Annotated in this window: 53 protein-coding genes and 1 pseudogene (1 of these 54 cut by a window edge); 47 read left to right on the forward strand and 7 right to left on the reverse strand. The window is 67.5% G+C overall.

All coding sequences use genetic code 11. The features are described from left to right. Positions 1–4: 4 nt before the first annotated feature. Positions 5–745, forward strand: coding sequence for a DUF2490 domain-containing protein (locus tag IPK85_13480; GenBank protein MBK8248399.1), 741 nt, complete (start codon positions 5–7; stop codon positions 743–745). A 15-nt stretch (positions 746–760) separates the two neighbouring features. Here the strand turns inward: IPK85_13480 and nhaR are convergent, their stop codons facing one another. The 3 genes from nhaR to IPK85_13495 form a co-directional block, all read right to left on the reverse strand. Continuing rightward, positions 761–1,660 carry a transcriptional activator NhaR gene (nhaR, locus tag IPK85_13485; protein ID MBK8248400.1) on the reverse strand — a complete coding sequence of 300 codons (900 nt, stop codon included), beginning with the start codon at positions 1,658–1,660 and terminating at the stop codon, positions 761–763. Positions 1,661–1,776: 116 nt separating this feature from the next. Then, a complete protein-coding gene (locus IPK85_13490) occupies positions 1,777–2,778 on the reverse strand; it encodes a threonylcarbamoyl-AMP synthase (GenBank protein ID MBK8248401.1) in 1,002 nt (333 codons plus the stop codon). Beyond that, positions 2,775–4,850 (reverse strand): S9 family peptidase, encoded by a 2,076-nt coding sequence (locus tag IPK85_13495; GenBank protein MBK8248402.1) that lies wholly within the window; start codon positions 4,848–4,850, stop codon positions 2,775–2,777. Before IPK85_13495 ends, IPK85_13490 begins: the two co-directional genes overlap by 4 nt. 180 nt (positions 4,851–5,030) lie before the next feature. On the opposite strand from IPK85_13495, the gene IPK85_13500 reads away from it, so the two are divergent. From IPK85_13500 to IPK85_13520, 5 genes are all read left to right on the forward strand, one after another. After that, positions 5,031–5,579, forward strand: coding sequence for a thioredoxin family protein (locus IPK85_13500; GenBank protein MBK8248403.1), 549 nt, complete (start codon positions 5,031–5,033; stop codon positions 5,577–5,579). A gap of 27 nt (positions 5,580–5,606) precedes the next feature. Further along, the gene (locus IPK85_13505; GenBank protein ID MBK8248404.1) at positions 5,607–5,828 is read left to right on the forward strand and encodes a hypothetical protein; all 222 of its coding nucleotides are present in this window, start codon (positions 5,607–5,609) and stop codon (positions 5,826–5,828) included. A gap of 74 nt (positions 5,829–5,902) precedes the next feature. Continuing rightward, positions 5,903–6,403: a hypothetical protein gene (locus tag IPK85_13510; protein ID MBK8248405.1), complete on the forward strand. Its 501-nt coding sequence runs from the start codon at positions 5,903–5,905 to the stop codon at positions 6,401–6,403. A 503-nt stretch (positions 6,404–6,906) separates the two neighbouring features. Beyond that, positions 6,907–7,146 carry a LysM peptidoglycan-binding domain-containing protein gene (locus tag IPK85_13515; protein MBK8248406.1) on the forward strand — a complete coding sequence of 80 codons (240 nt, stop codon included), beginning with the start codon at positions 6,907–6,909 and terminating at the stop codon, positions 7,144–7,146. Beyond that, positions 7,143–7,796, forward strand: coding sequence for a hypothetical protein (locus IPK85_13520; GenBank protein MBK8248407.1), 654 nt, complete (start codon positions 7,143–7,145; stop codon positions 7,794–7,796). Before IPK85_13515 ends, IPK85_13520 begins: the two co-directional genes overlap by 4 nt. Here IPK85_13520 and IPK85_13525 read toward each other — a convergent pair. Beyond that, entirely contained in the window at positions 7,793–8,182 is a 390-nt protein-coding gene (locus IPK85_13525) for a hypothetical protein (GenBank protein MBK8248408.1), read from the reverse strand. The genes IPK85_13520 and IPK85_13525 overlap by 4 nt on opposite strands. A gap of 78 nt (positions 8,183–8,260) precedes the next feature. Here IPK85_13525 and IPK85_13530 point away from each other — a divergent pair, with 78 nt between their 5' ends. The 3 genes from IPK85_13530 to IPK85_13540 all read left to right on the forward strand — a co-directional run bounded on the left by IPK85_13530 (position 8,261) and on the right by IPK85_13540 (position 10,467). Continuing rightward, positions 8,261–9,472, forward strand: coding sequence for a response regulator (locus IPK85_13530; protein MBK8248409.1), 1,212 nt, complete (start codon positions 8,261–8,263; stop codon positions 9,470–9,472). A gap of 141 nt (positions 9,473–9,613) precedes the next feature. Then, a complete protein-coding gene (locus IPK85_13535) occupies positions 9,614–10,207 on the forward strand; it encodes a sigma-70 family RNA polymerase sigma factor (protein MBK8248410.1) in 594 nt (197 codons plus the stop codon). Next, entirely contained in the window at positions 10,204–10,467 is a 264-nt protein-coding gene (locus IPK85_13540; protein MBK8248411.1) for a hypothetical protein, read from the forward strand. Before IPK85_13535 ends, IPK85_13540 begins: the two co-directional genes overlap by 4 nt. 150 nt (positions 10,468–10,617) lie before the next feature. Here IPK85_13540 and IPK85_13545 read toward each other — a convergent pair whose 3' ends face one another. After that, a complete protein-coding gene (locus IPK85_13545; GenBank protein ID MBK8248412.1) occupies positions 10,618–11,598 on the reverse strand; it encodes a pyridoxal-phosphate dependent enzyme in 981 nt (326 codons plus the stop codon). 93 nt (positions 11,599–11,691) lie between these two features. Here IPK85_13545 and IPK85_13550 point away from each other — a divergent pair, with 93 nt between their 5' ends. The 6 genes from IPK85_13550 to IPK85_13575 all read left to right on the forward strand — a co-directional run bounded on the left by IPK85_13550 (position 11,692) and on the right by IPK85_13575 (position 19,317). Continuing rightward, the gene (locus IPK85_13550; GenBank protein MBK8248413.1) at positions 11,692–12,444 is read left to right on the forward strand and encodes a hypothetical protein; all 753 of its coding nucleotides are present in this window, start codon (positions 11,692–11,694) and stop codon (positions 12,442–12,444) included. Next, positions 12,445–13,458 carry a CehA/McbA family metallohydrolase gene (locus IPK85_13555; GenBank protein MBK8248414.1) on the forward strand — a complete coding sequence of 338 codons (1,014 nt, stop codon included), beginning with the start codon at positions 12,445–12,447 and terminating at the stop codon, positions 13,456–13,458. 137 nt (positions 13,459–13,595) lie between these two features. Then, the gene (locus tag IPK85_13560; protein ID MBK8248415.1) at positions 13,596–14,873 is read left to right on the forward strand and encodes a dicarboxylate/amino acid:cation symporter; all 1,278 of its coding nucleotides are present in this window, start codon (positions 13,596–13,598) and stop codon (positions 14,871–14,873) included. An 80-nt stretch (positions 14,874–14,953) separates the two neighbouring features. Beyond that, complete coding sequence (locus IPK85_13565; protein MBK8248416.1) at positions 14,954–15,589, forward strand: hypothetical protein; 636 nt, start codon at positions 14,954–14,956, stop codon at positions 15,587–15,589. Positions 15,590–15,697: 108 nt separating this feature from the next. Beyond that, complete coding sequence (locus IPK85_13570) at positions 15,698–18,622, forward strand: glycoside hydrolase (GenBank protein MBK8248417.1); 2,925 nt, start codon at positions 15,698–15,700, stop codon at positions 18,620–18,622. A gap of 155 nt (positions 18,623–18,777) precedes the next feature. Beyond that, the gene (locus tag IPK85_13575; protein MBK8248418.1) at positions 18,778–19,317 is read left to right on the forward strand and encodes a cyclic nucleotide-binding domain-containing protein; all 540 of its coding nucleotides are present in this window, start codon (positions 18,778–18,780) and stop codon (positions 19,315–19,317) included. Positions 19,318–19,372: 55 nt separating this feature from the next. Here the strand turns inward: IPK85_13575 and arfB are convergent, their stop codons facing one another. Further along, positions 19,373–20,131, reverse strand: coding sequence for an aminoacyl-tRNA hydrolase (gene arfB, locus IPK85_13580; GenBank protein MBK8248419.1), 759 nt, complete (start codon positions 20,129–20,131; stop codon positions 19,373–19,375). Here arfB and IPK85_13585 point away from each other — a divergent pair. The 32 genes and pseudogenes from IPK85_13585 (at position 20,095) to IPK85_13740 (ending at position 56,270) form a co-directional block, all read left to right on the forward strand. Continuing rightward, positions 20,095–21,678: a PAS domain-containing protein gene (locus IPK85_13585; protein ID MBK8248420.1), complete on the forward strand. Its 1,584-nt coding sequence runs from the start codon at positions 20,095–20,097 to the stop codon at positions 21,676–21,678. The genes arfB and IPK85_13585 overlap by 37 nt on opposite strands. Beyond that, positions 21,675–23,054 carry a sigma-54-dependent Fis family transcriptional regulator gene (locus tag IPK85_13590; GenBank protein MBK8248421.1) on the forward strand — a complete coding sequence of 460 codons (1,380 nt, stop codon included), beginning with the start codon at positions 21,675–21,677 and terminating at the stop codon, positions 23,052–23,054. Before IPK85_13585 ends, IPK85_13590 begins: the two co-directional genes overlap by 4 nt. Before the next feature lie 31 nt (positions 23,055–23,085). Further along, a complete protein-coding gene (locus IPK85_13595; protein ID MBK8248422.1) occupies positions 23,086–24,645 on the forward strand; it encodes a hypothetical protein in 1,560 nt (519 codons plus the stop codon). Beyond that, positions 24,642–26,045: a hypothetical protein gene (locus IPK85_13600; protein ID MBK8248423.1), complete on the forward strand. Its 1,404-nt coding sequence runs from the start codon at positions 24,642–24,644 to the stop codon at positions 26,043–26,045. The genes IPK85_13595 and IPK85_13600 overlap by 4 nt, the downstream gene beginning before the upstream one ends. Continuing rightward, a complete protein-coding gene (locus tag IPK85_13605; GenBank protein ID MBK8248424.1) occupies positions 26,042–27,616 on the forward strand; it encodes a glycosyltransferase family 39 protein in 1,575 nt (524 codons plus the stop codon). The genes IPK85_13600 and IPK85_13605 overlap by 4 nt, the downstream gene beginning before the upstream one ends. Before the next feature lie 50 nt (positions 27,617–27,666). Further along, positions 27,667–28,392 (forward strand): glycosyltransferase family 2 protein, encoded by a 726-nt coding sequence (locus IPK85_13610; GenBank protein MBK8248425.1) that lies wholly within the window; start codon positions 27,667–27,669, stop codon positions 28,390–28,392. 512 nt (positions 28,393–28,904) lie between these two features. Then, positions 28,905–29,315 (forward strand): prepilin-type N-terminal cleavage/methylation domain-containing protein, encoded by a 411-nt coding sequence (locus tag IPK85_13615; GenBank protein MBK8248426.1) that lies wholly within the window; start codon positions 28,905–28,907, stop codon positions 29,313–29,315. Positions 29,316–29,454: 139 nt separating this feature from the next. Continuing rightward, positions 29,455–29,799, forward strand: a complete 345-nt coding sequence (locus tag IPK85_13620) for a prepilin-type N-terminal cleavage/methylation domain-containing protein (GenBank protein MBK8248427.1) — start codon at positions 29,455–29,457, stop codon at positions 29,797–29,799. Further along, on the forward strand, positions 29,793–30,662 hold the full coding sequence (locus tag IPK85_13625) for a type II secretion system protein (protein MBK8248428.1): 870 nt from the start codon (positions 29,793–29,795) through the stop codon (positions 30,660–30,662). Before IPK85_13620 ends, IPK85_13625 begins: the two co-directional genes overlap by 7 nt. Then, positions 30,659–31,777 (forward strand): hypothetical protein, encoded by a 1,119-nt coding sequence (locus IPK85_13630; protein ID MBK8248429.1) that lies wholly within the window; start codon positions 30,659–30,661, stop codon positions 31,775–31,777. Before IPK85_13625 ends, IPK85_13630 begins: the two co-directional genes overlap by 4 nt. A gap of 178 nt (positions 31,778–31,955) precedes the next feature. Continuing rightward, complete coding sequence (gene pilM, locus IPK85_13635; GenBank protein ID MBK8248430.1) at positions 31,956–32,999, forward strand: type IV pilus assembly protein PilM; 1,044 nt, start codon at positions 31,956–31,958, stop codon at positions 32,997–32,999. 21 nt (positions 33,000–33,020) lie between these two features. Continuing rightward, positions 33,021–33,743 (forward strand): PilN domain-containing protein, encoded by a 723-nt coding sequence (locus IPK85_13640; GenBank protein ID MBK8248431.1) that lies wholly within the window; start codon positions 33,021–33,023, stop codon positions 33,741–33,743. Between the two features lie 2 nt (positions 33,744–33,745). Then, complete coding sequence (pilO, locus tag IPK85_13645; GenBank protein ID MBK8248432.1) at positions 33,746–34,360, forward strand: type 4a pilus biogenesis protein PilO; 615 nt, start codon at positions 33,746–33,748, stop codon at positions 34,358–34,360. Beyond that, positions 34,360–34,959 carry a hypothetical protein gene (locus tag IPK85_13650; protein MBK8248433.1) on the forward strand — a complete coding sequence of 200 codons (600 nt, stop codon included), beginning with the start codon at positions 34,360–34,362 and terminating at the stop codon, positions 34,957–34,959. The genes pilO and IPK85_13650 overlap by 1 nt, the downstream gene beginning before the upstream one ends. Further along, the gene (locus IPK85_13655; GenBank protein MBK8248434.1) at positions 34,956–36,914 is read left to right on the forward strand and encodes an AMIN domain-containing protein; all 1,959 of its coding nucleotides are present in this window, start codon (positions 34,956–34,958) and stop codon (positions 36,912–36,914) included. The genes IPK85_13650 and IPK85_13655 overlap by 4 nt, the downstream gene beginning before the upstream one ends. An 18-nt stretch (positions 36,915–36,932) precedes the next feature. After that, a complete protein-coding gene (locus IPK85_13660) occupies positions 36,933–39,368 on the forward strand; it encodes a beta-propeller fold lactonase family protein (protein ID MBK8248435.1) in 2,436 nt (811 codons plus the stop codon). An 89-nt stretch (positions 39,369–39,457) separates the two neighbouring features. Next, on the forward strand, positions 39,458–40,663 hold the full coding sequence (gene aroC, locus IPK85_13665; protein ID MBK8248436.1) for a chorismate synthase: 1,206 nt from the start codon (positions 39,458–39,460) through the stop codon (positions 40,661–40,663). Further along, complete coding sequence (locus tag IPK85_13670) at positions 40,656–41,192, forward strand: shikimate kinase (protein ID MBK8248437.1); 537 nt, start codon at positions 40,656–40,658, stop codon at positions 41,190–41,192. The genes aroC and IPK85_13670 overlap by 8 nt, the downstream gene beginning before the upstream one ends. 3 nt (positions 41,193–41,195) lie before the next feature. Further along, on the forward strand, positions 41,196–41,621 hold the full coding sequence (locus tag IPK85_13675) for a DUF494 family protein (protein ID MBK8248438.1): 426 nt from the start codon (positions 41,196–41,198) through the stop codon (positions 41,619–41,621). A gap of 159 nt (positions 41,622–41,780) precedes the next feature. Further along, positions 41,781–42,575 carry a hypothetical protein gene (locus IPK85_13680; protein ID MBK8248439.1) on the forward strand — a complete coding sequence of 265 codons (795 nt, stop codon included), beginning with the start codon at positions 41,781–41,783 and terminating at the stop codon, positions 42,573–42,575. A gap of 5 nt (positions 42,576–42,580) precedes the next feature. Then, positions 42,581–44,149: pseudogene (gene topA, locus IPK85_13685) on the forward strand (type I DNA topoisomerase). 31 nt (positions 44,150–44,180) lie between these two features. Continuing rightward, positions 44,181–45,530 carry a methylenetetrahydrofolate--tRNA-(uracil(54)-C(5))-methyltransferase (FADH(2)-oxidizing) TrmFO gene (trmFO, locus tag IPK85_13690; protein MBK8248440.1) on the forward strand — a complete coding sequence of 450 codons (1,350 nt, stop codon included), beginning with the start codon at positions 44,181–44,183 and terminating at the stop codon, positions 45,528–45,530. Further along, on the forward strand, positions 45,527–46,465 hold the full coding sequence (locus IPK85_13695; GenBank protein ID MBK8248441.1) for a tyrosine recombinase XerC: 939 nt from the start codon (positions 45,527–45,529) through the stop codon (positions 46,463–46,465). The genes trmFO and IPK85_13695 overlap by 4 nt, the downstream gene beginning before the upstream one ends. Before the next feature lie 10 nt (positions 46,466–46,475). After that, positions 46,476–47,015, forward strand: coding sequence for an ATP-dependent protease subunit HslV (hslV, locus tag IPK85_13700; GenBank protein ID MBK8248442.1), 540 nt, complete (start codon positions 46,476–46,478; stop codon positions 47,013–47,015). A 2-nt stretch (positions 47,016–47,017) separates the two neighbouring features. Then, positions 47,018–48,460: an ATP-dependent protease ATPase subunit HslU gene (gene hslU, locus IPK85_13705; GenBank protein MBK8248443.1), complete on the forward strand. Its 1,443-nt coding sequence runs from the start codon at positions 47,018–47,020 to the stop codon at positions 48,458–48,460. Between the two features lie 70 nt (positions 48,461–48,530). Beyond that, positions 48,531–49,445 (forward strand): ornithine carbamoyltransferase, encoded by a 915-nt coding sequence (argF, locus tag IPK85_13710; GenBank protein MBK8248444.1) that lies wholly within the window; start codon positions 48,531–48,533, stop codon positions 49,443–49,445. After that, positions 49,442–49,900 (forward strand): thioredoxin-dependent thiol peroxidase, encoded by a 459-nt coding sequence (bcp, locus tag IPK85_13715; protein MBK8248445.1) that lies wholly within the window; start codon positions 49,442–49,444, stop codon positions 49,898–49,900. Before argF ends, bcp begins: the two co-directional genes overlap by 4 nt. Positions 49,901–49,978: 78 nt before the next feature. Beyond that, complete coding sequence (gene gcvT, locus IPK85_13720) at positions 49,979–51,085, forward strand: glycine cleavage system aminomethyltransferase GcvT (protein ID MBK8248446.1); 1,107 nt, start codon at positions 49,979–49,981, stop codon at positions 51,083–51,085. 11 nt (positions 51,086–51,096) lie between these two features. Next, on the forward strand, positions 51,097–51,600 hold the full coding sequence (locus tag IPK85_13725) for a MogA/MoaB family molybdenum cofactor biosynthesis protein (GenBank protein MBK8248447.1): 504 nt from the start codon (positions 51,097–51,099) through the stop codon (positions 51,598–51,600). Further along, positions 51,597–53,219 carry a sigma-54-dependent Fis family transcriptional regulator gene (locus IPK85_13730; GenBank protein ID MBK8248448.1) on the forward strand — a complete coding sequence of 541 codons (1,623 nt, stop codon included), beginning with the start codon at positions 51,597–51,599 and terminating at the stop codon, positions 53,217–53,219. Before IPK85_13725 ends, IPK85_13730 begins: the two co-directional genes overlap by 4 nt. Positions 53,220–53,385: 166 nt before the next feature. Next, a complete protein-coding gene (locus IPK85_13735) occupies positions 53,386–54,183 on the forward strand; it encodes a hypothetical protein (GenBank protein MBK8248449.1) in 798 nt (265 codons plus the stop codon). A gap of 971 nt (positions 54,184–55,154) precedes the next feature. Beyond that, entirely contained in the window at positions 55,155–56,270 is a 1,116-nt protein-coding gene (locus IPK85_13740; GenBank protein MBK8248450.1) for an HD-GYP domain-containing protein, read from the forward strand. Between the two features lie 175 nt (positions 56,271–56,445). Here the strand turns inward: IPK85_13740 and IPK85_13745 are convergent, their stop codons facing one another. Then, positions 56,446–57,342, reverse strand: partial view of an ATP-binding protein gene (locus IPK85_13745; GenBank protein MBK8248451.1) — the 3' end only. It continues 903 nt past the right edge of the window; the window shows 897 of its 1,800 coding nt (coding positions 904–1,800); its start codon lies beyond the right edge, outside the window; its stop codon occupies positions 56,446–56,448.

The following is a 57,342-nucleotide window of genomic DNA, read 5'->3' on the forward strand; positions in this document are numbered from 1 at the left end:
CCCCGTGCGACTTCGCGTTCTCGCTCTCTCGCTATTCCTGAGTTCTCCGGCCCTTGCCCAGCGGGAGACGTACACCAACGTCAATGGCTGGCTGGCATGGTTCAACGACATCGAGCTGTCCAGCAAGTGGTTCATCGACTCGGACATCCAGGTGCGCCGCAGCGGGCCCTATGACGAGGTGTCGCAGTATCTGTGGCGTGCCTCCCTCCGCCGGAACCTGACGCCCAATGTGCGCGTGGCGATCGGGTATGCCGGGAGCGATACCCATCCGTACGGCGACCTGCCGATCGCGCTTCGCACGCCGGAGCATCGCGCCTTTGAGCAGCTGCAGCTGGCGCATGCGACGGGGCGCACGCAGTGGTCACACCGCTATCGCCTGGAGCAGCGCTGGGGGGGGCGGATGGCCCTGGAGGGTGGGGAGCCGCAGGTGCAGAACTGGGTGCGCACCAACCGGATGCGCTACTTCGTCCGTGCGACGGTGCCGCTTCAGGGCCCCACGCTGGACGCCAACGAGTGGTTCGTCACCTTTGGGGACGAGCTCTTCATGAACTGGGGCGCCAACATCCAGCAAAACGTCTTTGACCAGAATCGGTTGATGGCCAGCGTGGGTCGGCGACTGGGCAGCGGCCTGCGACTGGAGGTCGGCTACATGGATCACCTCATCGAGCGACCGAACGGCCGCCAGTATGAGCGCAACCACACCCTGATGACCACCCTGACCACGAGCGTCGGGCGTCGGCGGTAGCCGATCGCCGAGAGACTAGTCGCCGAGTGCCTCTTCGGCGCGCGAGGTGATGTCGCGGACGATCGGGTGGGTGATCTTGCGCTCCACGGAGATGGCGTAGAACCGCTCGCGTACCGCCTCGATGCGCCCGACCGCCTTCACCGCATACCGCTTGACGAGGTCGTCCTCCACTGCGGTGGGGGCGGGGAAGAGTCCCACACCGCCCTGCCCAAACATCTTGAGCAGGGCCGAGTCCTCGATTTCCCCGATCACCATCGGCCGAATGCCGTTGCTGTCAAACCAGGAGAGCAAGGACCGGGACAGCTGCGACGTCGCCATGGGCATGAGCATCGGTGCCCCGTGCAGCGAGTGCGGGAAGTTCTTCCGGTAAGTGGTTACCAGGGCGGGGCTGCCGTAGATGCTGACGTCCGTCTCACCGAGGACGTGATTGAACGCCTTGATGCGCGTCGTGCCGCCAATCGGCGCATCCGAGATCACCAGGTCGACGCTGTGCATCGATAGGTCGGCGAGGAGTCGTTCGAGGCCATCTTCCCGCACCGTCAGCCGGACCGCGTCCGGTCCGTGCAGGGTGGGCTCCAACAACTTGTAGACGATCGTCTTCGGCACCTGGTCGGCGACCCCAACCACCAGCCGCTGGGGCTGTCCGCTGATCTTGCCGGCGAGGGTTTCCTGCATCTCGCGGCCCAGCACGAAGATCTCATCGGCATATCGATAGACGAGGCGGCCGATGTCGGTCAGCACCAGGTTGCGGCCGCGCTTCATGAACAACTTCTCGCCCAGGGAGCGCTCCAGCATACGGATCTGCGCGCTGACCGCAGGCTGGGTCAGGTTGAGTTCCACGCACGCCTTGGTGACGCTCCCCGTGCGAGCGACCGTCCAGAAGTAGAGGAGGTGGTGGTAATTGAGCCAAGGCATATGGGTGCCAGAACGGATGTCAGGTAGATGTCAGCTTGGGGAAGGATATCACTGGCCCAAGTGGGCGCAACGGCCGTCCGCGCCAGCCGCTTGCCGCCGCCTTTGCCCGCGGTGCGTCAGGTCTCGGTCGCACGGTGCACACGGTCGCGTACCCCCTCCCAGGCGTCATCGTCAGGAAGCGCTTCGATCCAGGCGGTGGTCACTCCGCCGGCATCCAGGTCGTGCAGGGCCTCGTATAACCGTGCGGCGTACCCGGCCGAGTCCAGGGGCATCCGGATGATGTGGGGGCCGATGACCTCCTGGGAACGCGTCAGGATGGCGACCCGCTCGCCGGCGGTCGTCGACGCGTCGGCTCGTGCGCGCACGGCGTCGAGGTCCCGAGCGGCAAAGAGGACAAGGCGCGCACGGGGGGCATAGTGTCGATCCATCATGCCGGGGGCCGGTCGTACGGCATCCGGCGCAAGCGCCGTGGCGGGCGCGGCCAACCGTCCGGTGAGCGGCTCGAGTTGGTCGCGTGTCACCGCACCGGGGCGGAGCAGCATCGGCGGAGACACGGTGAGGTCGATGACGGTCGACTCGATCCCCACGGCGGTTGGGCCGGCATCGATGACGAGCGGGATCCGGCCCCCCAATCCAGACAACACATGGGCTGCTGTTGTGGGGGAGACCTCCATGAACCGATTCGCGCTCGGTGCGGCGACGGGCACTCCAGCTGCGCGGATGATCGCACGCGCGACGGGATGTGACGGCATGCGAATCCCCACCGTGTCGCGGCCCCCCGTGACGGCGTCCGGCACCGCTGGGCTCCGCGGTAGGACGATGGTCAAGGGCCCCGGCCAGAAGTGTGCGGCCAACGTTCGTGCCAGTGCCGGGACGTTCCGTGCGACCACGTCGAGCGCTCCGGCGTCGGCGATGTGTACGATCAGCGGGTTCCAGGAGGGGCGCCCCTTGGCGGCAAAAATCTTCTCGACGGCCGCCGTGTCGGTGGCATTTGCGGCGAGGCCGTACACCGTCTCGGTTGGGATTGCCACCACGTCGCCTGCCCGGAGGACGGCCGCCGCCTCCGCGACGACGGCGGGGTCGGGGACCGTTGGTGAAGTGCTGAGGACGCGGGTCACCGGGTGCCGCTGGTGGCCGCCCACGCGAACGCCCACAGGTCGGCATACTCGGCGATCTGGCGATCGGTCGGGCGGTACCCGTGGGAGCCGTCGCGCTCCGTGCGGAGCAGGATGGGTTTCTCGCATCCCTGGGCGGCCTGCAGGGCTGCTGCGAATTTATAGGAATGGCTGGGGACCACCCGGTCGTCATGGTCCGCCGTGGTCACCATGGTGGCCGGGTAGCAGGTTCCGGCGACGACGCGGTGGAGTGGGGAATAAGCGTGCAGCCAGCGGAAGGCCTCGGGGTCGTCCGCGGAGCCGTACTCGTTGGCCCAGGCGGCGCCACCCGTGAAGCGGTGATATCGGAGCATGTCGAGGACCCCGACCTGGGGGAGTGCGGCGGCGAACAGCTCCGGCCGCTGGGTCATGACGGCCCCCACCAGCAGCCCGCCGTTGGAGCCGCCCATGATCGCCAGGTGCGCCGGGGAGGTCCAGCGATCCGCCACCACCTGCTCGGCCGCCGCGATGAAATCCTCAAAGACGCGTTGCTTGTTCGCGCGCGTGCCCGCCTGGTGCCAGGCTTCGCCGTATTCGCTCCCGCCGCGCAGGTTGGCCGTCACCCATACCCCCCCGCGGTCGAGCCAGGCCGCGGCCGCGGCGCTCCAGGTGGGGGGCACGGCGATGCCGAATCCGCCATAGGCATAGAGGACCGTGGGCGCCGTGCCATCACGCGGGAGGTCGCGACGCGAGGTGACAAACAACGGGACACGGGTGCCGTCCGCGGACGTCGCAAAGATCCGCTGCGTCTGGTACCGCGCGGCGTCCAGTCGGGTGGTCGCCACGTGGAAGGTCACGCTCTTCCGCGCGCGGGCATCATACCGAAAGACGTTCGTCGGGATGAGTGGGGCGCTGAACGCGTAGTAGAACGATGCCGTCTGGCGTGACGCCGACAGGGCGGTCACCGTACCTAACGATGGCAGTGGCACGGTCCCGGTGCGCTGGCCGTCTCGCGCGTGTAGCGCGAGCTCCGACGCCACGTCCACGAGCCGGTTCACGACAAAGCCCGTGGAGGTCATGGCGATCTCGCCCAGCGCATGCGGCCCCTCGGGGATGACCGTGCGCCAGGCATCGCGCTGCGGCCGGTCGAGATCGATGGCGATGAGTCGGCGTCGCGGGGCGCCGAGATCGGTCCGGACATACAACGTGCGACCGACGTTGCCAATGACCGTGTATTCGCCATCGTCGACGTCCACCAGGACTTGCGGCGTGCGCATCACCTGTGGACGCAGCGAGTCGACGAGGTCGACCACCGCGAGTCGGTTGCGCGTGTCCGCCCCGGCCGTGGAATAAATGAACAGATAGCGGCCGTCCTCACTGGTCGAGGCGTGCACGAACCACTGCGGTTGCGTTGGTCGCTCGAACACCAGGACATCCTCGTCCTGCGAGGTGCCGATGCGGTGGTAATACAGCCGATGGTGTTCCAGCGCGTCCGACAGACGCGTGGAGGAGTCGCGTGCGGGGAACCTGGAGTAGAAGAACCCACGGCCATCGCGGGTCCACGACAGGTTGCTGAAGCGCACCCAGCGCAGGGTGTCGGGAAGATCGACCCCATCGCGCACGCGCCGAACGTGAACGTCCTCCCAATCCGCCCCGCCCACCGCGAGCCCGTACGCCACGTGCCGGGCATCCGGGGACGGCGAAAACTGCGCGAGCGCGACGGAGCCGTCGGGGGAGATCGTCGCCGGGTCGATGACGACCCTCGGCGGCGTGTCCGGTGACGACTGCGCCACGACCTCCGCCTGCCGCTGCAACCCCGAGTTGCGCTGGTAGAACAACACCCCGTTGCGCAGGCGCTCGGGAACGCTGACCCGAGGCGAGTTCCAAAGCGATGTCAGCCGCTGCGACCACTCCTCACGCGGCGTGCGGGCCAGCCACGCGGCGGTGACGGCGTTCTGGGCATCGACCCACGCGCCAGCTTCCGCGCTCCCGAGCTCCTCGAGCCAGCGATACGGGTCTGCGATCCGAACGCCGTGCAGATCGTCGGCGACGGCCACGGTCCGCGTTGGCGGGTAGGCAGGGCGTTGGGCGCTCATGGAGGACGCGAAAGAAAACAGGGCCGCGGCCATCGCGCACCGGAACACACGCACTGGATCCTGCCTCTGCCGCACCGGGAACACTCCGTCAACCTGAATCCGAACCTTAAGCGTCCGCATGAGACCGGGCAAATCTCCTCGGAACCTCTGGCGGGCTCGTCCGGTTCATTCCGTGTGACCATGAATGCCGAGCGGTACGCCAGCGCCGCAACGATCGCTGATTACATCGAAGCTACGCAAAAGAACACGGAGTTTTGGCGCGGGGTGAACCGAACCGCCCGCGTCCCGGACGAGTTTGTAGTGAGGGCCGCCTCAATGGGCGGGACCCGTCATCTCTTGGCTTTGTCCGAGGACTGGTGCGGTGACGCGGTCAACACCCTGCCGGTGATCGCGCGACTCGTCGAGGGCATGCCTGGTGCGACATTGCGGATCCTCGGGCGCGACGCGAATCCCGACCTGATGGACGCCCACCTGACGAATGGGACGCGTTCGATTCCGGTAGTCATTGTGTACGACGCCGACTATCGTGAACTGGGTTGGTGGGGCCCCCGCCCAGCGGAACTGCAGCAGCTCTACCTGTCGGAGCTTCGGGCGTTGCCCAAGGACGAGCGCAACCTGCGCGTCAGGACGTGGTATGCGCGTGATCGGGGCCGTTCAACTGCGGCGGAGCTGCTCGCCCTGGTGGAAAGCGTCGCCGTGCCCTCGACCCCGGTGCCCCCGGACCGCTAGTTTTCCGGCTGGCCCTACACGACCCAGATGAGCAACCAGACGAGCAAGCCGGATTTTTCGCAGGGATGGGGGATCGCCGGATTGATCACGGCCATGGCCGTGGGCGCTTTCCTCCTGGCCGGGTACATCAAGTCCACCACCTACCGCGATCCCAGAGACCAGACGGCTCCGGGTTCCACCGCCGCCCATGCGCCGGCCGCTGCGGAATCGCATGATGCCGCTCCTGCGCCGGACGGGGCGAAGCACTAGTCGGGTAGGGCGCGCGACGGGAACGGTGTCGAGCGGTTGAAGGCCCCAAGGCACCCTCGGACTTCCCAGGTAACATGCGCGCGCTCTCCACCAGCTTCCTCATCCTCGCCGGTTTCTCCGGCGTCGCGGCCGCACAGCGCGGTGCGGCGCCGTCGTTCGAGGGGCCACGCGGCCATATGACGTTGGACCTGTCCGATGGTGAACCGGTGTCCGCGTTCATTGAGGCGGGTCGCGCCCTGGATCTCACGGACGCGCAGAGGCAGCGTCTCATGGAAATCCGGCGGCTCCTGCGACTGCAAAACAAGCCGTTCATGACCCGGCTGGATTCCCTGCGGGAACTGGCCGGAATCGACCTGGGAGACCGCGAACGCTTGCGACGGCGCGATGAGGAAGCGCTGCAACGCTTCAACACCTGGGCGCGGCCGTTTGTCGACTCGATCCGCGTGAACAACGACGTCGCTCGGAGTGAAGCGCGCGCTCTGCTGACGGTGGACCAGCGCCGTCGATTCGATTCGATCGCTGTGGCCGCACGCGAGGCTCGGCCGAGGTCGCAGCGCCGTCCCCCGCCGCGATGAGGACGCGGGGCGGCAGCGCGGTACTCGTGCGGCGCTCGGTGACGGCCGGATGGCTCGCGCCCATCGGCTGGCTCTTCCTTGTTGCCGGCGTGATGAGCGTGGGCTGGTGGGTGATCGATCATGGCCGGGGCGATGCGGGCGCGACACGGCGCCTTGCGGTCGCCGAGAGAACGGTGTTGCTCGAGCCCGGGGAGGTGGTCCTGGCCGAGGTGCCTGTAGCGCAGCGCCTGTGGTGGGACTTCTTCCGGGGCACGCACGGGGTGCTGGCGGCGACGGATCGGCGGGTGCTGTTCGTGGGGATTCCCCCTGAGCCGCTGCTCCACCGTACCCCGGGCCCGTTCGAGGTGGTGGATGCCTCGTTCCGGTTTGCGCGCGCCACGGGGGTGCGGGAGGCGCCCACGCGGGGCGGCGGCCTTCGCGTGGAGCTTGCGAGCGGGACGCAGCGGGTGGAGCTCGACGTGGGCAGCGCAGACGCTCCCGCGATGCGCGCGGTCCTCGACACGATGCGCGACCGGATAGGCCAACTCCGCGCAGCGGGCGAGGCAGAGCGACGGGCCGTCGAGGTGTCGAGCGCGGCGGCGCGTCGCGCGACCTACCACCTGGTGCAGCCGGGTGAGGCGCTGGAGTTGATCGCGCGACGTTACGGGACCACGACGGATTCGCTGCTGGCCTGGAACGCCCTCGGTGCGCCGCGTATTGTGGCGGGGCAACGTCTCCTCGTACGCCCCGGGCAGGCCCCATGAACTGGATGGATGTGGTTGTGAAGCGCCGCGCGCGGGTCGGCACGCTCGGCGACTTGGCCACCGCCGATGAGGTGTGGCTGGTGATTCACGGCTACGGACAGTTGGTCGCGGAGTTCCTGCCGGCGTGCGACGGACTGGTGGGGCCGACGCGGGCCGTCGTGGCCCCGGAGGCGCTCAACCGCTTCTACAAAGTCCCCGAGGGACACCAGGGGTCGCACGGAACGGTGCCGGTGGGCACCACCTGGATGACGCGTGAGCATCGGCGGGCGGAGATCGCGGACTATGTCGACTACCTCGATGACGTGGTGGAGGCGACGCGACGCCCCGGCGCGCGGCTCGTGGTCTTGGGGTTCTCGCAGGGGGTGACCACCGTCGCCCGATGGGTGGCGCAGGGACGTACCCGGGTGGATCGGGTGGTCTGCTGGGCCGGTGAACTGCCGACGGACGTCGACCTGGTCGTCACCGGGGATCGTTGGCCGCGCGACGGCGTAGACCTCGTGGTGGGCGCGCGCGACGAGTTCCGCGCGTGGATCGCGCTCGATCGGCAGGTCGAACGGTTTGCCGCGGGCGGTGTGACCGCCCGCATCACAGAGTTTGCGGGCGGGCATCGCCTGGACCGCGCGACCCTCCGGACCCTGGCGGATCGTTAGGCGCGCCCGCGCCAGCGGTCCATCTCGCGTCGATCCCGCTTGGTGGGTCGCCCCTCGGCCACCGGGCCTGCGGCGCGCAGCTGCGCCGCCGTCACCTCGCGGCGCGCCCGGCTCTCCGCGGTTTCCTCATACAGCGTCGCCGCCACCGTCGCCGGGCCGCGCTGGTCACTGACCCCCACGACGACCATCCGGTGTTCGAACGGCGGGCGTCGCACCGTAACTCGGTCTCCCACGTGCACGGCGCGTGCGCGCTTGGCCTTGTCGTCGTTGACGTCGACGTGTCCCTTGTCGATCGCCTCAGCGGCCAGGGCGCGCGTCTTGAAGAAACGCGCGGCCCAGAGCCACTTGTCGAGGCGTACCGGTTCATCGGTTGTGCGGTGTGTCACAGTCCGGGGGCGCGGGAGAGCCGAAAGTTAAGGACGGGAGCAATCCGCAGCTCCCCATCCCTCGCCCACTCGCCCGGAATGACCCCAGTCACGATCCCCGGGGACGCCTCACACGATGCCACCGAGGCGAGTGCGGAGACGATCGCCCGCGTCACCGAAAAGGTCGAGGCCATGGTGCGGCTTGCCGGTGGGGTGGCCCACGACTTCAACAACCTCCTCACGGTCATCGCGGGGAACGCGGAGGGGATCCTCGAACGCGGTGTTGACGGCGAGCTGCGTGTCGAGATCGCCGAGATCTCGGATGCGGCTCGGCGCGCGGCGGTCCTGACCCACCAGCTGCTGGCGTTCAGTCGCCAGCTCGTCCTGCACCCGCGGGCGACGCACCTCGATCGTGTCCTCGACCTGGTCTGGGACGACCTCGCGCGCCTCGCTGGGCCGGGCGTTCGCCTGACGCGCCACACCCGGGTGGCCGGCGGTGTGGTGGTGGATCAGGTCCAACTTGCCGCAGCAGTCCGCCAGCTGGTGTGCAATGCGATCGAGGCGATGCCGGGGGGTGGAGAGGTCCACGTGACGGTGGAAGACGCCGACCTCGATGACACGGCGACCGAGCGGCTTCACCCGATGCCCGCCGGGGGATACGTCCTGCTGGAGGTACGCGACACGGGGACGGGGATGGACGACGAGACGCTGCGTCGGGCGATGGAGCCGTTCTTCACGACCAAGGGCCAGAAACATGGTACGGGGATGGGGCTCCCCACCGTCTACGGGATCGTGAAGCAGAGCGGTGGTTTCATGTGGCTGGATTCGTCACCCGGTGAGGGGACGACCTGCCGTCTCTTCTTTCCGCGGATCGCCGAGCCCTCGCTTCTGTCCCGATCCCGCACCCCGGCACGCATCGCTGGAGGGGACGGGCAGGGGAGTATCCTCCTGGTGGAGGATGAAGACCTGGTGCGGCAGCTGACGCGTCGCACCCTCGTGCGGGCCGGATACCACGTCGTGGAGGCTCCCAACGCCCATGCGGCGCTCGTGGAGGTGCGCGAACGCGGACTCACCCCGACGCTCCTGCTGACCGATGTCGTGATGCCTGGGATGGACGGTCGCGAACTGGCGACCATGCTCGAGGGCGAGCTGCCAGGGTTGGCGGTCATCCTCATGTCCGGCTTCGTCGATCCGCGCGTGCCGCTGGCCGGACGGGAAGGGAGCACCCGCGTCTTCCTGGAAAAGCCGTTCACACTCGACCGGCTTCGGGACCTGGTGCGTGATGCCATGCGTGCCCCGCAGGTAAACTGAGCAATCCGTCGCGGCCGCAGGGGCGTAGGGGTGGTAACCATGCCGCCTTCATTCGTGCCACGCGATGATCCACCGCGGTCTGCCCCTCGTGTTGCGGGTGCGCGGCAACGGCCGCACCTTGTCGGCGATGCCACGCTCCGCATGACCCCGCTCGCGAACCAGGCCGACCTTGCCGCGGTCGCCCGTCTCGTGGCGGGCGACGAGCGCGGACTGGCCGAGTTGTACGATCGCCATGGCGGCATGGCGTATGCCTTGGCGGCCGCGATCCTGCGTGATGGGCCCGACGCCGAAGAGGTGGTCGCCGACGCATTTAGCCAGGTGTGGCGGACCGCCGCCAACTTTGACCCTGGGCGTGGCAGTGTGGTCGCGTGGATCTCGACCATCGTCCGGACCCGAGCACTGGACCTGATTCGCTCACACAAGCGTCGGGCGCGGATGCTGGATCGAGCCGGGGCGCTGGCGGACGCGGGGTCTGCCCCGGGGCTGGGGACGGGCGCCGAGCTGGCCGATCGGGGGGCGGAGCAGTCCGAGGCGCAACATCTCGTGCGCCGTGCGCTGGAGGAGCTGCCCGCACCACAACGCCTGGCCCTCGAACTCGCGTACTTTGGTGGGCTCTCCCAAAGCGAGATTGCCGAGCGGCTCAATGAACCGTTAGGCACTGTCAAGACCCGCATGCGCGCCGGGATGGAGAAGTTGCGCGGGGTGTTGGGCCCGCTGCTCGGAGGTCCCCCGTGAGGCCCCTGGTGCAACGCGCGGATGCGGCGGCCTACGTGCTGGGGGCCTTGGACCCCGGGGAACGGGCAGCGTTTGAACGCCTGGTCTGGCGAGATGTCGAAATCGCTCACGAGGTGGCCATCCTGTCGCAGGTGACCGCACTCCTGGCGTACGCGGCGCCACCGGCCCAGCCACCAGGGATCCTGCGGGAGCGCGTGATGGCGCTGGCGGGGACGTGCGGCGAGGGGGGACCAACGGCTGCAGCTGGGTCAATTCGTTAGCCGGGCGCGGCGGATGTAACTGCCACAGCGAAGCACGGGCAGCACGTGGCTTGGGCAGCACGTGAAGCGTGCGTCCCGTGCCGTTCGTGCCGCGCGTCCTGCTCGTACTGCAGCCCTTGGTGTGCCCGCCGTCCGAGTCGCGCGCTCTTCCTAGATCTCCCGCAGAAGCACCCTCCGCAGCGTCGCTTCATCGATGTTGCCGCCACTGATGATCAGGCCGACATGTTGCCCGGCCAACGTCGGCGCGAGGTGCTTGATCCCGGCGAGGGCGGCCGCGGCGGCGCCCTCCACGAGTGTGTGGGTCGTCGACAAGAGCGCGCGCAGGGCGTCCGCGATCGCTGCGTCGCTGACGGCCACGAACCCGGCGAGTCCCTGCACCAACGCCGGGAAGGTCAACGCATAAGCGCTGCGCGTGGCGAGGCCGTCGGCGAAGGTCTCCGCGCGTTCCGTGGTGCGCATCTCGCGGGCATGCCAGGAATCGTGGGTTGCGGGCGCGCCCGCGGCCTGCACCCCGTGGACGGTCATGCGGCGGCCGAGCGCCGCCGCGGCGACGAGGGCCCCCACGGCCTGGGATCCGCCGCCGATCGAGATGACCATGGCATCGAGGTCCGGGACGGCTTCCAGGAACTCGAAGGAGAGGGTTGCCGCCCCGGCAAGCACCTTCACGTCGTTTGTCGAATGGGCAAGGGCGGCGCCTGTCTCGCGCTGCACGCGCGTCGCGGCCTGGATCGAGGCATCGTAGTCGGTGCCTTCCTCGACGAGGGTGGCACCCAGAGCGCGAATCCCGGCGTTCTTGTCCGGGTTGTTGCCATGGGGCACACAGATGGTCGCCGGGATACCAAGGGCGCGGCCGGCAAACGCGATCCCCAATCCATGATTGCCACGGGTGGCGGCGACGACCCCGCGGGCGCGCTCGTCGGGTGGTAGCGCGGTCATGAAGGAGAGGCCGTTGCGCACCTTGAACGACCCGGTCGGGTTGAAGTTCTCGTGCTTCACGCTCACCCGGATCCCATGTCCCACCCACGCGTCGAGGAGGGGATACGAGCGCACGGGCGACGGTGACATGAAGGGGGCGATGCGGGCGCGGGCCGCAGCGACGTCTTCGGCGGAGATCGGGTACACGGGACGCATGGTGGGGGACGCCGGAAGCTAAGGGGCATCGTTACCGTTGAAACCCGGGTCGGGCAGTGGCGTACAACCCAGCACTTCGGCAATGTGATGATCATGGGGAAAACGACGATCTTTCGTGCGCTCGGCCTGTTGGCCTTTACCGGGACCGTGGCACAGGCACAGGTATTCACCGTGGGTGGGGGTGACGAACGGCGCCGCGAAGGTGGGCCGCGGTCGTCCCCGGTCTTTGGCGGAGCGGGCGCCGTATACGGCCGGCCTTCCGGTGACTTCGGTCGCTACGTCAACCAGGGATTCGGCGTCGACGGGACCGGCCGCTGGAAGGTCGATCCGCGGGGGATCTTCTCGTTAGGGATCGAGGGCGGGTTCCTCCAGTACGGTCGCGAGACGATCCGGGTCCCCCTCAGTTCGACCGTGGGACGCATCTCGGTGGACGTCACCACGTCCAACAACATCGTGTTCCTCGGGTTCGGGCCGCAGCTTACTGCGCCGTCGGGTCCCGTGCGGCCCTACGTCAGCGGCGGGGTCGGCTTTTCGTACCTGTTCACCGAGTCCTCGGTGGAAGGATCGGACAACAACAACAGCTCGTTTGCCGACACGAAGAATTTTGACGACTTCGTCTTCGCCACCACTGGCGGGGGGGGCTTCTACATCCCGCTCGGGCGCACGCGCGAGGCGGCGCTCGATATCGGGGTGCGCTACCACAACGGCGGCAAGGGCCAGTACCTCCGTGAAGGCGGGATCGTGGATCGGCCCGGCCAGACGCCGTTGATCACCCCGATCGAGAGCCAGACGCAGTTCCTCACCTGGCGGGTGGGATTCATCGCCGGCCTGGGGAGCAAGCGTTAGGTGGTCGCCCCGCGGATCGCCCGCCGGCTGCTCCCGGTGCTGTTCGTGGTGACGGGCACCCTGGGCCTCGTCCGGATCGACAGCACCCGACCGCAACCGCAGGGCGCGCGCTGGTACAAGGGGAATACGCATACCCACACGCTGAACAGCGATGGGGATTCGCACCCGGATGATGTGGTGAAGTGGTATCGGGCGCACGGATATCATTTTGTCGCGCTGACGGACCACAACGTCCTGACCACCGTGGACGGGTTGAATGCCGTCCATGGCCTGGACAACCAGTTCCTCGTCGTGCGCGGCGAAGAGGTGACGGATCGGTTTGGGGACCGGCCACTGCACATCAATGCGCTTGACGTGTCCCGATTGGTCCGGCCGCAGGGCGGGGCGAGTGCCGTCGAAGCGGTCCAGCGCGATGTGGACGCTATCCGTGCGGCGAACGGCGTCCCCAGCATCAACCATCCCAACTTTGGCTGGGCCCTCTCGGCGGATGAGCTGGCCCAGGTGCGCAACAACCGCTTGTTCGAGATCTACAACGGCCATCCGATGGTGAACAATGTCGGCGGCGGCGGCAAGCCATCGTTGGAAGAAATGTGGGACGCTATTCTGTCACGAGGCGTGCTACTGTACGGCATGGCCGTCGACGACGCCCACCACTTCAAGCGCCACGACGACCGCACCGCCTCCCGCCCGGGCAAGGGATGGATCCACGTGCGCGCGGACACCCTCACCCCGCGTGCGCTCCTCGGTGCCATCGAACGCGGCGACTTCTATGCGTCCACCGGCGTGGAGTTGGCCGAGCTCAGCGCGACGCCGACGGCGGTGACGGTGGCCGTCAAGCCAACGACGTACAGCAAGTACCGGATCCAGTTCATCGGGCGCGGCGGCCGCGTGTTGCAGGAGACGGCGGAGCCGCAGGCGACGTACCGCGTGCGGGGCGACGAGGGGTATGTGCGGGCCCGGGTCATCGAGTCCAATGGGGACATGGCCTGGACCCAACCCCTGATGCTCAAGTAGCTCGCTGGGCCTGGCCCACGGTCCCCGGGGCAGCCAGCACGGCGATGGCGCATCCAGAGCCGGAGTCGGCACGTGGCCAGTCAGCACACGCGCGGACGACGCTTGCCCAAAGCTGGCGTGCGTCGTAGCCTTGCCGGGTGAGCTCTCCCACGTCGTCCAATTCCAGTGCCGAGGGGATCCGCGCGGTCGCGGCCCTGCTGATTGGCTTCACCATTGGTGCGGCGCTGAACGCCGTGAGCCCGCCGACGGCGTCCGGCCTGCTGAGCATCACCGACCCCGTGGGGACCCTCTGGGTCAACTCGATCCGGATGACCGTGATCCCGCTGGTCACCTCGTTGCTGATCACGGGGGTGACGCAGAGTCGGGCTGGTGCGGAGGTCGGGCGTCTTGGGGGGCGTGTCCTGTTGGTCATGAGCGCGATGTTGGTGGCCATCATGAGCCTGACCGCGGTGCTGGCGCCGCCGATCTACCGGGCGTTCACGGTGGATGCCGCCGCCGCCCAGCGGCTCCGGGACTCGGTGGCCGGAGGCGCGGCGAGCGCGCCTGAGATCCCCTCATTTGTCTCCTGGGTGACGAGCTTGGTTCCGGTGAACCCGGTGAAGGCGGCGGTGGACGGGGCGATGCTGCCGCTCATCGTGTTCACGATCGCCTTTGCCATGGCGATCCGGTTGCTCGGGGAGCGTGAGCGCGAGACGGTGGCCGCCTTCTTTCGTGGCGTCTCCGAAGCGATGATGGTGATGGTGCGCTGGGTACTCGCGCTCGCACCGTTAGGCATCGGCGCACTCGCCGTCTCCCTTGGGGTGCGCCTCGGGGTGGGAGCGGCCGGGGCGGTGGGCTTCTACTTCGCCACCCTGCTCGGGCTGCTCGTGGTCGCGATCCTCGTGATGTACGTGATCGCGTTTCTGTTCACCGGGGTGCCGATCGGGGTGTTCGCGCGCGCCATCCTGCCGGCGCAAGCGATCGCCGCGGGGACGCGCAGTACGTTGGCCGCCATTCCCGTCATGATCGAGGCCGCGACGCAAAAACTCGGGGTGTCGCCCGCCGGAGCGGGGTTCGTCATCCCGTTCTGCGTCTCCACCTTCCGGCTCAACCTGACCGTCTCGTGGATCGTCGGCGGGCTGTTCCTCGCCAAACTGTACGGCATCGACTTCCCGCTGTCCTCGGTGCTCACCATCGGCGTGGCCGCCGCCGCGTTAAGCTTTTCGGTGCCGGGGATCCCGAGCGGGAGCCTGTTCATCATCACCCCGATCCTGGTCCAGGTGGGGTTGCCGGCGGAGGGGGTCGGGGTCCTCATCGCGCTCGATGCGCTTCCGGATGTGCTCAAGACCACCTTGAACGCGACCGCGCAGATGACGGCGATGACCATCGCGACGCGCCCGGAGCGACTCCCGGCGCCGGGGGCTGCGGCCGGCTGAGGGGACGTTCGTCGTCCAGGCACAGGGCGTGTTCGGCTTTGACCAACACCGCCGGACCCGCGTCCTCCCTTCAACCGACTATGCGATCGACAACCTTTGACCGAGCCGAGGTGAGCGCGCGCGTGTATAGCGCGGTCATCGGGGTTGTGTTCGGCCCGATCGTCGGGGGCGTTGCCTACCTGGTGGGGCTGCGCGGGTGGTGGCTCCCTCTCGCGGCGGTTGTTGGCGGGACCACGGCAGGCTACGCGGTGTTTCGGCTGTCGATCGGGATTGCGCGGGGGAGTGGAGCGGCGATGCTCGCCTTCGTGCAGCCATCGGGAAAGTCCACGCCGTTCGAGCGCGAGTTCTCGCAGGCGCTGGCGCTCGAGGCGTCGGACGATGTCCAGGGTGCAGTGGCCTGGTTCGACGCCGCGCTGGTCCGCACTCCCGGGGACCCGCGCCTTCGGGTGGCACTCGGTGACCTCTGCATGCGTCAGGCGATGCACGGGCGAGCGGAAGCGTTATACCTGGAGGCGCGTCGCCTGACAGGCCATCCGGACCTGGAGCTGTATTGCACCCAGCGCCTGATCGACCTGCGACTGGGACCGTTGGCTCGACCGGAGCAGGCGTTTCCCGAGCTGCGCCGACTGATCGACCGGTTTCCCTCGACGCGAGAGGCCGAGGGCGCGCGCCAGGCCCTGCGCCGGCTCAAGACGGAGATCGTCGCGCGCTCCTGAGGGACACGCACGGCCGCGCGGGTGCGCTGGGGCGGCGGGTCGGGTGAATCACGCTATCGGTCACCGACGCCGGGCGCTATTTCCCAGCGTCCGTCACCGAACCCCGACATGCGCCTCCGATCTCTGCTCCTGGGCCTCCTTGCGGCCTCGCCCGTGTGCGACGTGGCTGCCCAGCGTTCCACGCTCTTCCGCGAACTCCAGTGGCGTCATATCGGCCCGTTCCGTGGCGGGCGCACCAAGGCGGCGGTGGGGGTGCCGCAGCAACCCAACACCTTCTACATCGGGGTGGTGAACGGCGGCGTCTTCAAGACGACCGACTTCGGCCGCACCTGGAACCCGATCTTCGACCGCGAGTCGTCCGGGAGCATTGGCGCGATTGCCGTGGCTCCGTCGGACCCGAACATCCTCTACGTGGGGTCGGGCGAGGGACTCCAGCGCCCTGACCTCTCCACGGGGAACGGGATCTACAAGTCTGCCGACGGCGGCAAGAGCTGGCAGCACCTCGGGCTGCGCGACGGGCAACAGATCCCGCAAATTGTCGTGGATCCGCGCAACCCCGATCGTCTGTTCGTGGCCGTGTTGGGGCACCCCTACGGGCCAAATGCCGAGCGTGGGTTGTATCGATCGGTCGACGGGGGCCGCTCCTTCCGCAAGGTGCTCGGTCCCGACGAGAACACCGGCGCCATTGACGTGGTGATGGCCCCGGACGATCCCAACACGCTGTATGCCGCCCTGTGGGAGAGCCGCCAGGGGCCCTGGGAGAATGGGGTCTGGCAGGGGCCGGGTACCGGGCTCTTCAAGTCCACGGACGGCGGCGACACGTGGCAACGCATCATGAACGGCCTCCCGACGTTCGAAGAAGGGCTTGGCCGCATCGGGATCGCGATCGCACCGTCTCGTCCGTCGCGCCTCTTTGTCACGATTGATGCGGGCGACAAGAGCGGGATCTACCGGACCGACGACGCGGGCGGCTCGTGGGTGAAGACGTCCACCGACGAGCGGGTGCACAACCGCGGCTCGGATTTCGCCGAGGTGAAGGTGGACCCCTGGAATCCGAATGTGGTGTACAGCGGGAGCATCGTGACCTGGAAGTCGCAGGACGCCGGGGCGACCTGGACGATGATCCGGGGGGCGCCCGGGGGCGACGACTACCACCGCATCTGGATCAACCCCAACGATCCGAAGATCATCCTGATTGCCGCGGACCAGGGGGCGATCATCACGGTGAACGGTGGCGAAAGCTGGAGTTCCTGGTACAACCAGCCGACCGCCCAGCTCTACCACGTCACGACCGACCATTCGTGGCCCTACCGCGTCTGCGGCGGGCAGCAAGAGTCGGGGTCGGCCTGCGTGCAGAGCCGCGGGAACGATGGGCAGATCACGTTCCGTGAGTGGCGACCGGTGGGCGTCGAGGAGTACGGGTATGTCGCCCCGGACCCGCTGGACCCGAACATCATGTACGGCGGCAAGGTTACCCGCTTCGACTACCGCACGGGGCAGACGCAGAACGTGGCGCCGAAGCCCTTCCGTGACCCCAACTATCGCATGCTGCGCACCGCGCCGATCCTGTTCTCCCCGGTGAATCCCCGCAAGCTCTACTTCGGGGCCAACACGATCTGGGAGACGATCGACGGCGGCAACAACTGGCGGGAGATCTCGCCGGACCTCACACGCAAGGACTCGATCGTTCCGGCGAGCGTGGGCAAGTACGCCCGCGAGCGCAGCGCGACGGCGCGACACGCGGGGGTGGTGTACACCATCGCGCCGTCCTACCGGAAGGAGAGCATCATCTGGGCCGGGAGTGACGACGGACTGATTCATGTGACGTTCAACGGTGGGCGGAGCTGGACCAACGTGACGCCGCCGGCGTTGGTCCCGTGGGCCAAGGTCTCGCTGATGGACGCGAGCCACTTTGATACCCTTACCGCGTACGCGGCCGTTAACACGCTCCGCCTCGATGACCTGCGGCCCCACATCTATCGCACTCGCGACGGAGGGAAGTCGTGGACGCGCATCGTGACCGGAATCGACAGCGGGGCGACGATCAACGTGGTCCGCGAGGACCCCAAGCGACGCGGCCTGCTCTTCGCCGGATCGGAAACGCAGGTCTGGGTCTCGTTCAACGACGGGGACTCGTGGGAGTCGCTGCGGGTGAACATGCCTGCGACGTCGATCCGCGACCTCGTCATCAAGGACGATGACCTGGTGGTGGGGACGCATGGGCGTGGCTTCTGGATCCTCGACGACATCACGCCACTCCGCGAAATGGCGTCCAATCCCACGGGGAAACCGGCGCATTTGTTTGCCCCGCAGTTGGCCACGCGCGTGCGGTATTCGATGTACACGGACACGCCGCTTCCGCCAGACGAACCGCGTGCACTCAACCCACCCGATGGCGCCGTCCTCCACTATCACCTGGCCTCGCCAGCTTCATCACTCGCGCTGGAGATCCTCGATGCGACCGGGAAGGTCGTCCGCAGTTACTCGAAGGGGGTGAACCCGGACCCCGATCCGCGCGCCGAGGGCCACTGGCCGGATTGGTGGGTGCGACCGTCGCCGGTGCTGAACCCCGAGGCCGGTTTGCATCGCTTCGTTTGGGACTTGAGGTATCCACGTCCCCGGGCGCTGTCCTTCTCCTTCCCGATCAGCGCCATCCCCGGGCAGACGGTCCCCGAACCGCTGGGGCCGTTCGTTGCCCCCGGGCGCTACACGGTGCGCCTCACGGTGGACGGGCAGGTCATGACGCAGCCCCTCGGCGTTCGCCTGGACCCTCGCGTCAAGAGCTCGCCGATCGACGTGCGGTCGCAAAGCAACCTCGCCTGGCGACTGTGGGACGGCGTCAACCGCGCCAGCGATGGCCTGTCCGCCGCACGGACCCGCGGACAGCCAACGCAGCCGTGGTCCCAACTGACGCAGCGACTCACCCAGATGATGCAGACGGTCGATGACGTCGACCGCCTCCCGACGACGGCTGTGCGGGAGGCGTCCCTGAAGCTGCTGGCGGACCTGGAACGCATGCTGGCAGCCCGATAGGGGAACTGCCACGGCGCAGCACGGGCAGCACGAGATCAGGGCAGCACGGGACGCGTGCGACGCGTGCCGCTCGTGCCGCCCGTGCTCCTCGTGCTTCTCGCAGTTGTTGTGCCCTTGGAGTGTCGCCTCAGTCCGTCCCGCCGATACTCCCCACGATGTCTCGCGTATCCATCGTCCCGCCGCGCCCCAGCGCTGCCATGTCCCTCAAGGCACGGGGGGCGGACTTCGTCGCGACGTCGGCCCGACAGTGCGCCGACCTGCTCGAGACGACCCCCTGGGCGCACCGGCTCAGCTGGAAGGAAGAGGAGGGGATCGGGGAGTACCTGCGCCTCTACCGCCTGCGCGAGGGGGCGCCGCTGTTTCACGAGGGCGACCAGGATGCCTTCGTCGCGATCGTCGTGGACGGCTCGCTGGAGATCCGCAAGACCGACTCCAACGGCACCTTGCACCGAATGGCCAAACTCGGCGCCGGCAAGATGGTTGGCGAGATGTCCCTGATTGACGGGACCTTTCGCTCCGCCACGGCCGTCGCGCTGGAGCCGACGGAGCTGTTGATCCTCACGCGGGAAGACTTCGAGCGGATGAGCGAGGCGCGTCCGGATCTCGCGCTCAAGTATGCGTTGATGATCGCCGAGGCGATCGCCCAGCTGTTGCGCCAGACCACGGGCGCCCTGGTGGAGCACCTGCACGACTAACGGTCGGTCCCGCGTCGCCCAGGCGGCGGCCCGTGTCACGGGAGACCACGGCTGCTCAGTCCCAGTCGCGACGCCGACGCTCCGCCTTGCGCTTCGCCGACGCCTTCTTGTCGTCCAGGCGCGCCTGCTTGGACGCTCGAGTCGGCTTGGTCGCGCGGCGCGCCTTGGGGACCACCAGCGCGCGCCGCACCAGTTCGTGCAAGCGCGCGACCGCTCGCTCTCGGTTCTGGACCTGGCTGCGCGTCTCGCTCGAGACGATCCGCAACCACCCCTCGCTGTCCAGCCGCGTCGCCAACGCGGTCGCCACTCGTAGCCGCTGGGCTTCGCTCAGCACGCGACTCTGCCCGGGGCACCACGACACCTCGATGCGGGTGGACGAGGTGTTCACGTGCTGTCCGCCCGCGCCTCCGGACCGCGTCGCCTTGAAGACCAACTCGTCGTCGGGAATGGAGAGGCTCACGGGGCGAGAGGAAATGGGTGGGGCGGGAGTGCCGGAATACGGTAACACCGGACGCGGCGACGCACGCAATCCTGGGCGCCGCGAGAGGTGCGCCCGCTCGCGGCTCGTCCGCGTCCCTGTCGCCTTACCCTTTGCCACATTCGCTCGTCCTGAGTCTGGCACTTTGCGAGACCTCCCGATTCCCGGGGCGTGGCAATGTGCGAGACCAGGCTCACGTGACCCAGGCTCCCCCGGCCTCCCATCCCGTGTCAGGCAGGACCTTTGCGTTCGTGGACCCCCGCCAGGCGATTCGGTGGGTCTACGTCGGTCGCGTCGGTGTGTGCGCGGCGATCTACCTCGCGGCTGTCTACGCATGGACGGACGCGGACCGGAAGGACACCCTCGTCGCCTCCCTGCTGATCACGGCTGCCCTCGCGTTCACGGCCGTCTCGGCGACGTGGTCGGAAATCTGGAAACGCTCGCTCTCCACCCGCTTCCTCGCGGGGCAAAGTGTCTTTGACCTGCTGGTCGTCACGGCGGTGGTCCATGTCACCGCGGATGGGGCCTCGCAGTTCGCGGCCTTGTACATCCTGGTCATCGCGATGGCGTCGCTGTTGCTCCCGCCCGCCCTGTCGCTTGGCATCGCCTCGTTGGGGTGCGCGCTCTACTTCTGGGAGACGTTGTTCGTTGGGCCGTTTGCCAACACCGGCGCCCTGTGGTTGCAGTTGGCGATTTTCGCGGCCGTCGCGCTCACCTCGGCTTATATCGGGTCGCGCCTCCGGAACGAGCAAAAGCGGGCGGCCGCGCTGGTCCAGCAGCTCAACAAGGCCCGACTCCAGGCCAGCGACATCCTCACGAATATCCGATCCGGCATCGTGACGGTGGACCGATCGGGCACGCTCCTGTTCGCCAATCCCGCCGCCAGTGCGCTGCTCGGCATTGAGCTGGAAGCGCTCATGGGCACCTCCGTGCTGGACGCGTTGGATGTCACCGCGCCGGCCCTGGCGCAGGCGCTGCGTCGCGCCACGTTCGACCGTGCACGCACCACGCGCGCCGAAGGGACCATCACGACGGCGTCGCGCTCGTTCCCCATCGGTCTCAACACCACCGTGACCGTCGCCGGAGAACCAGGGGAGGGAACGGCGACCGCCATCTTCCAGGACATCACCGACCAGAAGAAGCTCGATACGTTGCACTTGCGAGCCGAACGCCTGGAAGGGGTGGCGGAGCTGAGTGCCTCGCTGGCGCACGAGATCAAGAACCCACTCGCCGCGGTCCGGTCCGCGGTGGAACAGCTGGCTCGTTCACCACGCACGACGCCCGACGAGCAGGTGCTCACCGGACTCATCGTGCGCGAGTCGGATCGCCTCTCGCGGCTGCTCACCGAGTTTCTCGATTTCGCTCGCGTGCGTGTGACGCGCCTGGAGCCGGTGGACCTGGCCACGGTGGCCCGCGAGGCCGCTGGGCTCGCCGCCGCCCATCCCGATCGCGCCCCTGACGTGCGGGTGGAAGCGAACGTCCCCGCGGCCCCCGTCATCGTGGAAGGGGATGAGGACCTGCTCTATCGCGCGGTGTTCAACCTCACCCTGAATGCCGTCCAGGCGTCCCCGGCGACGGGCCAGGTCAAGGTGGACGTGGCGCCCCTGACCAGCTCGGATGCACCAGCAGGTTTGTCCTTCGACCGGGGCGGCGTGGCGCTGCGCGTGACGGACGAGGGAGCCGGGATTCCCGACGACCTGCGCGATCGGCTCTTCGACCCGTTCTTCACCACCAAACCCGGCGGGAGCGGCCTCGGCCTCTCGGTCGTGCATCGCGCCATCGAGGCCCACAAGGGCTTCGTCTTCATCGATTCCGACCCGCGTGGCACGCGGGTGACCGTACTGCTGCCCAACTACCAGGCCGAACCAGGAGACGCATTGTGAGCCAGCCCACCACCGGGGGCCCGAACGTCCTCGTCGTTGACGACGAAGCCGGCATCCTCGACTCCCTCCGCATCCTGCTCAAGAACGAGGGCTTCACGCCGCACGTGGCCCACGGGGGCCGACAAGGGCTGGAACAGATCGCCGCCCTGGCGCCGGATGTCGTGCTCAGCGACATCCGCATGCCGTCCGTCGGCGGACTCGAGATCCTCAGCGCTGTCAAGCAGAAGGATCCGGACACCCCGGTCATCCTCATGACCGCCCAGGCTACCCTGCAGTCGGCGATGCAGGCGGTGAACGAGGGGGCGTACTACTACATCCAGAAGCCGTTCCGTAATGACGAGCTGCTGGCGATCCTCCGGCGCGCGACCGAACATCGCACGCTGCGCGTTGAGAACAAGACACTCAAGCAGGAGATCCGTCGCCAGCAACGCAGTGGGCTGCTCCGCCCCGTGGGCAAGTCACGGGCGTGGATGGACGTGCTCAAGCTGGCGGAAACGGTCGCGCCCACCGAATCCACGGTGCTGATCACCGGAGAGTCGGGGACGGGCAAGGAAGTCATCGCGCGCTATGTCCACGAACTCTCGCTGCGCACCGAAGGGGCGTTTCACTCCATCAACTGCGGCGCGTTGCCAGAAAGCCTGCTGGAAAGCGAACTGTTCGGCCATGTGAAGGGGTCGTTCACGGGCGCCCACAAGGACAAGAGTGGTCTCTTCGCCGCAGCGGCCAAGGGAACCTTTTTCCTCGACGAAATCGGCGAGACCACGGCAGCCACGCAGGTGAAGCTGCTGCGGGTGCTTCAGCATCGCGAGGTGATTCCCGTTGGTGCCACTGAGGCGCAGCCGATCGACACGCGCTTGCTGGCGGCCACGAACCGTGACTTGGAGGACGAGATCCGTCGGGGCGCGTTCAGACGCGACCTCTACTATCGCCTCAACGTCATTGCCATCCACCTGCCGGCGCTGCGCGAGCGGGCGGAGGACATCCCGCTGCTGGCGGATGCGTTCCTGATCAAGCAGGCGACGACGCGGGGCGAGGCCCCGAAGACCCTGGCCGAGTCGGCGATCGATGCCCTGGTGCACTACCCATGGCCCGGCAACGTGCGCGAGTTGGAGAATGCGCTGGAGCGCGCGGTGATCCTCTGCCCGGGCGAGGAGATTGATGCCTCACACCTGCCGGAGAAGTTGACGTCCCGCACACCGGACCGGTTGGTCGAGCAGCGGGAGACGCCGAATCCCACCCTCGACGCCATCGAGCGGGCCTACATCATGTGGATCCTGCAGTCGGAGGGCGGGAACAAGACGCGGGCGGCGGAAACGTTAGGCATTGATCCGTCGACGTTGCACCGCAAGCTGCAGCGGTTTGGTGGCGAGGGGTGAGTCGGTGCCGCGTGACCGGTCGTTCGCGACCATGAGGTCCGCCCGCCTGGAGCGCCTGGCGCCCCTGACGGCGGCCGTGCTGGCCACGGCGGCGGTCGTGTTGGCGATCGAGCCGTGGCCGGTGGGCGTCTTCCAGGACGACGGGATCTACGTCGTCCTGGCCCGCGCGCTTGCATCGGGGGAGGGGTTTCGGTTCACGCACATGCCCGGGGCGCCGCACGCGACGCACTATCCCCCGGGTTATCCGCTTTTTCTGGCCGCCCTGTGGAAGGTCGCCCCCTCGTTCCCGGCCAACGTGGCCGTCTTCAAGTTCGCGAATGCGGTGTTGGTCGGCCTCGCGGCCGTCCTGACCTGGTGGTTCGGCCGACGTCACGCGCAGCTGGGCCCCCTCGGTGCGGGCGCCGCTGCCGTGTTGTTCACCGCCTGCTCCCCAGTGGTGGTCCTCTCGGTGATGGTGATGTCCGAACCCCTGTTCATGGTGGGGGTGATCGTCGCCCTGGCCGCCGGGGAACGGGCGACGCGTTCCGGTGCGGTGCGCGATGGCGCGGTCGCCGGTGCCGTTGGCGCGGCCCTGGCCACGGTCCGCACGTTAGGCGTCCTGGTCGTGCCGGCCACGGTGGTGGCATTGCTGCTGCGGCGCCGCTGGCGCGCCGCGCTGGCCACGCTCGTCGTGGCCGCGTTAGGCCTGCTCCCCTGGCAGCTGTGGGTCGGGGCGCATGCCGCCGAGGTGCCCGCGGTCTTCACCGGGAAGTATGGCTCGTATGGGGGATGGCTGGGGGACGCAGTGCGCTCCGGTGGCCTGGCTTGGGTGGGCGAGGTCATCCGGTTCAATGCGGGACGGCTCGCCTTCGAGAGTTGGACCCACACCGGCACCGTGCTCGGTCCCACCTGGCTCAAGGTGATGGCAACGTCCGGGGTGGTCCTCGTCCTGGCCAGCGGGTTTGTGGTGGCGTGGTCCCGCGTGCGCGTGGTGGCGCTGTTTGCCCTCGCCTACATCGGGATCGTGATGGCCTGGCCTTTCGCGCCCGCGCGCTTCCTGTGGGGCATCTGGCCGGTGATCGGCTTGCTCTGCGTGCTTGGGGTACGCGGCCTGGCCGGCACTGGCGAGGCCCACCGGCTCTCGCCGCGTCGTTTGTCCGCCGGCTTCGCCGCCGTCGCCCTGCTGGCCGGGTATGCAAAGTTCAACGTCCAGTCGGCCCAGGAGCGCTGGTGGTCGCAGGTGCAGGGCGGGGTCGCGGAACGCGCGCGGCCACTCACCGAGTGGGTCCGCACGAATACCGATACCAGCGCGGTCCTCGCCACCGACGACGACCTGCTCGTGCACCTGTACACCGGCCGGCGCACTGTGCCGAACAACACCTTCACCCCCCAAGAGCACCTGGTGCCCCAGACGCCGGCGCTTGCTGCGCAGGCGCTCCGGGAGATCCTGGCGACCTATGAGGTCGACTACGTCCTGTCCGTGAGTGACTACGGGACGTCCGCGGGCCGCGCCCTCTCCACCGGCCCGCAGCCGGTACTGCGCGTAGTGACGCGACTGCCCCGCGGAGTGGTCTACCAGCCGCTGCCTGACGAGGCGCGCGGCGGGCGATGACCCATCGACCGTGGGTGCCCCCGCTCGTTGCCGCGATGGCGTCGCTCCTGGTGTATGCCAACGCCGGCGTCAACGGCTTTGTCCTCGATGATCGCGGGATCATCCTGCAGAACACCCTGGTGCAGGAGCCGGGGACGGCCTGGCGCGCCATTCTCTCGCCGTACTGGCCCGCGGAGGTGGGCGGCGGGCAGTACCGTCCCCTGGGCATCCTCTCCTTTGCCCTCGATCACGCGCTGGCCGGGAACACTGCCACCTGGTTTCACCTGGTGAACGTGGCCTGGCATGCGGCTGCTGCCGCGCTGCTGGCGCTGCTTGGTGTTCAGCTGGGAGGGGCGGCTCTGGGTACGGTCGCCGGCCTCCTCTTTGCCGTCCATCCGGTCCACGTGGAGGCGGTCGCCAATGTGGTCGGGCGGCTGGAGCTGATGGCCGCGAGCTTCGGCCTGGCGACGCTCTTGTTGCATCGACGCCGTTCCGCATGGGCATGGGTCGCCTTCGCGGCGGCCCTCGGCTCCAAGGAGGGCGCGGTGGTTGTTCCTCTCCTGGCGGCGCTCGTCGATCGCATCCCGGGCGGGGACACGCGACGTGCGCGACCCCTCTATTGGGGATACGCCGCTGTTGCGGTGGCCTGGGGCACCTTGATGGCGTTCGCCCTGCGCGATGCCACCCTCTCGACGAAGAGCGCGGTGTTTGTCGGCTTGCCCGTCGGGGATCGCCTGCTCACGGTCGTGAGCATCGTGCCGCATTACGCGCGGCTCCTGCTCGTCCCTGCACAGCTCTCGGCGGACTACGAGCCCGGGGTGCTGGAGGCGGCGCGTACGATCACCCCGATGGTCCTGGCCGGTGCCCTCCTGGTTGCCCTGGCCGGCTGGGGACTGTATCGCGCCTGGCGGCGCGCACCGCTCCTGGCCGTGGCGATCGGGTGGAGCATCGTGGCGATTGGACCCGTGTCGAACGTCGTGGTCGTGACCGGTGTCGCGCTCGCCGAGCGCACACTCTACCTCGCCAGTGCGGGCGTCGCACTTGGGCTGGCCTGGCTGGCGATGCACCCGGCCACGCCTGGCGTCGCCTCACGCGTCGTCATCGCGCTGCTCCTGGTGGCCGGTGCCGCACGCACGTGGACCCGCACGCCCACCTGGCGAGACAGTCGCACCTTTGCGCTGCAATTGCTTGAGGATCACCCGGAGTCCTATCACGGGCACTGGGTGGCCGCCCGCGTCCTGCGCGCCGCCGGGGATATGCCTGCCGCCGCGCGGGAGTACATGGTGGCGCACTCCATCTACGCCGGAGATCTCTCCATGTTGCGCGAGGCCACCGAGGTGGCACAGTTGGTCGGCGATGGGGTGGGAGCCACACGGTTCCGTGCCGCCGCGGATTCCCTCGTCATCGCGAGGGCCCGATGACCCACTGGCTCGAGCGCCTGCGCCAGATGCCCGCGCCGCCGGAGCGGATGATCCACGTCGCGCTGCCGATGGTGGTGGCCCTGGTCGCCATCCTCACGATCACGCCCTGGCCCGTCGGTGCCTTCCAGGACGACGCGATGTACACGGTCCTCGCCAAGTCGCTGGCCGAGGGGCGCGGGTTCCGCTTCCTCAACCTTCCCGGGGAGCCTAACGCGACGCACTTCCCGCCCGGGTATCCGCTGGTCCTCGCCGTCATCTGGCGGGTGTGGCCGTCGTTTCCGGACAACATCGTCGCCTTCAAGTTCCTCAACGCCTTCTTCCTGGGGGCGGCTGCGTCCGGCGCCTACGTCTTTGCGCGGCGTCGGTTCGCCACACCGGTCCTCGGGGCGGTCACGGTCGCCGTGATCGGGACCCTGTCCATCGTGGTGTTGCTGGTGACCGGCGTGGTGATGTCGGAGCCGATGTTCCTCGCCGTCCTCTTCCCGGCCTTGCTGGCGGCCGAGCGCGCCGTCGAGACGGGGAAGTGGCGGGATGCCCTGGTGGCCGGGCTGTGTCTGGGCGCCCTGTCGATGGTCCGCACCCTCGGGGTGTTCGCCGTGCCAGCCCTCGGCCTGACCCTGCTGCTCCGGCGACAGCTGCCCGCCGCGGTCGCCGCCGGCGTGGGGGCCGGCGTCTTCCTGGTCCCCTGGCAGCTGTGGGTCGGGGCGCACCAGGCCGAGATCGCCCCGGTCCTGGTGGGGAAGTTCGGTTCGTACGGCTCGTGGCTGGTCGACGGGTACCGCGAGGGCGGCGTGGAGTTTGCGAAAGCCGTGCTCGTGAAGAACGTGGAAGGGCTCGTGGGGGTCCTCTCGTACCACTTCCTTCCGGTCCTCGCCGTATGGCCGCGCCTGGTGGTCTTCGCCGCCGTCATCGGGTTCGCCCTGCTGGGGACAGGAAGATTCCGTCGCAATGCCCCGGTCACGCTGGGATTCCTGATCCTGTATACCGTTGTCATCATGCTCTGGCCGTTCGACCCCGTCCGCTTCACCCTCGCCCTATGGCCCCTGTGGCCCCTGTTGGTGGGATGTGGCGTGCTGGCCGCCTGGACGGCGGCCGGGCGGGCGGCGCGCCCGGCCCGCCTGGCCGGACACGCTGGGATTGCCCTCCTCACGGCTGCGTTCGTGGGGGGCTCCGTCCAGTACAACTGGACGGGGTACACCCGGAAATGGTGGGTCTCGGCCCAGCGCGACGCCGGAAAGCGCGCCAAGCCGATCGTCGAATGGGCGGCCCGGTACACCGACTCGACCACCGTCCTGAGCACTGAGGACGACTTGATCGTCTACCTGTATGCCAACCGGAAGAGCGTCCCCACGTCCACCTTCCTTCCCAGTCAGCGGGTCCGAAACCTGACGGACCCGGAGGATGTGCAAGTGGTCCGGGATATCTTCACCTCGTACCGACCGTCCTGGTTCCTCATCGGGTCGCAGCAGGGGTTCCGGACGGCCGGCACGCTCGCGGCCGGTCCCAGCCCCCTCCTGCGTTACGTGGGACGTACCCCGGACGTATTGATTTATCAGCGCCAGACGCCATGACCCTTCCCGTGTCCTCACCCAACGTTCTCACCGACGCGCCGACCCCGCGCATGCGCGGTCGCACCCCGATTCCCGCCGACGAGGTCATCCTCTCGGTGCTGATCCCGGTGTACAACGAGAAGAACACCATTCGCCTGATCCTGGACCAGGTGCATTCGGTCCCGGTGCGCAAGCAGGTGATCTGCGTGAACGACTGCTCCACCGACGGGACCGAACAGATCCTCGAGGAACTCAAGGCGGAAGGCCTGATCGACGTCCTGATCCACCAGCAGGTGAATCGCGGGAAGGGATACGCCATCCGGACGGCGATCGCCGCGAGCACGGGGAACGTGGTGATGGTGCAGGACGCCGACCTGGAGTATGACCCGGCGGACTGGCCCCAGCTTCTGGAGCCGATCATCGAGGGGAAGGCGGACGCCGTGTTCGGGTCGCGCTTCCTGAGCGGACCGCATCGCGTGCTCTACTTCTGGCACTCGGTCGGGAACAAGATGCTCACGATGGCGAGCAACATGTTCACCAACCTCAACCTCACCGACATGGAGACCTGCTACAAGGCGATCCGTGGTGAGGTGGCGCGTTCGCTGACGCTCACGTCGGACCGCTTCGGCTTTGAGCCCGAGGTGACGGCACGGCTCGCGGCGCGCCGCGTGCGGATCTACGAGGTCCCGATCTCCTACTCCGGCCGAACGTACGCCGAGGGGAAGAAGATCAACTGGAAGGATGGCGTGGCCGCCTTCTGGCACATCGTGCGCTTCAACCTGTTCCCGCCTCGCTGATTCGGCATCTGCCCCGGACCCGCGAGCGAGAGCACGCGAAGATCCGGGGCCTCGTGTCCGCCGTGGCCTCCAGCGCCCGGGGACAAACCGCCAGCAAGAGCCGCTTCCGTGGCGATCACGCCGGGAGCTCCCGCTTTACCTAACGCCAAGGTGCACCCCGGATCGTCCCGGGTCCACTGTGATATCCGTCACGTGAGGCACCGTTACCTGATGTACCGCACAGGCGTCAAATCGGTGCTTGCGGGCCGGGTTTCGGCCGGTGGGTGATCAAGGCAAGGGGGTTGGTCAGAGCTGCGGGGTGGGTTGGGCGTGTGGCAGACTGCAAGACGGCGCGCAAAAGGAAGGAAGTGTTCGCGGACTGCGCGCAGTCCAACCAGTCGCTCAAGTCGTGTAGCAGCAACGAGTTCGGCGCAGACCCCCGCTTGTGGTCCATCACTTGCCTTGCTTCACCATCGAGACGGACACGACTCCTCGCACCTCTCACTTTCCTCACACGGGCACCCGGAGACACCATGCGCAACACGACTCGGAAGGGCTTTACGCTGATCGAACTCCTGATCGTCGTCGTCATCATCGGCATCCTGGCCGCGATCGCGATCCCGAAGTTCGCCAACACGAAGGAAAAGGCATACCTCGCCTCGATGAAGTCCGACCTCCGCAACATGGCCACCACGGAAGAGTCGTACTTCGCTGACAACCAGGTCTACACCGCTGGTACCGCGACGAACCTGTCCGGTTCGACCAGCTCGCTCAACGGCTTCGTGCCGTCGGCGGGTGTGTCGGTGACGGCGACGGCGTCGGGCGGCACGGGCTGGAGCGCGACGACCACGCACAGCGCGACCACCAAGACCTGCGCGATCTTCGTTGGTGTGGCGGCGGTTGCGCCGGCCACGGTTGAAGCTGAGCCGAAGTGCACGCCGTAAGCGACTAACCTCGCTCGGCGGTACCCAGGGGGCGGCGGTCCACACGGACCGCCGCCCCTCTGGTTTTCCGTGCGTGAAAATGCTGCGAGTGGCATAACGGGGGTACCGGCCGCCGTCCCGTGCCGGGCAATACTCCGGCATGCGATCGCAGCTCAACACCACCCGGTCGGGGTTCAGCCTCCTCGAGGTCCTGGTCGCCCTCCTCCTCTTCGGGGCGACCCTGCAGGGGGTCCTGGCCCTCCACCTCGCCAGCGCCCGGGGGACCCACCGCAGCACGAGCCAACGGATCCTCGCGGCCCACGCGGCGAGCCTGGCGGACTCGTTAGGTGCGCTGGGCTGTCGCGGCGCGGCCGGCGCGATCTCCCGCGCCGAGGGCGCCATCACCTGGACGGCGCGCCACCAGCCACCCGGCGCGGTCTATGACCTGGTCGTGTCACCGACCAGCGGGCCCCCGTGGCGCCTCGAGGTCGCGGGACCGTGCTGATTCGGCGGGGGGTGGCCCTGGTCGAGGTCCTCGTCGCCCTCGCGATGTTCGGCGTGCTCGGGGCTCTCGCCGTGCGCTCGCTGGTCACCGCCGTGCGGGAGACCGAGCGTGTCGTCCTTCGCACCGAACGCGATGGCCAACTCGCGGTCGCCCTCGAATCCGGGTCACACCTCCTGCCCGCCCTCTCGGCAGCGGCGGGGGACGCCATTCGCCTCGCGGATACCGCCGTGGTCTGGCACGCGACCATCGCCCATGGTCCCGTCTGCGGAGTGGCCGGCGCGGTCGCCGTCGCGGCAGACACGCGGCATGACGGCCTCCGCCTGGGCGGCCACACCAGCAGCCCGCAGCCCGGCGACCTGCTCCACCTCTTCGACGATGGCGCCGCGCCACACGCGGCGGACGACAGCTGGAGCCGCCACCTGGTGCAGTCCGCTCGGTGGGTGCGCGGGGGATGCGGAGCGACTCCGCTCCTACATGCCGTTGCTGACGCCGCCTTCGGCGCCTGGGTGCTCGACGTGGTGCCCACCGTGGATTCCACCTGGATCGGGGCGCCGGCACGCATCACGCGCCCGTCCCGGCTCGCCCTCTACCGGTCCGCAACAGAATGGGCACTCGGCTACTCCGAGCAAGGGCCCGGGGGCGCCTGGTCCACCATCCAGCCCCTGGCCGGTCCGCTGGAACCGCCGGGGAGCGGGTTTCGGCTCGCCTGGCTGGACAGTGTGTTGGCACCCGGAGCCAGCGACCCCATGGCGCTGCGGCTCCTGGCGACCGCCCCCACGCGCGCCGCAGTCCGTTCGGCCACGGGGGCGACTGTCCACCGGGACTCCGTCCAGCGGCTCATCCACTTCCCCAATCGCCCATGATCCAGGCCGTGCCGCGGCGCGGAGCCGCGTTGCTGATGACCCTCGTGTTCGCCACGCTGCTCGGCTGGCTCTCGCTCGCCCTCCATCACGTGTCGTTAGGCGCGCACCGACGTTCCGCGGCTCGCCGGGATGTGGTGGTGGCGACGACGGGTGCCACCGCCGGGCTCTGGGGGGTGCTGCGGGATGCGCGCGTCCATGAGTTCGATACCCTGCACGTGGGCGATCCTCCGGTCGTCGTGCGGCGTGCCGCCGGCTCCGCCCTGGTGGACGTCCGCGCGGTGCGCATCTCCCCGGTCACCTGGCAGCTCGTGGCCACCGCGTGGTTCCCGGACACGGTCCTGGCACGGCGCACCGCGCGCCACGCGACCATGGTGGTGCGGCAAGACCTCCCGGATATCGGCGGTCTCGCGGCCTTGACCGTGCGGGATGCCGTCGGTGTGGTCGGGAGTGGCGAGGTCATTGGCACGGATACCACGACCAGTCCGCTGCTGGCCGGGTGCCTTCCCGGGACCGGTGTGGCGGGGGTCGCGATGCCGGACACCCTGCGTCGGACGGGGATGGGCCGCATCGCCGGGGTCCCACCGCTGCTCGAGGACGCCACCGCAGGGACGATGGCGCCTTACACCCGGTACGGATCGGAGTCGTGGGGCACGCTCGCGGCGCGCGCCCAGGTGCGCCTCGCCGCTGGGGCCGTCATCACCCCGGGACCGGTCACCGCCTTCGCCGCGTGCGACACCACCGTCATCTCAAACTGGGGAGAGCCGAGTGGCACGGGGCCGTGTGCACGCCACGCGCCGCTGATCCTCGCCCAGGGCAGCGTCGAGCTGCGCGGCGGCCGGGGGCAGGGGATGCTCCTCGTGGACGGCGACCTCACCGTGTCCGGCGGCGCACGGTTTGACGGCATCGTGATTGTGCGCGACGACCTGCGGACCGGCCCCGGGGGCGGCGTGTTGCGTGGGGCCGTGCTGGCCGCCGATACGGCCGCTGCGCCTGGCGATCACCCGGAGGTGGGCGACGGACTGCGCGTCGAGCGCGCGGGCTGCCTCGTCGGCGGCGTCCTCTCGCGTCAGGCACGCTGGCGTCCCGTCACTGGCCGAGCCTGGCTCCCCATGTGACCTGGCTCACGGAACGAGCCGCGATTGGCGTGATCGGGCGCACCGATCCGGCGATCCGCAATGGCCGGCGCAAAGTGCTGTTACCCCGCAGACATGGCGGTCGTGTCATGGGCAGACGCTCCGGGTCTCGTGGCCCCGCCTGTTCCCGTGAGCATCCGGACCTTTACCCCCACTCGTTATGGCGCTCTTCGGTCGCAAGAAGACGACGGTCGGACTCGACGTCGGCTCAGGGCTCATCAAGATCGCGGTCATTGACCACGGTCGCGGCGAACCGGAGCTCGCGAAAGTCGTCATCGCGCCGCTCCTGGCGGACGCCATCGTCGAAGGGGAGGTCATGGACCCCGGCATCGTCACCGACGCCATTCGCAGTGCGATGGAACAGGCCGGCCTCAAGACGAAGGACGTGGTCACCGCCGTCGGCGGCCGCGACGTCATCATCAAGAAGATCCAGATCGAGCGCGTGAAGGAGCAGCAGGCGCGTGAGCTGATGCGCTGGGAAGCGGAACAGCACGTGCCCTTCGACATGGAATCGGTCGAGCTGGATTTCCAGATCCTCGATCCCGACGCGGACGGCATGGAGATGAGCGTGCTCCTCGTCGCCGCCAAGCGCGACCTCGTCGAGAACAAGATGCGGCTGCTCACGGACGCCGGCCTTGCCCCCGCGGTGGTCGACGTCGATGCCTTCGCCCTGCACAACGCGTTTGAGATCAACCACCCCGACGCGATGCAGGGTGTCGTTGGCCTGATCAACATCGGCCACGAAGTCACGAACATCAACATCCTCGACGACGGCGTCCCGATCCTCACGCGCGACCTCACGATCGGCACCCGCCGCTTCCGTGAGGACCTGCAGCGCGAACGTGGTCTCGGCTCCGACGAGGCCGAGGGGCTGCTCCAGGGCTATGACCGCTCGCCGCACCTCGACGCCGTCATCGAGAGCCGCGGCGAGGAGATCGCGGTCGGTGTGGAACGCGCCGCCGCCTTCCTGGCCTCGTCCTCACGCGGTGGCAGCCAACTGCGCGCGGTCTACCTCTGTGGTGGTGGTGCCCGCGTGCCCGGACTGGCGCAGGCCCTTGGCACGCGCCTCCGGCTCCCCGTCGAGCTGGCCAATCCCCTTGCCAACCTGCGCGTGCGCGCCGGGGCGTTGGACAACCTCATCACTGACGAAGTCGCCCCGCTCCTCATGCTCCCCATTGGCCTCGCGCTCCGCAAGGCAGCGTAACCCCGAGCTGGATTCCTACCGATGATCGAGATCAATCTGCTGCCTGGGGCAGCCCGGAATCGCAAGGCCGGCTCCGGTGTGTCCTTCAAGGCTCTGGCGGCCGGTGTGGCCACCAAGATCAAGGATCCCTACCTGTTGACTGCAGTCGCCAGCGTGATCGTGGCCGTGGCCAGCGTCGGCATTCTGCACCTCAGCCAGGGCACGACCGCCGAGGACCTCGGTGTGCGTGAGACCGAGGCCCTGCGGGACTCCACGCGTTATGCGATGATCCTCAAGGACCGTCGCCGCGCGGAAGCCAAGCGGGACTCCGTGGTCAAGCAGCTGGCCATCATCCGGTCGATCGATGATGACCGCTATGTCTGGCCGCACATCATGGACGAGGTGTCGCGCTCCCTGCCGCCGTACACCTGGCTCAAGTCGATGGCCCAGACCTCGGCGGTCTCGACCCCTGCCGGGGTAGCCGACGGGACCAAGCCGGACTCCGCGAAGAAGAACAAGGATCCGGAACCGACGGAAGAGCCCATGCGCTTCCGCGTCGTCGGCAACACCGTCGACATCCAGGCCCTGACCCGTTTCATGAAGCTGTTGGAGACGTCCCCATTCGTCCAGAACGTTCAGCTGGCCAAGTCGGAGCTGGTGATGCTGGATGGCAAGGAAGTCACCGAATTCCAGCTGGACGCCGAGTATGAGCGTCCCGATCGCTCCGTGATCACAACCGCCCCCGTTTCGCTGTCGGTGAGGTAACCGTGGCTTTTCCTCCGAAGACCCAACGTGAACAGGTCATGGTGCTCGTCACCATGGTCGCGCTGGCCCTGGTGGCCGCGTACTGGAACTTTGTCTACAACCCGAAGGCCATTGAGCTGGCGGCCCTCACCGGGCGGGTGGACACCCTGGAGAGTAACAACGACCGGGCCAAGGCCGAGGCCTCCAAGGGCAACGCCGAGAAACTCAAGGTCGAGGCCGAGCAGTTCGCCCGTGACCTCGAGGTGATGCGCCAGCTCGTCCCGACCGGCAACGAGGTGCCCGCATTGCTCGAACAGGTCTCGACCGCCGCTCGTCGCGCCGGCCTGGACCTCGCCACGGTCCAGCCAGAGCCGGTGATCGAGGGCCAACAGTTCGACACCTACCGCTACAAGCTCGCCGTGACCGGCGGCTACCACGCGGTCGCAGAGTTCCTCGCCAACGTGGGCTCGCTGACCCGCATCGTCGCGCCGGTGAACCTCAGCCTGGCGCCGGCGTCGAACCCGAACATGGACGCGGTCCGTCGGCGACCTAACGGTGCCTCGGCGATCGACACGCGCTTCGAGATCCAAACCTACGTCGCACGGACGAGCACTGTCACACGAGGAGGGAAGTCCTGATGCGGTTCCTGTCCCTGGCCCTGCTCGTGGCCGTCGCCGGCGAAGGATCGGCGCAGGTCAACGTGAGCACGCCCCCGATCATGAAGCCCAAGCAGGCCGCCCAGAACGCGGTGACGGCGGCCAATGCCCGGACGAAGGAGTCGTCGACCCTCCCGGCCGACACCGGCAAGGCCCCGTCGGTGCGACAGGTCGAGCAGGTGCCGACACTCAGCATGTCCACCGACTCGGCCGCCGGTGCAACGTCGGTGAAGTCTGCGGGCTCGGCCTTCGAGCGCGAAGCGTACCTGTACGATCGCGGTGGGCGCCGCGACCCCTTCGTTTCGCTGATGGCGAACGGTGAGCTGCGGCCCCTGATCTCCGACCTGCGCCTCGTCGCGGTCGCGTACGACCCGACCGGTGGCCGCAACTCGGTCGCCGTGGTGCACGACGTCTCGGGGAAGGAGAAGGTGCAGTACCGCTTGCGCATCGGGCAGGGCGTGGGACGGATGCGTGTCGCATCCATCTCGCCGAAGTCCGTGGCATTCACGATCGAGGAGTTCGGGTACAGCCGCCAGGAGACGCTGGCGCTGGGTGATTCCAACAAAGAGAGGAAGCAATGAGGCGAGTCGTTTCGCTGGTCGCCCTGGCGACCATCGCGCTGTCCGTCGGTTCCCGTGAGCTGCAGGCCGCCGGGAACCCGGGCGTTGTGGTCCCTGCCAGCGCTGTCACCGGCTTGTCGCTGGTGCCGGTGGACGGTCGCGCCGACGTCGTCGTGACCCTCACCGGTCCGGTCGAGGTGCAGGACTTCACGGTTCCGTCCCCGCACCGGATCGTCCTGGACCTCACGGGGGCCCGGCTGGCTCCCATGGCCCAGCGCTACGATCGGGTGTCGCGTGGTGGTATCTCGAACATCCGCCTCTCTCAGTATAGCACCGACGTCGTCCGCGTCGTCCTCGACCTGGACCGCGAACGCGACTATGAAGTGGTGCGCGAGGGCAATACGATCCGTGTGCTGCTCACCACCGACGTGACCTTCGCGGCCTGGCACTCCAGCGGCGCCCTGCTTACCGAGCAGGTGGCTGCAGTGACCGCCGAGAAGACCACGACCGTGGAAGCGCGCGGCGAGGTCGAGCCGATGCCCGCGCCCAAGCCGGAAGCCAACTCCGTCGAGGAAGCCGGCACGCGCCAAGCGCGCATCGAGCCCGTCGCGGCACCGATCCCTGCCCAGCAGGCCCGTATCACGGTCACCTACGCTGGTGCCGACATCCGCGACGTTATCGCCGCCTTTGCCACCTTCTCCCAGCGCACCATTGTCGTCGGGAAGGATGTGGCGGGGACGATCACTGCCGAGATCAAGGACCAGCCGTGGGATGTCGCCCTGAAGGCCCTCCTCGAGGCGCAGGGACTCGCCGCCATTGAGGAGTCGTCGGGGATCATCACCATCGACAGCTACAAGAACATCCTGGAGAAGCAGGCGTCTGAGCCGACGGCGACCCAGCTCGTCAACATCAACTACGTGTCGGCGACCTCGCTGCTGCCGACCGTGCAGGGCCTGCTCTACAAGGATTGTGCGCCTGGGTCACAGGGGGGCGGGTCTCCTGCCGCCGGTGGTGGCGCGCCATCCGTGCCACAGGGATGCATCGTCCGCGGAACTGTCGCGGCCGACTCGGCTACCAACTCACTGATCATCTCCGAGGTCGCCTCACGGCTGCCGAACCTGATGACCTACGTGAAGGGGCTCGACGTGCGCACGCCGCAGGTCGCCCTCAAGGCCAAGATCATCTCCATCCAGCGCACCAACATCGAGCAGCTCGGGCTGAGCTACGACATCGGCTCCGCAACCACCTTCTCCAATACGCTGCTGCCGCGGATTCCCGAGGGTGCCACCGCCCCCGGCCAGTTCGAATCGCAGGTGGAACTGGGTGGTGATGCCATCGCCGGCGTCGCGAACGCCACCCGCAAGTACAAGCAGGGCAACGCCCTCTCGCTGATCTTCTCGACGGCCCTCGGCAAGTACTCGCTGACGTCGTTCCTCGACGCCCTCCGCGAGTCGCAACTGTCCGACATCCAGGCAGAGCCCAGCATCGTGACCCTCGACAATCGGGAAGCCCGGCTCGTCGTCGGCCAGGAAACGCCGGTGCGCGTGATCGACGCCGGATCGCTCGGCCAGATCGGCACGCCCGCTCGCGCGAACGTCCAGTTCCGCGAGACCGGTATCATCCTCAAGGTGACCCCGCACATCACCAGCAACCGCCAGGTTCGCATGAAGATGGAAGCGGAGCAGTCGGAACTGCGGATCGTTGGCGGTGACCTCGGCTTCATCATTGACAAGCGCAACGCGGCCACGCAGCTCCTGGTCAACGATGGGGAAACCGCCGTCATCGGTGGGCTGACCCAGACCCAAATCGTCAAGAACCGCTCGGGGATTCCGTTCCTCTCCGATCTGCCGCTGATCGGCCGCTTCTTCTCGCAGACGGACTCGCGCGAGGAAAAGAAGGACCTCCTCATCATGATGACCCCGACGATCATCGATGAAGGGGATCCGGTTCGGCCGCCGCAAGGCGAAAGCAAGTAACCCCATCCGGAGCCAACGATGAAGACCATTATTCGTCGCGTCGCCCCGGGCGTGCTCGCCCTGCTTGGTGTGGGTGGGTGCGCGTCGACCGACATCGCCTCAACCGGCTCGGATCGCATCGTGCCGCGCGTGGCGGTGGCGATCCAGGGGAAGATCGGCACCGACGGCGTGGACTCCGTGTCCGTGCGGGTGCCGCTGCAGGTGCAGGTGAACGCGCAGGACAACGCAGCTCTCACCCAGGTCGTGACCCGCGTCTTCGCGGACACCCAGACCGTGGGCCGGGACTCCGTCGTCTTTGCCGTCGCCAACGCGAACTACAACAAGACCATTACCATCCCGCTGTCCGGCGTGCGCCCCGGTCAGGTGATCACCGTCCGTACGGTGGTCAGCGATGGGGCAGGGAACGCCGCCTCCGGTGAGGCCACCGCCGTGGCGTTCGACCCGAACGTGCCACGGGTCGCGATGGTGCAGCCGCAGCCTAACGTTATCGTCAACGGGACGTACGCCTTCGACCTGGCCGTGATCGACACGACTGGGCTCACCAAGGCCGGGTACCGCGCGATTGCCACCGGCTTCTCTCGCGCCGATTCGACGCTCTTCCCGGTGCCGTATCCGAAGGGTGATACGGTGACGTACACCTTCCAGGTACCGGCCAACCTCATCGCGGGTTCGGCGATCGTCATCACGCCGTTTGCCGAGAACCGCGACGGGTTGCGGGCACAGGGGCAGCCGTTCACCGTGCGCGTCGCGGCGGCCGGGCCTGACCTCTTGCCGCCGATCGTCTACCAGACCGTCGCTCCACGCCTCGAGACCCCGGACTCACTGGACCTGGCCGCGCGCGACGCGGACGGGCTCGTGCGGGTCATCGGCTTCCTCGCCAAGAACGCCGCTGGCCAGGTACTCTATCGCTCCGCCGATACGCTGGCGACGCCGGCGCAACAGGTGACGCGACGCAAGGCATTCCGCGCGCCCATCGCCCTGCGTGGCCAGACCATGTTCATTACGGCCTACGCCATCGACGCGGCCGGCCGGACGGGATACGCCGTGCCCACCGGCGCGACGATCTCGGTCAGCACGGATACCCTCGCGAAGCGCGACCAGGTGGTGTACGCCTACGGACTGACGACCGCGCTGCCGGAGGGCAGCCTCGGTGCTGACATCGTCGTCGACACCGCGCGCACCACCGTCTTCGTATCCAACATCAACAAGAACCAGCTGGAAGCGTTCAACTATGCATCCACGTTGTCGAGCCTGCCGTCGGTCGCGGTGGGGGCGCAGCCCTGGGGCATGGTGATCGACAACTCCAACTCGCTGCTGCTCGTCGCCAACTCTGCCGGGACCAACATCTCCAAGGTGGAGCTGGACACTCGGAACGAGACGGGGCGCGTCAAGACGTCCAACGAGTACATCTTTGACGTCAGCTACGTGAAGGACGAGCTGAGCGGTGGCTTCAAGTTCAAGGTCGAGGCCATCATCGACTACTCGGATCGCCCGCAGTACATCGCCCAGTCGGCGAGTGGCGCGTTGTACTACTCCACCAAGCCGACGTCCACGGCCATCCCCGGCACGCTCCGACGCATCGACAACTTCCTCGATGCGCGCGCCGAGCCGCGCCAGATCTGGCAGTACGGCAAGTTCCTCAAGGGCCGCTACGTCATCATCAACGCCGATGATGTGGACGTCATCGAGGGCGAGAATGGGGTGCCGGATCGCATCATCATTTGCGAGCACACCCCGGGCAACAACCCCAACACCGCCGTCTGCGTCAACTCGCTGACCGTGGAAGGGGCCGTGCTCACCCTCCGCCAGGCGCCCGTGAACGGTAACCTGGTCGCGATCAAGGACCTGTCCGCCGCCTCCCTCTCGCTGCCCGACACCAACTTCGTGGCCGCGGGCGGCGATCGTCGCCGCGTCGCCTTCGGTGAAGGGAACACGGGCAACCGCGCCGGGCGTGTCCTCGTGGTCTTCGACCCCACCGGCACGCCGGCCGATGGCGCGCAGTACTCCGCGCCCATCGAGGTCACCGACCTGACCAGCAACGCCTCGGACAAGGTCTTTGGCCTGGACATCAACGCCAACTCGGCAAACATCGGCGTGCATGGCGAGGAGACCTTCTTCGCCGACTCGTCGCTCCGGTTGCAGGGCAAGTTTGCGACCTTCAACACGGGAGCGGGGATCGCGTTCCACCCGCTCAACAGCGACGAGAACACGACGGATCAGCTCGCCCGCGTGGCCTTCGTGGCCTCCGGCGACCAGTCGATCCAGATTGTCGACTCGTACACCTACCGGTTGCGGGGGCGGATCCCGATTCGCCGTAACTTGTATGGCCCGCTGCGGGCGTCGTTACCCAGCGCCGCGGAGAAGGCGGCGGACCCCACGTTGGTGGTGAAGCTGTTCGGCCTCACGCCGGAAGGGATCGTGATGATCGACGTGAGGACGAGCGACATCCAGTAGGGTCCTCTTGCGCAGGATAGAACGACCCGTTTGCTTCGCGAGCCCGGCCCCGGCCGGGCTCGTGTTGTATCCACGCCTACCCCGTGCCCGTGACCGTCTCCTTTCGTACGGCTGGTGAGTCACACGGACCGTCCCTCGTCGTGATCCTCGAAGGGATCCCGGCGGGGCTTCCGCTGCTCGCCGCCGACGTCAACGTGGAACTGGCTCGACGACAACTCGGTTACGGCAGGGGCCGGCGCATGCAGATCGAGCGGGACGCGGCCGAGTTCCTTTCGGGTGTGCGCGCGGGCGAGACAATCGGCTCACCCATCGCGCTGTTGATCCAGAATCGCGACTGGAAGAACTGGCAGGAGATCATGGACCCCGCGCCGCGCGAGGGTGACCCCGCGCTCCGTCGGCGCCCGGTCACGCGCCCACGCCCGGGACACGCGGATCTCGCCGGGATGCTGAAATATGACCGGCAGGACGCACGCGATATCCTGGAACGTGCGTCAGCCCGAGAGACGACCGCACGGGTGGCGGCCGGTGCCGTCTGTCGACACCTGCTGTCTCACTTTGGGATTGCCATCGGGAGCCACGTGGTGCACCTCGGCGGGATCGACGCCGCCTTGCCGGACCCGCGGCCACTGCCGCTCAACGCCGCCGCGGACCCGTCACCGGTACGAACGCTGGACCCGGACGCGGCTGCTCGCATGGTCGACGCCATCGACGCGGCGAAGGCGAGCGGGAACACGTTAGGCGGGATCGTCGAGGTCATAGCGACGGGACTTCCGGTTGGCCTCGGCTCCCACGTGGCGTGGGACCGCAAGCTCGATGGTCGGCTGGCCGCCGCGCTCATGTCGATTCCCGCGGTGAAGGGAGTGGAGGTGGGGCTGGGCTTCGAGGCGGCGCGACGGTCGGGGGCCGAGGTGCACGACGAGATCGCGGGCGACCCGGCACGGCCGCTGGCAGGTGGCGTCCGACGCCCCACCAACCGCGCGGGCGGGCTCGAGGGGGGAATTACGACCGGTGAGCCGCTGGTGCTCCGGGCGGCGATGAAGCCGATTGCCACCCTCATGCGACCCTTGGCCACGGTGGATACACAAACCGGCGAGAGCGCCTCCGCCGTGGCCGAACGATCCGACGTCACGGCGGTCCCGGCCATGGGGGTCATCGCCGAGGCGATGGTTGCCGTCGTCCTGGCGCAGGCATGGATGGAGAAGTTCGGCGGCGATTCCCTGACGGAAACTTCCCGTAACGTGCGCGGATACCTCGATCAGGTGGGCCGGGGCTTTGGCCGGCCGGGCGATGCGTAGCGAGGGGTGGCATGTCGCGCTTATCGGGATTCCCGGGGCCGGCAAGTCCACGGTGGCGCGTTTCGCCGCCGACATCCTGAACTACCCGCTGGTCGATTTCGACCGAACGATTGAGCGGCGCGCCGGGCGAACTATCGCGGAGATCTTTCGCGAGGATGGGGAAGGGGCGTTCCGGGAGATGGAGGCCGGGCTGACGCAGGAGCTGGTCACCGCGCCGGCGTCGGTGCTGTCGCCAGGGGGGGGCTGGGTCACTCGCCCCGAGGTCGTCGGCCTTATCCGCCCCCGCACGATCCTGGTCTGGCTGACCGTCAGTCCGAGGGTCGCGGTGCGTCGCATGGGCGCGGGGGTGAGCAGGCGCCCGCTATTAATGAAAGGGGATCCGGCGGCGGTTTTGGCGGGCATTTTGGCCGAAAGGGAGGGGCTTTATTCGGCGGCGGATGTGACGATTGACACCGAAGTCTATACGCCACAAGCAGTTGCGCATCAGGTCGCTCGCCTTGCCTCTGGTTGGCCGGGGCGCGTAGGTTAGGGAATGGAGCCCCGTCTCGATCGTCTGGTCGCCGAACTGCGTCGTCGGTTCGGCCGTGAGGACCATGTCTCCGAGGTCGAGGCCTGGTTGTCGTCTCAGGGGTACGATGGGGGACAGATTGGCACGATTGTCTCCGCCTGGCTGACCGATATTCGGGTTCAGGAGGGTGGGGAGCGGCCGCTGGAAGAAGCGTGGCCGGTGCGGGTGCAAGGGCCGCATGAACGCGGCCGGTTCACCCCGGACGCGTGGGGATACCTGTTGGGATTACGCGCCGCGGGCACCCTCGGGGCGATGGAACTTGAGCATGTGATCGAGCGCCTGCTGATGCAGGTGGATGCGCGGGTGTCCCTGGAGGACGCCCGGGCCATGGTAGACACTGGATTCTGGGATGGGAGCGGCTCGCCCGGCGAGCCCCTCATCGTGCACTGAGGACTCATGGCAGCCAAGAAGAAGGCAGCAGTGAAGAAGGCGTTAGGCGTCCGGCGTGTCGTCGGGCGTGGCGCGTCACGGGCGGCAACAAAGAAGGCCGCCAACACGAAGGCGGCGGCCAAGCGGCCGGCGCCGGCGCGTCGCGCTGCCGCCGACATCATGGAAGCGGTCGTCGACGACGCGCCCTCCAGCGGCGCAGCGCTCGTCATCGTCGAGTCCCCGGCCAAGGCGAAGACGATCGGGAAGTACCTCGGTCGCGGCTATCGCGTGAAGGCGACCATTGGGCACGTCCGCGACCTGCCGCAAAAGAAGCTCGGCATCGCGCTCGACAAAGAGTTCGAGCCGGAGTACGTGACCATCGAGGGAAAGGAGAAGACCCTCGCCGAACTCAAGGCGGCCGCGGTCGACGCGAGCGCCGTCTATATCGCGACCGACCCTGATCGCGAGGGTGAGGCGATCGGGTGGCACGTCGCCGAGCAGATCACCGGTGCGCGCAGCAAGTCGAAGTCGAAGGCCCCGGTCCACCGGGTCCTGTTCCACGAGATCACGAAGGAAGGGGTGCGCGCGGCGATGGAGAAGCCGCGGGCGATCGATACGCGTCTCTTCGAGGCCCAGCAGGCCCGCCGCATCCTCGACCGCCTCGTGGGCTACAAGGCCTCTCCCATCCTCTGGAAGGTGGTCAAGAAGGGGCTGTCCGCGGGTCGTGTGCAGACGGTGGCCCTCCGGCTGATCGTGGAGCGCGAGCGGGATATTCGCGCGTTCCGTCCGCAGGAATACTGGAGCATCGCGGCGGAACTACAGAAGGGCGGGCAGACCTTCGCCGCCAAGCTGCACGCGATTGATGACAAGAAGCTCGAGGTGCACACCGCGGCGCATGCCCACGGCATTGTCGCCGATGTGCAGCAGGCTGCGGCGAAGCGGGGGGCGGGGCGGCCGCGGCGCGTGGCCCGTTAGGCGTTTTCCCGCTCACCGACGTCAAGCGCCGGGAGCGTCGCAAGAACCCGGCGGCACCGTTCACGACCTCCACGTTGCAGCAGGAGGCGGCAAAGAAATGCAGCTTCGGCTCCAAACGCACCATGCGCCTGGCGCAGGACTTGTACGAAGGCATTGAGCTGGGGAAGGACGAGGGCGCGGTCGGCCTCATTACCTACATGCGAACCGACTCGACCCGGGTGGCAGAAAGCGCGGCCCTCCAGGCCCGCGACCTCCTGCGCAACCAGTACGGCGCCGAGTACCTCTCCAACGCGCCGCAGCTGTACGGCAAGGCCGGAGCGAACACCCAGGACGCCCACGAATGCGTGCGCCCCACCGATCCGTCGCGTCATCCGGACCAGGTGCGGAAGTACCTCAAGGACGACCAGTTCAAGCTCTATCAGCTCATCTGGCAGCGCTTCATGGCGTCCCAGATGGCGCCAGCCGTCTTCGACACCACCACCCTCGACTTCGAGTTCGCCGGGAGCCAGGCGCGGTATGTGTTCCGGGCCACCGGGAGCGTCATCAAGTTCAAGGGATTCCTGGCGCTGTACCGCGAGTCGCGCGAGGAGGGCGACGGCAAGGCGCTCGAGGACGAGCAGGCCCTGCCCGTGGCGACCGTCGGCGAACTCGTGCCCCTGCAGACGCTCACCCCCAACCAGCACTTCACCGAACCGCCGCCGCGTTTCTCCGAGGCCAGCCTCGTCAAGGAACTGGAACGGCTCGGCATTGGCCGGCCGTCCACTTACGCTTCCATCATCTCCACCCTCGTGGACCGTCGGTACGTGCTCCTGGAGCAGCGACGCTTCACGCCAACATCGTTAGGCGAGAGTGTCGAACGGGTCATGGTGAAGCAGTTCCCGGACATCTTCAACGTCGGCTTTACCAGCGAGATGGAGGGCGAACTCGACAAGATCGAGGAGGGGGCGCTCCCCTGGCGACGGGTCCTCAAGGACTTCTACGGTCCCTTCGAGACCTCGCTCGCGGACGTGGACGTTCCCGGGTTGATCGCCGAGGCGCACGACCTCTCGGCCCTCGCCACCGACAAGTGCCCCAAGTGCGGCGGGGCCCTCGTGCCCAAGGGCGGCTTCTTCGGGCCGTTTGTCGCCTGCGAGAACCACCCCAAGGCCTGTGACTTCACCCGTCCGGTCAGTGGCGAGAAGAAGCCGGCGGTGGTCACCGACTACATGTGCCACGAGTGTGGCGCGCCCATGGTCATTCGCCATGGCCGCAGCGGCGACTTCCTCGGCTGTTCCAAGTTCCCGAAGTGCCGGGGCACCCGGTCCATGCCGACGGGCGTCATGTGTCCCAAAGACGGTGGCGAACTCGCCCAGCGGCGTTCCAAGGCGCGCGGCAAGACCTTTTTCGGGTGCGAGAACTACCCGAAATGCGACTTCGTCTGCTGGGACAAGCCGGTCAAGGAGAGCTGCCCGGAGTGCGGGTACGTCGGGGCCGAGGCGAAGTCGAACAAGACGCGCGGCGAGTTCCGGAAGTGCCTCAAGTGCGCCAATGAGTGGGACGTGGTCCCGGTGGAGGAAGTCGTCGCCGTCGGCTGATGTCCCGCGGGCGGGGTACTACCTTACGCCCATGAGTAACTCCCCTGTGGTCCGGGTCATCGGGGGCGGCCTTGCCGGGAGCGAGGCCGCCTGGCAGCTCGCCGTCCGCGGCATCGCGGTGGAACTGTGCGAGATGCGTCCGTTGCGGCCCACGGAGGCGCACAAGACCGATCGTCTCGCCGAGCTGGTCTGCTCCAATACGTTCAAGAGCACGGAGACCACCAACGCGCACGGTCTGCTCAAGGCCGAGATGCGCGCCCTCGACTGCCTCGTCTTGCGATGCGCAGACGCAGCACGTGTGCCCGCCGGGAGCGCCCTCGCCGTGGATCGCGACCTCTTTTCCCAGGGGGTCCACGACGCCCTCGTCGCTCACCCCAACGTTCACCTTGTGCGTGGCGAGGTCAGTGCCTTGTCGTCGCCGATGATTGTCGCGACCGGTCCGCTCACGTCGCCGGCGCTCTCCGAGTCGATCGCGGCGCGCTTGGGCACCGGTGCCCTCGCTTTCTACGATGCCATTGCGCCGATCGTCGACGTGGACAGCATCGATCACGGCATCGCCTTTCGTGCCGCGCGGTACGACAAGGAGACGATGGATGGGGCCGGTGACGAAGGGGCCTACCTCAATTGCCCCATGTCGCGGGACGAATACGAGGCCCTGATTGACGCGCTCGCCGCCGCAGATCAACACCAGGGGCACGCCTTCGATGCGGTGCCGTACTTCGAGGGGTGCATGCCCGTCGAGGAAATGGTCAAGCGCGGGCGCGACACCCTGCGTTTTGGGCCCCTCAAGCCGGTCGGGCTTACCGATCCCCGCACGGGGCGACGTCCCTGGGCCGTGGTGCAGCTTCGTCGTGAGGATCGCGCCGGGCGCATGTGGAACATGGTCGGCTTCCAGACGCGGATGCGCATCCCGGAGCAGCAACGCGTCCTGCGCATGATCCCCGGCCTGGGAGATGCCGAGTTCCTGCGCTACGGATCGATCCATCGCAACTCGTACCTCAACACCCCGGCCGTCCTGACGCCGCACCTGTCGGCGCGCGACGATGATCGCCTCCTGTTCGCCGGGCAGCTGACCGGTGTGGAGGGGTACACGGAAAGCACCGCCACCGGGCTGCTCGCCGGGGTGAACATGGCCCGCCTCCTCGCGGGTGAGGCGGCCGCCTGCCCACCAGTAGAGACGATGCTCGGAGCCCTGTATCGCTACCTGCGCGAAGCGGATCCGAAACACTTCCAGCCGATGAACGCCAACTTCGGGTTGCTGGACGACCTGGCGACGCCGGTGAAGGACAAGCGACTCAAGCGGGAAGCGTTCGCCGCGCGTTCCCTGGCCGCGCTGGGTACCTGGCGCGACACGGTAGTCGCGGTCCCGGCGCGCGCATGAGCGACGGCACGACCGCCCCGCGCGAGGAGGTCGCCGGTTTTCTGCGTCACCTGGCCAGTGAACGCGACCTCTCCCCACACACCGTCGCCGCCTATACGCACGACCTCACGCTCTTCAGCGAGTACCTCGGCACGGAGGGACAGGACGGCGATACCTTCTTCACATCGGTGGATCGCCTCGCCATGCGAGGGTTCCTGGCCTGGTTGAAGAAGCGCGGCCTGTCGCAACGATCGATGGCGCGCGCGATGTCTGCCCTTCGCACCTTCTATCGTTACCTGCAGCGCGAGGAGCTGGCGGATGTCAATCCCGCGCGGGTGGTCCGGGCCCCGAAGTTCGAGCGATACCTGCCGAAGTACCTGGACCGGGCGCAGGCCGATCGGTTGTTCGATGCCGCGATGGCGCGCGCGATGGAAGGGGCGTTCAACGACGTGCGGAACCTGGCCATCCTTGAGCTGTTCTACGCGACCGGAATCCGTCTCTCGGAGCTGCAGGGGATCAACCGCACGGACCTCGACCTGCTCGGGCAACAGCTCAAGGTGCGAGGGAAGGGGCGCAAGGAACGCATCGTGCCGTTTGGGACGCCGGCGGTGCGGGCCCTGCGCAACTACGAGGCGAAGCGCGACGAGCTGGTCCGGTTGCGTGGGAAGGCCGCCGACCGCGCGGCGCTCTTTCTCTCGCGCACGGGCAAGCGGCTGAGCCATCGCGGGATCCAGCAGGTGGTGGACGGCTTCCTCGCCCGCGTGAGTGACGCGGAGGGGCTGAGCACGCACTCCCTGCGCCATTCGTTTGCCACCCACCTGTTGGACGCCGGCGCGGACCTGCGTGCGGTCCAGGAGTTGCTGGGTCACGCCTCCGTGTCCACGACGCAGATCTACACGCACACCAGCATCGAGCGCCTCAAAGCGACGTACCGCAAGGCCCACCCCCGTGCCTGACGAGTCCTCCATGACGACCTTTCACGCCACCACCATCCTCTCCGTGCGCCGCGATGGCCTGGTCGCCCTCGGTGGCGATGGCCAGGTGACGATGGGCAACACCATCACCAAGGCCAACGCACAAAAGGTGCGCAGCCTGGCCGGCGGGCGCGTGCTGGCCGGCTTTGCCGGTGCGGCCGCCGACGCCTTCACCCTCTTCGAGAAGTTCGAGGAGAAACTCGAGCGGTATCCGGGGAACTTGCCCAAGGCCGCCGTGGAACTCGCGAAGGAGTGGCGCAGTGATCGCGTGCTACGTCGCCTCGAGGCGTTGCTCGCCGTGGCCGACCGCGACCACTCGTTCCTGCTCTCGGGGACCGGGGACATCATCGAACCCGATGACGGGATCCTCGCCATCGGATCTGGCGGCTCCTATGCCCTCGCCGCGGCCCGGGCCCTCGTGGCACACACCACCCTCCCGCCCGTGGAGGTGGTGCGCAAGGCGCTCCTCATCGCCGGCGAGATCTGCATCTACACGAACCAGAACATCACCGTCGTCGAGCCGACCGCCTGATCATGCCCTCCCGCCAGACCGAAGCCGCCATCGCGCGACTCGCCGACCTCACCCCGCGCCAGATTGTCGCGGAGCTCGACCGCTACATCGTCGGGCAACATGCCGCCAAGAAGTCGGTCGCGATTGCGCTGCGCAACCGGTGGCGGCGGCAACGTGCGCCCGAGTCGATCCGGGACGAGATCGCGCCGAACAACATCATCCTCATCGGCCCAACGGGCGTCGGCAAAACCGAGATCGCCCGCCGGCTGGCCCGACTCGCTGGCGCGCCGTTCATCAAGGTGGAAGCGTCCAAGTTCACGGAAGTCGGGTACGTGGGTCGTGACGTCGAGGGGATGGTGCGCGACCTCGTGGAGAGCGCGATCGATCTGGTGCGCACGGAGCGTGAGGTGGAGGTGCAGGTCCCTGCGGCCGAACGCGTGGACGACCGACTGCTCGACATCCTCCTCCCGGTGCCGCCTGAGGCGAAGGCAAAGGAAGGAAAGCTGGAGGAAGGGCCCGGCGGTGTCTTCGTTGTCTCACCGACCGGTGCCGTGTCGCAGGAACAGGCCGGGGCACGGGAGCGCTACCAGCGCACGCGGGAGAAGCTCAAGCAGCTGCTCAAGGAAGGGCAGCTCGAGGATCGGGAGGTGGAGGTTGAAGTGACGCAGGCCGCCCCGACGCCCATGGGGATGATGAGCCCCGGTGGGCAGGAAGGGATGGAGTCGATCTCCAACATGCTCAAGGACATGATGCCGCGGCGGACGCGACGGCGCACGATGAAGGTGTCCGAGGCGCGTGGGGTGTTGCTGCAGGAGGAGCAGGACAAGTTGATCGACAAGGACGACCTGGCGACGGAAGCCATCGCGCGGGTCGAGCGCCTGGGGATCATCTTCCTCGACGAGATCGACAAGATCGCCAGCCGTGCCGGGGACCGCACGGGGCCGGATGTCTCGCGCGAGGGGGTGCAGCGTGACCTGCTGCCGATCGTTGAAGGATCCAACGTGCAGACCAAGCACGGGATGGTGAAGACCGACCACGTGTTGTTCATCGCCGCGGGCGCGTTTCACGTCAGCAAGCCCAGTGACCTCATCCCGGAGCTGCAGGGGCGATTCCCCATCCGGGTGGAGCTGACGGCGCTGACGGAGGAGGACTTCGTCCGCATCATGACGGAGCCGGAGAACGCCCTCACCCGGCAGTATGTGGCGCTGGTCGAGTCCGAGGGCGCGTCGCTCAGTTTTGCCGAGGACGGCATTCGCGAGATCGCGCGGATCGCCACGCAGGCGAATGTGCGCATGGAGAATATCGGGGCGCGGCGGCTCCATACCGTGATGACGACGCTCCTGGAGGACGTCCTGTTCACCCTCCCGGACGGCGGCCGCGAGCCGATCCGCGTGGACGCGGCGATGGTGCGCGACCGCCTCAAGGCCGTGCTCGACGACGAGGACCTGCGGAAGTACATCCTCTAGCTCCCACTACCCCGGGACCGACGCTGCCTTAGGTTTCGCGCTTTCCCGCGCGCCCCTATCCCCGACGGTCATGTCGCATCGCGACTTCCTCGCCATTCCGGACTTCACCACGGCCGAGCTGCACGCGCTCTTTGCCCTGGCGGATCGGATGCGCGCTGGCGCCTACGATCGGCGCCCGCTCGCGGGCAAGTCGCTCGCCATGATCTTCATGAAGGCGTCCACCCGGACCCGCGTGTCGTTCGAGGTCGGCACCTGGCAGCTCGGTGGGCATGCCCTCTTCCTCTCCCCCAAGGACGTTCAGCTGGGACGGGGAGAGCCCATCGCCGATACCGCGCGCGTCCTCTCGCGGTACGTCGATGGGATCATGATCCGCACCTACAAGCACACCGAGGTGCAGGAACTTGCCGAGCATGCGAGCATCCCGGTGATCAATGGGCTGACCGACCTCCTGCATCCCTGCCAGATCCTCGCCGACGTGCTCACCATGCGTCAGCACCTCGGTCCCGAGTTGCGTGACAAGGTCGTGGCCTGGGTCGGCGACGGGAACAACATGGCGAACTCGTGGGTGAACGCCGCCTGGCGCCTCGGCTTCGAACTGCGCCTGGCCTGCCCGGCGGGGTACGAACCAAACGGGGAACTGCTGGCGCGGGCCCGCGAGGGGGCGCGAGTGACCGTCGTGCGGGACCCCGCGGAGGCCGTGGCGGGCGCCCACGTCGTCAATACGGATGTCTGGGCGTCCATGGGCCAGGAGGCGGAACAGGACGAGCGCCAGCGCGTCTTTGCCAACTACATCGTGGATGCCGGCCTGATGTCTCGGGCACGGCCGGATGCGATCTTCATGCACTGCCTCCCCGCCCATCGTGGGGAGGAGGTCAGTGCCGACGTGATTGACGGCCCCCAGAGTCGCGTCTGGGATGAGGCCGAAAACCGCCTGCATATCCAGAAGGCCATCATGGCTGTGCTGATTGGAGGAGAATCGCTGTGACACTCGCCATTGGGGATCTTGCCCCGGACTTCTCGCTGCCTGACGATACGGGGGCCGTCCGAACGCTCGCCGAGTTCCGTGGGCGGTCCGTCGTTCTCTATTTCTATCCGCGGGCCGATACCCCTGGTTGAACCACGGAGGCGTGCGCGTTCCGCGACGCCTTCCCTCGGTTCGAGGGACTCGATGCAGTGATCCTCGGCGCCAGCCCCGATACCGTGGCGGCCCAGGCGAAGTTCAAGGCGAAGTTTGCGCTCCCCTTCGCCTTGTTGGCCGACGCTGACCACGTCCTCGCCGAGGCGTATGGCGTCTGGAAGGAGAAGTCGATGTACGGGAAGACGTCGATGGGGGTCGAACGCACGACGTTCATCATCGATCAGACAGGGCGCGTCGCGTTCGTCTTTCCGAAAGTGAAAGTCGATGGCCACGCGGCCGAGGTGCTGGACCGCCTCGGATAGGGGCCAGACTGCCATTACGGCTGGCCTCACTGCCGCCAACCGGCCAGATTACGGGCTCACCCCCGTCGAGGCTGTTGCGTGTCTGAATCCACCTCCCTCCGTCGCACTCCGTTCCACGACATCCACGTCGCCCTCGGCGCGAAGATCGTCCCCTTCGCCGGGTATGAGATGCCGGTCCAGTACCCGGCCGGCATCACCGCCGAGCACAAGGCGGTGCGCGAGTCGTGCGGGTTGTTCGACGTGTCGCACATGGGCGAGTTCCTCGTGCGCGGCCCGGGCGCGGTCGACTTCGTCAACTACGTCACGACCAACGACGTGGCCAAGTTGGCGATTGGGCAGGTGCACTACTCCGGGATCCTCAACGACCGGGGCACCTTCGAGGACGATTGCCTCGTCTACCGCGAGGCGGACCGCATCCTGATGGTGGTGAACGCGTCGAATGCGGCGAAGGACTTCGCCCACATCAGTCGCCACCTGGGCCGGTTCGACTGCACGTTGGAGGACATCAGCGACCAGATCGCCTTGCTCGCATTGCAGGGCCCAAAGGCGGCGTCCATCCTGCAGCCGTTAACCGACGTCACGTTAGGCGACATCAAGTACTACCACTTCTCCCGTGGGACCGTCGCCGGGGTCAAGGACGTGTACGTCTCGCGCACCGGGTACACCGGCGAGGATGGCTTCGAGCTGTATTTCCCGAATGCCCATGCGGCGACCATCTGGCAGGCATTGATGGCCGGCGGCCAGGTGTCCCCGGCCGGGCTGGGGTGTCGGGATTCACTGCGGCTGGAGATGGGGATGGCGTTGTACGGCAACGACATCGACGACACCGTCACCCCGCTGGAAGCCGGGTTGGCGTGGATCGTCAAGCTGCAGAAGGGGGATTTCGTCGGCCGTGATGCGTTGCTCCGCCAGAAGGAGGCCGGGCTGACGCGGCGGCTGGTCGGGTTCACCTTCGCTGACCGCGCGATCCCGCGTCATGGGTACCCGGTGTTCTGCGGCGGCGCCCCTTCGGGGGTGGTGTGCAGCGGGACGATGAGCCCTTCGTTAGGCATCCCGATCGGGACCTGTTACCTGCCGGCGGGGTCGACGGCCGTGGGCACCACCTTTGAGGTCGAGATTCGCGGGAAGCGGGTGGCCGCAACGGTGGTCAAGCCGCCGTTTTACACGCAGGGGTCGCACTTGTAGGTCGACCGGCGATGCGTGTGGCGGTGCTGACCATCTCGGACGCCTGCGCAGCGGGGGCGCGGCAGGACGCATCGGGCGAGGCGATTGCGTCGTGGGTGGCCGCGCGGCCCGATCGCCAGCTCGCGGCGCGTGCGGTGGTGCCTGATGAGTCGGTGGAGATCGTTCGCGTGCTCCTCGCCTGGTGCGACGGCGACGTCGCGGACCTGGTGCTGACCACGGGGGGGACCGGCCTTTCGCCGCGCGACATCACGCCGGAGGCGACCCGGGCAGTGCTGGAGCGTGAGGCGCCCGGGCTCGGCGAGCGGATCCGCGGGCTGTCGATGGGTTCGTTCCCGCGGGCGGCCCTCGCCCGGGGGCTCGCCGGGGTTCGGGGACGTACCCTGGTGGTGAACCTCCCGGGCTCGCCGGGTGGCGTTCAGGATGCCTTGGCCGCGCTGGACCCCATCGTGGCCCACGCCGTCCAGATCACCCGCGGTGCGGCGACTGATCACTCTGCCGCGATGCTCCCGCCATGAGCCGTGCCTCGGATCGGGGATCGAAGGTGCTGGTCACGCTCACCGACGTTGAGCCGGCGGTGCGCGTGAATGCGGCGCTGGAGCAATCCGGAATCGAGACCGCGGTTGTCTCGCCGTTGGACGACTTGCGGACGGCGCTCAAGCGGGAACGGCCTGGGGTAGTGGTCTTTTCCGGTGGATTGCTCGAACCCCACGTGTTGGCCGTGGTCCATGACCTGTTGTGGGAGGGGGTGTCCGCCGTTGGCTTTCTGGATGTGAACGATCCGGCCGTCGAGGCGCGGCTGCGCACCGCCGGGTTCTCCGAGTTGTGGGCCAAGCCGTTGGCGATTGAGGAGGTGGCCGCCGGCGTCCGACGGCTGCTGGAGCGACAGCGGCTGTCGATGGAGACCGGGCTGATTGGCGAGTCCGATGCGATGCGTGCCGTCCTGGTGCAGGTGGAGCAAATCGCTCCAGTGTCGAGCACGGTGCTGATCGAGGGGGAGTCCGGGACGGGGAAGGAACTGGTGGCGCGGGCCGTGCACCTGCGGAGCCCGCGCCGGAACAAGCCGTTTATTGCCGTGAACGTCGGGGCGCTGCCGGAGACGCTGCTCGAGAGCGAGTTGTTCGGCCACGAGAAGGGGGCGTTTACCGGGGCCGCAGAGCGTCGTTTGGGCCGGTTCGAGCTGGCGCACGGCGGGACGATCTTCCTGGATGAGATCGGGGAGATTCCCACGTCGACGCAGGTGAAGCTCCTGCGGGTCTTGGAGGAGCGGGAGGTGACGCGCGTTGGGGGGACGGCGACGATTCCCGTGGACGTGCGCGTGGTGACCGCGACAAATGCTCCCCTGCGGGAAGCGGTGGCGACGGGCACGTTCCGGGCCGACCTGTTCTATCGCCTCAACGTGCTGCGGATCTACCTCCCGCCCCTGCGCGAGCGCCGCGAGGACATCCCGACCCTGGTGCGGCGCTTTGTGGCGGAATTGTCGCAGGCGCACGACCGGCCGTTCCACGGCATCTCGGCCCAGGCGATGCAGGTGCTGGTGGACTATCCCTGGCCCGGAAATATCCGGGAGCTGCGGAACCTGATCGAAAGCATGGTGGTGCTGAGTCCCGGGCGGGAGATCGGGGCATCGGACATTCCGTCCCAAATCCGGGAGGGAGGGTCGCGTCTGCTGCCGGTTCCGATCGGTCCAGTGGTCCGGGGTCAGGCCGGGGCCGACGGGCGGGAGCTGGAGTTCATCTTGCGCAGCCTGGTCGAGCTGAAGCTGAACGTGGAAGAGTTGCGTCGTCGGCTCGACGAGTCGCAGCTGGCTGCGGGTGGCCCACTGCTTGCTAGGTCATCGGACCGGTGGGTATCCGGGATGCCTCGAACGGACGAAGTGACCGAGGTCGGGGGGGTGGTCGGGGGCATTGCCCCGCGCGGTGATGGGGAGGAGCCACCGGTTGCGATCAGCGCCGGGATGACGATGGCGGAGATTGAGCGGGCCGCGATCGAGCTGACGTTGCGCGCGACCCGTGGGAACCGTCGGCGTGCGGCTGATGTGTTGCGCATCGGCGAGCGGACGTTGTATCGCAAGATTCGCGAATACGAGGCTGGCGGATTGCCGTTTGAAGCGGGCGACGAGGTGACTGAGGAGTAAGCAATTGGTACCACGGTTGTGCCCGGCAGTTCTTGTCCTTGAAAATGCGGAGTGGGACCGGCATCTTCACGGCCGAAGCATGGTTTCTCGGGGGGTGGCGGAGGGGTTTTGTATGTGAACGTGCGCTAATGTAGCCGTCCCTCACCGGGTTTCGAGGAATACACGCGTGGCGCAACCACAATCGTCGCCGTTGATCGCCGGGAGTGTTCTCCCCATCAAGCGTGCGGAGGAGCTTCTGGCGACCCTTCCTGGGGTGATCGCCGCGAAGATTATCGCAGGTGAGACCGGGGCGGTGGACGAGATCCACATGCTGACGACGGCGGACGTGACGCCGAAGCAGACGGTCCGGAACGTGGAGAGCGCCCTGATCGCGCACCTTGGGATGCGGGTGGACCACCGGAAGATTTCGGTGGCGACCTCGGTGGATGGCCGGAAGGTGTCCGGGGCGCCGGTGCAGCCGCCGGTAGCGGACGCGAAGGTCCCTGTGGCGGTTCTTACGGAGCCTGCGGTGGGGGAGCGCCCCCCTGTGGGGGACGCGGTAGCGGCCGTGGTGGAGCCTGGGGCAGGGAGCAGCACCCTGCGGCGGGCGTATTACTTCGAGGATGTCGAGGTGAGTCGGTCCCGGGCGAAGGGGCTGACCTGTCGCGTTACTCTGGCCCGAGGCGGCAAGTCCTTCACGGGAGAAGCCGAAGGCACGGAGAACGAGCGATCCCGGGTGGAGCTGGCGGCGCGAGCGGCATTGCGGGCGCTGGCGGAGGCGGACCAGTCGTTGCGGTTACTGGATCTGGCTGGGGTGCGAGTGATCGAGGCGTTTGACCGTGAGTTCGTCTTCGTTGGGGTGACGGTACAGCATGCGCGCGCGAGCGCGATGTTGACGGGGAGTTGCGAGTTGAAGGACAGTGCCGAGACGGCGAGTGTGTTGTCGGTCTTGGACGCAACGAACCGGTGGTTGGGCCGTCGTTAGGCGGTGGTAGTGACCCATACGGACATCGAACTCTTTCGACCGAGGCGAGCAGACATCGACGCGAAGGACAACTGAGGGCCCCCGTTCCTGGCAGGAAAGTAGTTCGGCAGGTTGAGCGAAATTCGAGCGGGAACAACAGGTACGTGAGCGGAGCCGACCGGAAAAACTCGTGACTGCACGTCGCAGTTACGCGATTCGATGGGAGGTTACGCGGTATGTCTTTGATTCAATGGCTGACGGCCCTTCTTACGGGCGGCCTGCACTGGGGCTAGCAACGGGCAACGGGGGCCCACTCCACATCGCGCAGAAGTCGTGACTCGGTAGGCGCCAATTTGAGCAACGAGAGGAACTCTCGCCTCGAAGCGAGGCCGTGGAGTAAGATCGCCGAACGGGTGCACGGCATAGCGCCAGCTCGGGAGCAGCGGCGCGCTCGCCCTTGGTTCTCGCCGGCGTCGCGATCTTACGGCGGTGGCTGCCGCTTGGGGCTGTGCGTCGTGGTATCCCATGTCGTCAGGGGCATTCCACGGTCGCACTGGTTCTGATTGGCCTCGGCACGCTCGCGGAATTCCTGCCGTACCAGGGTCGATCTCGTGGAGCCGTGGGATCAGTGGCGATCATTCCTTTCGCCGCCGCGATCTTCGTCCTGCCTGACTTCCGTGCCCCTGATGATTGGGGCCGCGCAGTCGCGGATCCAGGCGGTTCATCGCCGCCCGCCACTCAAGGTTGGCTTCAATGTCGCCCAGTGGCTGCTCTCCGCTGTCTGCGCAATCGTCGCATTGCGATGGGCTGATATCGCGCGGAGGCGATGGGAGCCTCAGTTTTGTCGATGGGCTTGAGGATCGAGCATACTGCCGGCAGCAGCGGCCTTTGCGACGATGACCCTGGTAAACGCTGTTCTGCGTGGCGGCTATCATCAGCCGCGACCAAGGCACCAGCCGTTCCTACGATCGCTTTGGACAACGCTGCGTCCCATGCCGGTCCTGGTCGGGTTGCAGGTGGTCATCGCCTTCTACCTCGCGTGGCTCGCCTCCCATCTTGGATGGCTCGGTGCGGCCGGGATGGTATTGCCGCTACTTGCGGTCCGTCAGCTGTCGCGCACGACGATCGAGCTCACTCGCGTTACCGAAGAGCTTCTCGATCTGATGGTGGCCGCAATCGAGGCGCGCGATCCGTATACATCGGGCCACTCGAAGCGTGTCGCGTCCGCAGCGACGAAGATCGCCAAGGCAATAGGTCTAAAGCCCGAGGAGGTTGAGCGGGTCCAAGTCGCAGCCCTGCTGCATGACGTCGGGAAGATCAATGAGGAGTTCGCAAGGATTCTTGCGAAGGAGGGACGGCTGACCGCAGAGGAGTGGGACATCATGAAGCGTCATCCCATCAGAAGTGCGGAGCTGGTAGGCTTAGTGTCGAGCCTTAGGGATCTGGTGCCCGCTGTGCGCCATCACCACGAGAACTGGGATGGAACAGGCTATCCGGATGGTCGAAAGGGTCAGGATATTCCCCTGGCGTCTAGGATCATCATGTTCGCTGATACCCTCGATGCCATTACAACGGACAGGCCGTACCGGCGAGCGTTGGATCCCGAGGAAGCAAGGAAGGAGTTCATCAAGTTCCGGGGCCGACAGTTCGATCCAGCGATATGCGACGCGGTAGTGTCTGAAGGAGGTTTTGGAGGAACTCTACCATGCAGCGCGAAGGTCGCAGCTCACGCAACCGAGTGCGGCCCCTACCGCCACCGTGGCGTAGGTTCACGCGAGAGCGAGCTCCGAGAGGCACGTAAGGATCGCGGGGGCTGGCCCCTTCCGATCCCGCCGGAGTTTCTCGGTATACGAGGCCCAGAACGCCTTGGCGTACTTTACGCCGCTAGTCAAGGAAATGTGCTTTGCCGCCGCCAGCGCCAGATGGTCCCACGCGCCCCGCGCCATCACGACAGGCAGCGGTCCCTCAATCCCGGCGTCGACCTCCGCGCCTTCCGCCAACTGAACGCGCGGCGCAAAAACAGCTGGAGGCCGACGCGCTCCGCCGGCCCATCGAGAGGGTGCGATTCGCAAAGCGAGCGCGCGGAGTATATCACTCGCCTCCAGTGAATAGTCCTCGGCTGGATCTAGGAACGCGAGTTGACTCAGGATCCAAATGTGACGCCGAAGGGCGAGAGGCTCCGCTGGCTTGGTGAGCTCGCGGGAGCGTTCAACGACTCTGCGAAGTCGGTCCACGCGGCCGGTGTGCGCGGCTATCTGCGCCAGTCCTAGCAACGTCGCGTGCTCATGCTGGTGATAGGCCAAGTCTGGCCGCATCCGACAGCGCCGTGGAAAGTGGTTCCCAGGCTTGGTCCGAGGAGCCGACGCGGATCAAGGCATAGGCGGCATGGCGAAGCTCCCGGAGCCTGAGTGCAGGGTTGGTTTGTCGCTCAGTCGAGACGACTCTCCTCGTCAGTCCCTGCACTCGTTCCCCGTCACCGCCGATCGCAGCCAGGATGAGTTGAAGGCTCCTGGCTTCGGTGCTGGCTGATGTCGCCGCGACTGACTCGACGCGGGCGTACTCCACAGGGAGTGGCCAAGTCCCCAGCGACTCGTCCCAGGCTGCCACGGCCAGAAGCCCAGCATGAGCCCGGAGTGCGTCCGGTAGACCGTCCGCGTGTAGCGCTGCAACGACGACGGTTGGATTCGGCGGTATGTGACGGTAGAAGTAGTCGGCGCTTGCTTGATAGAGGCTGAGTTCGACGTCGACTTTGTCGCCTGCGCTTGAGGTCAGCAGGGCGAGTTCCTCCGTGAGGCTGGCCCAGCTGTTCGCTGCGTATAACGCCCGCAAGAGAAGCAGCTTGGCCCTGCGGCGCACCTTCTCAGACGAAGCTAGCAGCGCTGCGCGCTTGTGCGACTGCGAGGATTCGTTCGCGAGACCAAGCGACAGTAGAAGCTCGCCGAGAGTGTTTGCTACCTCAGCGGCTCGGTCGGAGGACCCCGCGAGCTCCCAGCTCTCACTCGCCGTCGCGAGTAGGTCGGGGTCGCGGTTTGCATGGGCCTCGCGCTCGAGTATTTCGGCCGTACGGATGCGAGCGAATGTCAGGGCACTGGCGGACGCCATTCGCTGGATCACCTCTGCAATAGTCCTATGCCTAAGGCGGATGGCGGATGAATGCGACAAGACCAATCCCGCGCGCTC

It is taken from the genome of Gemmatimonadota bacterium (assembly GCA_016712265.1).
Taxonomy (GTDB): Bacteria; Gemmatimonadota; Gemmatimonadetes; order Gemmatimonadales; family Gemmatimonadaceae; genus RBC101.

What these genes read in the sequence shown, in the direction of transcription:
- nhaR (MBK8248400.1), bottom strand. Translation starts at nt 1,660, where the DNA reads ATGCCTTGGCTCAATTACCACCACCTCCTCTACTTCTGGACGGTCGCT.
- IPK85_13495 (MBK8248402.1), bottom strand. Translation starts at nt 4,850, where the DNA reads ATGAGCGCCCAACGCCCTGCCTACCCGCCAACGCGGACCGTGGCCGTC.
- IPK85_13500 (MBK8248403.1), top strand. Translation starts at nt 5,031, where the DNA reads ATGAATGCCGAGCGGTACGCCAGCGCCGCAACGATCGCTGATTACATC.
- IPK85_13505 (MBK8248404.1), top strand. Translation starts at nt 5,607, where the DNA reads ATGAGCAACCAGACGAGCAAGCCGGATTTTTCGCAGGGATGGGGGATC.
- IPK85_13510 (MBK8248405.1), top strand. Translation starts at nt 5,903, where the DNA reads ATGCGCGCGCTCTCCACCAGCTTCCTCATCCTCGCCGGTTTCTCCGGC.
- IPK85_13515 (MBK8248406.1), top strand. Translation starts at nt 6,907, where the DNA reads ATGCGCGACCGGATAGGCCAACTCCGCGCAGCGGGCGAGGCAGAGCGA.
- IPK85_13520 (MBK8248407.1), top strand. Translation starts at nt 7,143, where the DNA reads ATGAACTGGATGGATGTGGTTGTGAAGCGCCGCGCGCGGGTCGGCACG.
- IPK85_13530 (MBK8248409.1), top strand. Translation starts at nt 8,261, where the DNA reads ATGACCCCAGTCACGATCCCCGGGGACGCCTCACACGATGCCACCGAG.
- IPK85_13535 (MBK8248410.1), top strand. Translation starts at nt 9,614, where the DNA reads ATGACCCCGCTCGCGAACCAGGCCGACCTTGCCGCGGTCGCCCGTCTC.
- IPK85_13545 (MBK8248412.1), bottom strand. Translation starts at nt 11,598, where the DNA reads ATGCGTCCCGTGTACCCGATCTCCGCCGAAGACGTCGCTGCGGCCCGC.
- IPK85_13550 (MBK8248413.1), top strand. Translation starts at nt 11,692, where the DNA reads ATGGGGAAAACGACGATCTTTCGTGCGCTCGGCCTGTTGGCCTTTACC.
- IPK85_13565 (MBK8248416.1), top strand. Translation starts at nt 14,954, where the DNA reads ATGCGATCGACAACCTTTGACCGAGCCGAGGTGAGCGCGCGCGTGTAT.
- IPK85_13570 (MBK8248417.1), top strand. Translation starts at nt 15,698, where the DNA reads ATGCGCCTCCGATCTCTGCTCCTGGGCCTCCTTGCGGCCTCGCCCGTG.
- IPK85_13575 (MBK8248418.1), top strand. Translation starts at nt 18,778, where the DNA reads ATGTCTCGCGTATCCATCGTCCCGCCGCGCCCCAGCGCTGCCATGTCC.
- arfB (MBK8248419.1), bottom strand. Translation starts at nt 20,131, where the DNA reads ATGCGTAGACAGCCGCGAGGTAGATCGCCGCGCACACACCGACGCGAC.
- IPK85_13595 (MBK8248422.1), top strand. Translation starts at nt 23,086, where the DNA reads ATGAGGTCCGCCCGCCTGGAGCGCCTGGCGCCCCTGACGGCGGCCGTG.
- IPK85_13600 (MBK8248423.1), top strand. Translation starts at nt 24,642, where the DNA reads ATGACCCATCGACCGTGGGTGCCCCCGCTCGTTGCCGCGATGGCGTCG.
- IPK85_13605 (MBK8248424.1), top strand. Translation starts at nt 26,042, where the DNA reads ATGACCCACTGGCTCGAGCGCCTGCGCCAGATGCCCGCGCCGCCGGAG.
- IPK85_13610 (MBK8248425.1), top strand. Translation starts at nt 27,667, where the DNA reads ATGCGCGGTCGCACCCCGATTCCCGCCGACGAGGTCATCCTCTCGGTG.
- IPK85_13615 (MBK8248426.1), top strand. Translation starts at nt 28,905, where the DNA reads ATGCGCAACACGACTCGGAAGGGCTTTACGCTGATCGAACTCCTGATC.
- IPK85_13620 (MBK8248427.1), top strand. Translation starts at nt 29,455, where the DNA reads ATGCGATCGCAGCTCAACACCACCCGGTCGGGGTTCAGCCTCCTCGAG.
- IPK85_13630 (MBK8248429.1), top strand. Translation starts at nt 30,659, where the DNA reads ATGATCCAGGCCGTGCCGCGGCGCGGAGCCGCGTTGCTGATGACCCTC.
- pilM (MBK8248430.1), top strand. Translation starts at nt 31,956, where the DNA reads ATGGCGCTCTTCGGTCGCAAGAAGACGACGGTCGGACTCGACGTCGGC.
- IPK85_13640 (MBK8248431.1), top strand. Translation starts at nt 33,021, where the DNA reads ATGATCGAGATCAATCTGCTGCCTGGGGCAGCCCGGAATCGCAAGGCC.
- IPK85_13650 (MBK8248433.1), top strand. Translation starts at nt 34,360, where the DNA reads ATGCGGTTCCTGTCCCTGGCCCTGCTCGTGGCCGTCGCCGGCGAAGGA.
- IPK85_13655 (MBK8248434.1), top strand. Translation starts at nt 34,956, where the DNA reads ATGAGGCGAGTCGTTTCGCTGGTCGCCCTGGCGACCATCGCGCTGTCC.
- IPK85_13660 (MBK8248435.1), top strand. Translation starts at nt 36,933, where the DNA reads ATGAAGACCATTATTCGTCGCGTCGCCCCGGGCGTGCTCGCCCTGCTT.
- IPK85_13670 (MBK8248437.1), top strand. Translation starts at nt 40,656, where the DNA reads ATGCGTAGCGAGGGGTGGCATGTCGCGCTTATCGGGATTCCCGGGGCC.
- IPK85_13675 (MBK8248438.1), top strand. Translation starts at nt 41,196, where the DNA reads ATGGAGCCCCGTCTCGATCGTCTGGTCGCCGAACTGCGTCGTCGGTTC.
- IPK85_13680 (MBK8248439.1), top strand. Translation starts at nt 41,781, where the DNA reads ATGGAAGCGGTCGTCGACGACGCGCCCTCCAGCGGCGCAGCGCTCGTC.
- trmFO (MBK8248440.1), top strand. Translation starts at nt 44,181, where the DNA reads ATGAGTAACTCCCCTGTGGTCCGGGTCATCGGGGGCGGCCTTGCCGGG.
- IPK85_13695 (MBK8248441.1), top strand. Translation starts at nt 45,527, where the DNA reads ATGAGCGACGGCACGACCGCCCCGCGCGAGGAGGTCGCCGGTTTTCTG.
- hslV (MBK8248442.1), top strand. Translation starts at nt 46,476, where the DNA reads ATGACGACCTTTCACGCCACCACCATCCTCTCCGTGCGCCGCGATGGC.
- hslU (MBK8248443.1), top strand. Translation starts at nt 47,018, where the DNA reads ATGCCCTCCCGCCAGACCGAAGCCGCCATCGCGCGACTCGCCGACCTC.
- argF (MBK8248444.1), top strand. Translation starts at nt 48,531, where the DNA reads ATGTCGCATCGCGACTTCCTCGCCATTCCGGACTTCACCACGGCCGAG.
- IPK85_13725 (MBK8248447.1), top strand. Translation starts at nt 51,097, where the DNA reads ATGCGTGTGGCGGTGCTGACCATCTCGGACGCCTGCGCAGCGGGGGCG.
- IPK85_13730 (MBK8248448.1), top strand. Translation starts at nt 51,597, where the DNA reads ATGAGCCGTGCCTCGGATCGGGGATCGAAGGTGCTGGTCACGCTCACC.
- IPK85_13740 (MBK8248450.1), top strand. Translation starts at nt 55,155, where the DNA reads ATGCCGGTCCTGGTCGGGTTGCAGGTGGTCATCGCCTTCTACCTCGCG.